Genomic DNA, 57,671 nt, shown 5'->3' on the forward strand with positions numbered 1-57,671 from the left:
AGGGTTTCCAGCCGATCGACAATGTCTCCGTGGTGCTGACCCATATGAGCGAGGTCATTCGCAACAACCTGCCGCAGCTTCTGTCCTACAAGGACGTCAAGGTGCTGATCGATCGCCTCGACCCGGAATACAAGAAGCTCGCCGACGAGATCTGCTCTTCGCACATGTCCTATTCCGGCCTGCAGGCGGTTCTCAAGCTCCTGCTTGCCGAGCGCGTCTCGATCCGCAACCTCCACCTCATTCTCGAGGCGGTGGCCGAGCTTGCGCCGCATGTCAGGAAGACCGAGCAGATTGTCGAGCACGTCCGCATCCGCATGGCCCAGCAGCTCTGCGGCGATCTTGCCGACAACGGCGTGCTGCGCGTGCTGAGGCTCGGCAGCAAATGGGATCTGGCCTTCCACCAGGCGCTGAAACGCGATTCCAAGGGCGAGGTGATCGAGTTCGACATCGACCCCAGAAGCCTGGAGGAGTTTAGCGAGCAGGCAAGCAAAGTTATCCGTGAGTTCATGGATCGCGGCCTGCCATTCGCCCTTGTCACGTCGCCGGAAACACGCTCCTATGTGCGCATGATCATCGAACGGCTGTTCGCCACGCTGCCGGTCCTGTCGCATGTCGAACTGGCCAAGGGCATCGAGATAAAGATTTTGGGCTCGATTTCATGATATCAGACCCGCAAGGGACCGTTCTCGCGTTGTTTCTGGTTTTCTGCCGGATCGGCGGCTGTGTGCTGGCCCTTCCGGGTTTTTCCTCGGCGCGCGTGCCCGAGCAACTGCGCGTCTTCATCGCCGGGGCGCTGTCGATCGCGCTCATGCCGCTGCTCTGGGACACGGTCTATCCGGCTGTCCACACCGGATCTGCAACCTATATCGGCCTGATTTTCAGCGAATCGCTGGTCGGCGTGATGTACGGCATGCTGGCCAGAATCTATACGCTCGGCATGCAGTTCGCCGCAACGATCATCGCCATGATGGTCGGTTATACCCAGCCGGGCTCCGCCGACGTCATCGAAGACGCGCCGGAGACCAGCCTTTCCGGCTTCATCACCTTTGCCGGCATCATGATCCTCTTCATCATGGATTTCCATCACATCGTCTTCCGCGCGCTGGTCGATTCCTACACGACCATGCCGTTCGGCGGATTGACGCAGATGCGCGCGACGCTGATCTCCTTTACCGACACGCTGGAGCAGACCACTTACATCATGCTGCGGCTGTCGAGCCCGTTTCTGATTTACGGCATGATCTTCAACGTCTCGATCGGCTTCATCAACAAGCTGGCGCCGCAGATCCCGGTCTATTTTATTTCCACGCCCTATCTGCTGATGGGCGGGCTCTTCCTGTTTTATGTCTCGGTCGCGGCGCTGGTCAGCCAGTTCGGCCAGGCCTTCGGTTCGATCTATATGGGGCGATGAGGCTGGTATGATCGAGAAGGGCCGCTCCCAAAAACTCAAGCGTCTGCTGTCGGTGCAGCGGCATATCGAGAGGATGGCGGAGAACGACCTGGCCGAAACCAGCCGTCAGCGCATCGAGGTCAATGCGGCGATGGACGATGTCATCGTCGCTCTCGGTTCGATGGACCCCGTTCACCACGCCTTCTCGCAGAATTACGCCGACCGATTCGGCAGGCTGACGATCAAGGATCAGCAGCTGACCGGCATGCAGCAGATCCACGAGATGCGGCTGACGCGCGAACGCGCCAAGGCAGATCGGCTGGAAGAGGGCATGAAAGAGGCTCTCGATGCCGAGCGTCGCGAGGCCGACGACAATGCCGTCTATGATGTGATCGATCAACAATTCGCAACACCAGCCTCCAGCAAGCTTCAAAAACCATAGTCGTTACGATCTTAATTTAGAGGATTGTAACGTGGCTATTTCGCCCCCCAGTGATCTGGTCCTGGACGTGGTCAAAGCCGCCGACCCCATGGAGGTTCAGGCGGCCCAGGAAAAATTGAAGGCAAACCGTGCGGCCTTTGCCGCAACGAGCCTCGCCGAGAACGGCAAGGGCTTCTCCAATACGGTCGACGTTCTCGATCATATCGGCCAGAAGAGCGGCCTTTCCAACGTTCAGAACCGCACCAAGACCGAGGAGGTTCCGGAAAGCTACCGGAAGTTCGAGGCTATGGTGCTGCAGAACTTCGTCAAGTCGATGCTGCCGAGTGAAAGTGAAGACGTCTACGGCAAGGGAGCGACCGGCGATATCTGGAAGGGGATGATGGCCGAGCAGCTCGGCAACACCATGGCCAAGGGCGACGGCATCGGCATTGCCAAGCAGATGTACAGCGAGCAGCTGCGCCGACAGGAAGGCAAGATCGTCAATGCCTCGACCGATGATCGTGACCGCAACACCGCACTCAGCATGATCGACGACTTCCAGCGCAAGACCTTTGGCACGCCGACGGCGGACGCCAAGACGGCAAGCGACGCATAATCGAGGGTACAATGGAAATAATCTCGAACGAATACAGGATCAAATCCGTTCTCGGACGCCTCGAAATGATCATCGACAATGAGAATACTCGGATCGGCAACGATCCGCAGTTCGATCTCAAGGTCTCCAATGCGCACAAGAGCCGCTGCCTCTACGAGCTGTCGATGCTTTTCCGCGATACCGATCCGGCCGAGCTTGCCGCTGCCCATCTCGATCAGCTGCACGGCCTGAAGAAGAAGCTGGTGCTCAACGCCCGGCGTGTCGAAGCCCATCTTGAGGCGGTTCGCGCCGTCGCCGACCTCCTGAAGAATGCCGTTCAGGACGCCGACGGCGACGGCACCTATTCCCAGGAACAATTCGCCGCGCGTGGGAACTGATGATCAAGCTCGTCCTCACCGGTATCTGGGTTTGCGCCATCACCTTGGCCTCGGTTTACTTTTCGGTGTACATGGCGACGGCACCAGCGCCCGCGGCTACGGATTCCAAGCAGAGCGCGCTCGAACTGGTGAAGGGTGAAACGATCACGGTCCCGGTCATCGGCGATGGCGCGATCACCGGTTATTTCCTCGGCCGCATTTCCTTCATGATGAACAAGGACATGCTGAAGGGCGTGACCTTGCCGCTGACCGAGATGACGACCGACGAACTTTTCAGCCTGCTCATCGGCAACAAGATGGTCGATCTCGCGCACATCAAATCCTTCGATCCGAAGGCGTTCCGCGAGGAGATCAAGAAGGGCATGAACGAGCGCCTCGGCGGCGAATATGTCGCCGAAGTGATGCTGGAGCAGCTCGATTATCTCTCCAAGGAAGAGGTCAGGCAAAACGCGGCCGGTGAGCCGAAGAAGCTCGGCGCTCCCGTCAAGATCATCGAAGGCGCCTCGGCCGGGGAAACGCCGGCGCCGACCGGCCATTGAAACAACGGATCATCGATGCACGAACGGCGCCTTCGGGCGCCGTTTGTCGTTGGGCCTGACGTGGTTAATAAACCACTTATGCGAGCATCGAAATCCAAGGAATTTTCCTAAGGGTTGTTTGAAAGCCTCCTGTTATATCAGGTGTCACAGCTTGGCATGCGCCGTTTTCCGTGATCGGGGCGACGCCGTCCATGCGTGACGCGACCGGTCCTTTCGAGTCCTCCGGGTGCGGAAAAATATGGGCTTGTTTTCCGGGATGTCGGGCGCATGACGCACCCTCGGCAGGAGGTAGGAATGAATTTGATTGCAAACTTCGCGGTGCTTGCGTCGCGGCGGACGATCTTCGATCTGCCGGTCTGCGATCTCGGCTGGGACGATGCCCTCGTTTTCATCAACGAGCTGGCCTCCATTCCCGTCGGCCAGACCGTCGTTTGCTTCGTCAACGCCCATAATATGCTGACGGCGTTGCGCGACGACGAATATTACCGGATCATGTCGCACAATCTGGTGCTGCCGGATGGCATCGGCCTCAACATCGCATCGCAGATTGCCCATGGCTCGCCGTTTCCCGCCAATCTGAACGGCACCGATTTCGTGCCGGCCTTCCTTACCTTCATGGAGGCTCCGCGCCGCATCGGCCTGATCGGCGGCACGCGTTCGGTCGTCGAGGCAGCGGCCGAAAATTTCCGCAGGCACACCCCCTGGCATGAATTTGTCGTCATTTCCGACGGCTTTTTCGACAAGGTCGATTCCACTGATGTCACAGCGGAGATCGAACGCCAGAAGCCCGACATTCTGATCGTCGGCATGGGGACGCCGCTGCAGGAGAAATGGGTTCACGACAACATCCGCGCCGACCATGCGCGTCTGGTGCTGACGGTAGGCGCGCTCTTCGACTTCGTCTCCGGCGCCGTTCCGCGGGCGCCGAAGACGGTGCGGATGATGCGACTGGAATGGGCCTATCGGCTGATACAGGAACCCGCGCGCCTCTGGCGGCGCTACATCATCGGCATTCCGGTCTTCCTCTTCCATGTCCTGCGTTATCGCTTCCGCCGCCGCGAAAGAATTCTCAGCCAGCCGGAAGAGCCTCGCAGCGTCTCGCAGCCGGCTGCCTATCGCAGGAAGGCGAGCTGAACCGGCAGCGCCTAGAGCATGATGCCGAAAAGTGCAGGGTGTTTTCGGACGACATCCTGTTCTATCGCGTTTGCCACATCTGCGAAGGGCGTCACCGGTTCGAATTCGACGTCGGACCGCAATTCTTGCCGGTCGCGGTTAACCATTTCTTTGCCATGAATATTTAGAGTCGTTTAATCATCTGCATCGCGTGCGGATCATTGAACTCGGCCATCATGTGCATGAGAAGTGGCGCAAATGTACGATATCAGGGCGAGAAACAGCTTCCAGGATCGCGCAGCCGCGGAGCCGCGCCCCTTTGACGATCCTTATCGCCGGCGGTCGAAGGGGGCAGATATCGCGCTGCCCGAGGCCGAATTGCTACGGGCGATCGGTCGCGCCCTCGAAGAGCAGCGCGCGATGGCGGCGCGTCCGGCGCCGCTGGTCGACCGCATCGAAACCATCCTCGGCAACCGCCTTCGGGCTGCCAACGATATCGGCCGTCCTCTTGCGGCGGAGCCGGCCGCCCATGAGAAGCCAGTCGCTGCGGCCGCCGAACCCACGTTCTCACCCGCGCCGCTGGCCGTGATCCCTGAGGAGGCCGCCGGATCCCAGCCGGCCGCGCCGCGTTACCTCGCCGGCCGCTTCGGGCTTGTCATGACGGTCGTCACCGCCACGATCCTCGGCGCAGGGCTGCCGGCGTTGAGGCCGGTCGCGCCCGCCCTCTACCGCGCCGAGACGACGCTTTCGGTAAAGACGCATGCGTCAAGCCGCGGCGCTTTCACCCAGGCTGCGGCGAAAGGCCTGTTGTCGGCGCGGGTGATGGCCTCGACGGTCGCTGCGCTGAAACTTGATCACGACCCGGAATTTGCCGGCTCCAGTGCCAATGCGCTCGGCGTTGCGCTCGATCTCCTCTCGGCCACCGGAGCTGCTGCCGATCCGGCCTCGCGCGCCGAGGCGGCGCTGAAACATGCGGTCGAGGTCGTGCCCGATGTCGCCGCCGGTACGATCCTCGTCACGGTGACGACCGGCGACAGCAGCAAATCCATGCGCATTGCCGCACGGCTTGGCGAAGCGGTGTCAGCAGGCAGCGGTTCGGGCCGGAACTCCGAAACCGAGACCGCGCTGCGCAAGGCCTATGCAGAGGCGAAGGCGGAGCTTGCCGCCTTCACGGCAAAAAGCGGAGAGGGAAACGTCAAGGTAGCGAGCGACCTGCGCCGCCAGATCGACGGGCTCGATGCCGATCTGAAACAGGCCGACCAGAATATCCTCGCGACGAAGGCGCAGGCCGACCGGCTGAAGGCGGCAAAACTCGCGGCCGTCCTGGATGGGTCGCTTCCGTCCAACATGCTTTCGCCGGCGCTGCAGGATTGGCGCGACAAATATGCCGTCGCCCGGACGACGCTGGCGCAGCTTTCGGCCGAGCTTGGCCCGCGCCATCCGCGGCTGTTGCAGCAGCAGGCCGAAACGGATGGACTGAAGGAGAACATGGGCAAGGAGCTTGCCCATATTGCCCAGCTCGCCAATGCCGCCGCCAAGGCTGCGGTCGATGCGCGCAAGGAGCTGAACGATCGCCGCAACACGTTGATCGCCCAGAGCCGGGATACCGGCGTCGATTTGGCCCGGCTGACCGAGCTGCGCGAGAAGGCGAATGCCGCGCGCGTGCGCCTGGAGGAGGCCGCCTCCACAACGGGGGCAGCCGACGACGGCCATCTGATCGTGCTGAAATCGCCGCTCGTGTCGAAGGTGGCGGGAACGAATGGCTCGATCGGCGGCGCGCTGACCGGGGCCGCCGCCGGCCTGGCACTCGGTCTTGGCCTGGCTTTCCTGCTGTTTTTGCGCAAATCCGTCGCGGCCTCTGCAACGGAAATGCCAGTGTCTCCGCCGGTTGTGTCTCCGTCGGTTGTGTCCCCGCCACCAGAGCCCGCGCCGGCCGCGGCGGCGCTCGACGAGATGCAGGAGTTGCGCTCCGAGATCTCCGGCCTGCGTGACCGGCTGCGTGGTCATGGGATTGAAGTGCGGCAGCCGCGCCGCTGAACCAACATTTCCTTGCAAGTTTGATATTGCCTTGCCGCTTTCCGACAGGATAGGGCGTTAGCGGGCATTTGACGCTCGTCAACTATCCCTAGATTGACATGAAAACAGGGCGGAGAGACGCGTGACGACAGTAATCGACGGCAAGCTTGTAGCTGCATCCGTAATTCAGACAGTCAAGAGTGCGACGGCAGCGCTGCAAAAAAGCAGCGGCGTCACCACCGGCCTTGCCGTCATCATCGTCGGCGACGATCCGGGAAGCCACGCCTATGTCGGCTCCAAGAGCCGCATGGCCAAGGAATGTGGTTTCAAGTCCGTCCAGCACACGCTGCCGGCGGACACGAAGCAGGAAGAACTCGCAGCGCTCGTCGCCACCCTCAACGCCGATCCGTCGATCCACGGTATCCTGGTGCAGCTGCCCTTGCCGAAACCGCTCGACAGCGAGCCGATCATCCAGTCGATCCTGCCGGAAAAGGATGTCGATGGCCTGAGCGTCGTCAATGCCGGCAAGCTTGCCACCGGCGACCTGAAGACCGGCCTGGTCTCCTGCACGCCGGCCGGCGCCATGGTCTTCGTCCGCCGCACCCATGGCGAGGATCTCTCCGGTCTCAACGCCGTCGTCATCGGCCGCTCCAACCTGTTCGGCAAGCCGATGGCGCAATTGCTGCTCAACGCCAATGCGACGGTGACGATGGCGCATTCGAGAACGAAGAACCTCGCCGAGGTCTGCCGCAACGCCGATATTCTGGTGGCAGCCGTCGGCCGGCCGGAAATGGTCAAGGCCGAGTGGGTCAAGCCGGGCGCGACGGTCATCGATGTCGGCATCAATCGCGTGCCGGCGCCCGACAGAGGCGAGGGCAAGACCCGGCTCGTCGGTGACGTCGCCTTCGCCGAGGTCTGCGCAGTCGCCGGCACCATCACCCCGGTTCCAGGCGGCGTCGGCCCGATGACCATCGCCATGCTGATGGCCAATACGGTCATCGCTGCCCACCGCGCCGCGGGGCAGACGCCGCCGCAGTTTTAAGGCAGACTGGTGTTAACTGGGGGCAGGGCCGGTCGAGGCCCTGACGATCAGCTCGGTCTTCCAGAGCTCCTGCTCGGGGAAGGGCCCAGCCTGTTTCACAGTGCCGATCAGCCGCTGGGCGATGCGAACGCCGGCAGCACGCAGCGACGAGCGGGTCGTCGTCAGCGGCACGGAGAAATTTTCCGGCTTCAACAGCGGCAGAACGTCGTCATGGGCGATCAGCGAAATATCTTCGCCGAGCCGCAATCCCGCCTGGTTGACCGCGCGGATCGCCCCGAGCGCCATCACCGTGCTGGAGCAGAGGATGGCCGTAGGCCGCTGCGGCAGCTGCAGGAAGCGTTCCATCGCCACCAGACCCTGTTCGTCGGTCATCAGCGCGTGGATGACGCAATCCTCCTCGAGAGCCAGTCCGCGCTCGGCAAGCGCCGTTACGACGCCGTTCTTCCTGCGGATGGCGAAATCGAGATGCACTTGCCCGTTCATCAGCGCAAAGCGTGTATGACCGAGCTGCAGCAATAGCCGCGTCGCATCGTAGAACGCGCCTTCATTGTCGATGTCGAGATAGGGATAATCAGGCTCCGCGCCGAAGGAGCGGCCATGCACGACATAGGGCATGGAGAGCGATTTCAGCATGGGAAGGCGCGGGTCGTGGCCGCGCATATAGGCGACGAACAGTGCATCGACATTGCCGCTGATCGCAAGCCGCCGGAGCGCGGCCACCTCGTCATCAGGATCGGACGGCATGATGACGAAATGGAAATCGTGGCGCACGGCCTCCTCGCCGAGCCCGGCCAGGAATTCGCCGAAATGCACGTCGGACTGGTGGCCGGGCGCCGTCGGCATGACCAGGCCGATCGAGCCTGCCTTGCCGGTCGCAAGCCGCTGAGCAGCCTTGTTCGGCCGGTATCCGGTTTCCTTGACGGCCTGGAGCACGCGCTCCCGGGTCGCTTCATTGACCTCGGGATAACCGTTCAGCGCCCGGCTCACCGTCGTCTGCGACAGCCCAAGCAATTCCGATAGCTGTTTGAGATTCACCTGTTATGCTTCCTCCCGGCCCGCCCGTCGGCCGCTCTAAAAGGCCTGCCTGCCTCCCAATGGCACCCAAAGCGCTTTCAAATATGTAGCATCTCGCGCGCTTGACTCAAGAAAAATCGCTCCATATTCCCCGATAAGCGCCGTCGCGCTGCGATATTCCGCGGGTTTCTTGCGGGTTCTCGCGAATTGACTTGACTTCATTCCACCGGAAGTGAAATGAGTGCGTTGTCAAAGCGCTTTGAAATTTCTTTTTCAGGGAATTCGGCGCGGGTTGGGATTGTGATGGGAGGTAGATCACATGAAAAAGTCATTTTTGATGGGCGTTGCCGTTGCGGCGCTATTTGCCGGTGCTGCGTCCGCGGCCGATCTGAAATTTGCCCCGGGGCAGGATTCCAAGTTCAACTGGAAGAGCTATGACGAATTCAAGGCTGCGCATGCCGATCTGAAGGGTCAGCCGCTGACGATCTTCGGGCCGTGGCGCGGCGAGGACGAGGCGTTCTTCATGAGCGTTCTTGCCTATTTCACCGAAGCGACCGGCATCGACGCCAAATATTCTTCGTCTGAAAACTACGAGCAGCAGATCGTCATCGACACGCAGGCCGGCTCGCCGCCGAACATCGCCATCCTGCCGCAGCCGGGCCTACTTGCCGACCTCGCCGGCAAGGGCTTTCTGACGCCGCTCGGCGACGATAACTCCAAGTGGCTCAAGGAAAACTACGGCGCCGGCGACAGCTGGGTCGGTTACGGCACTTATAAGGGCAAGGACGGCAAGGAAGCCTTTTACGCCTTCCCTTACAAGGCTGACGTGAAATCGCTCGTCTGGTACGTTCCGGAGAATTTCGAGGAAGCCGGCTACAAGATCCCGACGACCATGGAAGAGCTGCATGCCCTGACCGACCAGATCGTCAAGGATGGCGGCGTTCCCTGGTGCATCGGTCTCGGTTCCGGCGGTGCCACCGGCTGGCCGGCGACCGACTGGGTCGAAGATCTCATGCTGCGAATGCAGCCGCCGGAAGCCTACGACAAGTGGACGACCAACGAGCTCAAGTTCACCGATCCGACCGTCGTGGCCGCGATCGAAGAATTCGGAAAGTTTGCCAAGAACCCGAAATATGTCGATGGCGGTGTTGCGGCCGTAGCATCGACCGACTTCCGCGACAGTCCGAAGGGTCTCTTCGCCGTTCCGCCGAAGTGCTATATGCACCATCAGGCCTCGTTCATTCCGTCCTTCTTCCCTGAAGGCACGAAGCTCGGCCAGGATGCCGACTTCTTCTACATGCCGACCTTCGCGTCGCATCCCGAGCTCGGCAAGCCGGTTCTCGGCGCCGGCACGCTGGTCTCGATCGCCAAGGACTCGAAGACTGCCCGCGCTTTCATCGACTTCCTGAAGACCCCGATCGCGCATGAGGTCTGGATGGCGCAGTCGAGCTTCCTGACGCCTTACAAGGGCGTCAGCGTCGATGCCTATGCCAATCCGCAGATGAAGAAGGAAGGCGAGATCCTGACCTCCGCCACCACCTTCCGCTTCGACGGCTCCGACCTGATGCCGGGCAAGATCGGTGCCGGCGCCTTCTGGACCGGCATGGTCGATTTCGTCGGCGGCAAGTCCGCCGAGGAAGCTGCAGGCGAAATTCAGAGCGCCTGGGACGGCATCAAGTAATCTTTCAGATATGCCGCCGGCTTGCCGGCGGCATGGCTTGCATGAGTGGCCGGGCTCGCCAACAGCCCGGCCATCGCAGGATATATTGTGATTGGGCAATATAAAGGGATTGACGGTGATCGGCATTGACCCGTCAGAATGAAAGCCGGTCGGAATAAGATCAGGGAAACAGGGGAGGGACGGAATGCTGTCGCAGATTGTGTCCGCTTTGGGCGTCGTGGTCGTCGCCGTTTTTGCGTGCTCGGCCTATTTCTATTTTTCCAACAAGATTCTGGACCTCGCGCTGCCGGTGGCGGGCGACATCCGCACGGCATCGCGCAATCTCAACCGCCGCGCCCTCATCCGGCCGTGGCTATTCATCGGCCCGGCGCTCATCCTGCTCTTCGTCTACCTCGTCTATCCGGTCGTTGCGACCTTCATCCTATCCTTCTACGACCGCGCCGGCCTGCAGTTCGTCGGCCTCGCCAATTACAAATGGGCGATCGGCGACCGCGAATTCCGCCAGTCGATCTTCAACAACATCCTCTGGCTCGCTGTCGTGCCGGCCGCCTGCACCTTCTTCGGCCTCGTCATTGCTGTCATGACCGATCGCATCTGGTGGGGCAATATCGCCAAGAGTATCGTCTTCATGCCGATGGCGATCTCCTTCGTCGGCGCTTCTGTCATCTGGAAGTTCATCTATGAGTATCGCGGCGGCAACGATGTGCAGATCGGGCTTCTGAACGCCATCGTCCAGCTTTTCGGCGGTACGCCCGAAGTGTGGATCTCGGTGCCGTTCTGGAACAATTTCTTCCTGATGGTCATCCTGATCTGGATCCAGACCGGTTTTGCCATGGTCATCCTGTCGGCAGCTCTACGCGGCATCCCCGAGGAGACGATCGAGGCCGCCGTCATCGACGGCGCCAATGGCTGGCAGATCTTCTGGCGCATCATGGTGCCCCAGGTCTGGGGCACCATCGCCGTCGTCTGGACGACCATCACCATCCTCGTTCTGAAGGTCTTCGATATCGTGCTCACAATGACCAACGGCCAGTGGCAGACGATGGTCTTGGCGAACCTGATGTTCGACTGGATGTTCCGCGGCGGCGGCGATTCCGGTCGAAGTGCTGTCATCGCCATCATCATCATGCTCGCCGTCACGCCGATCATGGTCTGGAACGTGCGCCGCGCCAACCGCGAACTGAAGGGCCACTGAGATGACCGCTGTCGGCAACTACTTCAAGATCGGTCCCGCCCGCCTCTTCGTTCACCTTGCGGTTCTCTTGATCGTCATCATCTGGCTGATCCCGACGCTCGGCATCTTCGTCAGTGCTTTGCGCGACAAGGACCAGATCGTTGTGTCCGGCTGGTGGACGGCCTTCGTCGGCTCGACGCAAACGGTCGCCGTGCGCCTTGGCACGCCGGACCAGCAAAAGCAGGAAGGCGCAACCTACGTCATTTCCGGCAATGTGCTGGAAGGGCAGACCGGCCGCTCGGTAAAGGCCTTCGGTAACCGCGTGCAGCAGCCGGCGGCCTTCGAGGCCGGCCAGACGGCCGATCTCGGCGACGGCGAAAGCCTGCTGATCAACAGCGACGGCAGCTATCGCTACATGAAGAACGCCGCCTTCTCTCCCGACGAACGGCCGCGGCGCATCTACGTCTCCGTCTCGGCGCCGCCGGAATTCACGCTGCAGAACTACAATACGGTTCTGACCGGCGAGGGCATCGGCCAGTCCTTCATCAATTCGCTGACCGTGACGATACCGGCGACGATCATCCCGATCCTGATTGCCGCTTTCGCTGCCTATGCCTTGAGCTGGATGGACTTTCCCGGCCGCGCGCTGTTGATCGCACTGGTCGTCGGCCTCATCGTCGTGCCGCTGCAGATGTCGCTGATTCCGCTGCTTCGCCTCTACAACGAGATCGGCAATATGCTCGGCCAGCCCTCGAAGACCTATCCCGGTATCTGGTTCGCGCACACCGCCTTCGGCATGCCGCTCGCCATCTTTCTCCTGCGGGCCTACATCGCCGGCCTGCCGAAGGAGATCATCGAATCCGCCCGCGTCGACGGCGCAAGCGACTTCGAGATTTTCGTTCGTATCGTTTTGCCCCTGTCCTTCCCGGCACTCGCCTCCTTCGCCATCTTCCAGTTCCTGTGGGTATGGAACGACCTGCTCGTCGCCATGGTCTTCCTCGGCACCGACCAGGATCATCTCGTGCTGACCGGCAGGCTCAACGCGCTGCTCGGCTCGCGCGGCGGCAATTGGGAGATTTTGACGGCGTCGGCCTTCGTCACTATCGTCGTGCCGCTGCTGGTCTTCTTCGGACTGCAGCGTTATCTGGTGCGTGGTCTGCTGGCGGGTTCGGTCAAGGGCGGCTAACCATTTCCAAACGTGACTTCAGACAGGATATTCCATGAACGTGGCTTCCCAATCGATCTTGACCGCCGACAAGGACTGGTGGCGCGGCGCGGTGATCTATCAGATCTATCCGCGCTCCTACCAGGATTCGAACGGCGATGGCATCGGGGACCTGAAGGGCATCACCGCCCGCCTGCCGCATGTGGCAAGCCTCGGCGTCGATGCGATCTGGATCTCGCCCTTTTTCACCTCGCCGATGCGCGATTTCGGTTATGACGTTTCCGATTATGAGAATGTCGACTCGATCTTCGGCACGCTGGTGGATTTCGACACGATGATCGCGGAGGCCCATCGCCTCGGTATCCGCGTGATGATCGATCTGGTCATCTCGCACAGCTCCGATCAGCATCCCTGGTTCGTGCAGAGCCGCTCCAGCAAAACCAACGCCAAGGCAGACTGGTATGTCTGGGCCGACGCCAAGCCGGACGGCACGCCGCCGAATAACTGGCTGTCGATCTTCGGCGGCTCGGCATGGGCGTGGGATCCGACGCGCATGCAGTATTACCTGCACAACTTCCTGACCTCGCAGCCGGACATGAACCTGCACAATCCGGAGGTGCAGGACCGTCTGCTCGATGTCGTGCGCTTCTGGCTCAATCGCGGCGTCGACGGCTTCCGTCTTGACACCATCAATTTCTATTTCCACGACCCGTTGTTGCGCGACAATCCGGCCCTTGCCCCCGAACGCCGCAACGCCTCGACTGCGCCGGCGGTCAATCCCTATAATTTCCAGGAGCATGTCTACGACAAGAACCGGCCGGAGAATCTCGCCTTTCTGAAGCGCTTCCGCGCCGTCCTCGAAGAGTTCCCAGCAATCGCCGCCGTCGGCGAGGTGGGCGACAGCCAGCGCGGCCTCGAAATCGTCGGCGAATATACCTCCGGCAACGACAAGATGCACATGTGCTACGCCTTCGAATTCCTTGCCCCCGATCCGCTGACGCCGGAGCGCGTCGAGGAGGTGATGGAGGATTTCGAAGCTGCCGCGCCCGATGGCTGGGCCTGCTGGGCCTTCTCCAATCACGACGTCATGCGCCATGTCAGCCGCTGGGGCGGGCTGGTCGCCGATCACGACGCCTTTGCCAAGCTCTATGCCTCGCTGCTTATGACGCTGCGCGGTTCCGTCTGCCTCTATCAGGGCGAGGAACTGGCCCTGACCGAAGCCGATCTCGCCTATCAGGATCTGCAGGATCCCTATGGCATCCAGTTCTGGCCGGAATTCAAGGGCCGCGACGGCTGCCGCACGCCGATGGTCTGGGACAGCCACGTTGCCCAGGGCGGCTTTTCAACCGTCAAGCCCTGGCTTCCGGTGCCGGTCGAACATATTCTGCGCGCGGTCAACGTCCAGCAGGGCGACGAGACTTCGGTGCTCGAGCACTATCGCCGCTTCATCGCCTTCCGCAAGCTGCACCCGGCCTTTGCCAAGGGCGAGATCGAATTCGAGGAGACCGAGGGCGATATCCTGGTCTTCACCCGCGACTACAGTGACGAGAAGCTGCTCTGCATTTTCAACATGAGCCCGGCCGAGGCGAGCGTCACCCTGCCTGCGGGAGAATGGCAGGCGTTGACGGGGCACGGCTTTATCAGCAACAACTATGGCGACAAGATCGATATTCCGGCTTGGGGGGCGTATTTCGCCCGTCTCGCTTAAGGACCAGGAGGGGAGTGAGAAATGACTGGACTGACGCTGAAGGATATCCGCAAATCCTACGGTTCCGTGGACGTTCTCCATGGGATCGACCTTGATATCAAGCAAGGCGAATTCATCGTCTTCGTCGGTCCGTCCGGCTGCGGCAAGTCCACGCTTCTGCGCATGATCGCCGGTCTCGAGGCGATTACTGGCGGCGAGATGTTTATTGACGGCCAACTCGTCAATGATGTGCCGCCGTCGAAGCGCGGCATTGCCATGGTCTTCCAGTCGTACGCGCTCTATCCCCATATGACCGTCTACGACAACATGGCCTTCGGCATGAAGATCGCCGGCGAAAGCAAGCAGGAGATCGATCGGCGCGTGCGGGCGGCCGCCGAAAGCCTGCAGCTGACCAAATATCTCGACCGCCTGCCGAAGGCGCTTTCGGGCGGCCAGCGCCAGCGCGTGGCGATCGGCCGCGCCATATGCCGCGATCCGAAGGTCTTCCTGTTCGACGAGCCGCTCTCTAACCTCGACGCCGCATTGCGCGTCGCCACCCGTATCGAGATAGCCCGCCTGAACGAGCAGATGGCCGATACGACGATGATCTACGTCACCCACGACCAGGTCGAGGCGATGACGCTCGCCGACCGCATCGTCGTTCTCTCCGCCGGCAATATCGAGCAGGTCGGCGCGCCGCTGGAACTCTACGAGCGCCCGGCCAACCTCTTCGTCGCCAAATTCATCGGCTCGCCGGCCATGAACATCATTCCGGCGACGATATCAGGCACCGGCAGCCAGACGACCGTGACGCTCACTGGCGGCATGTCGGTGACGCTCGATGTCGCGACCGACGCGTCCGAGAAGGGCAAGCAGGCGAGCTTCGGCGTCCGTCCGGAGGATCTGAGGATTGCCGACGGCGCCGATTATGTCTTCGAGGGCGAAGTGTCGATCGTCGAAGCGCTCGGCGAAGTGACGTTGCTCTATATCGAGGGCCTGGTTCCCGGCGAGCCGATCGTCGTCAAGCTGCCTGGCATTTACGATGTCCATAAGGGCCAGAAGATGCGCTTTGCCGCCGACCGGCAGAAGCTGCATCTGTTTGATGCAAGCGGCCATACCTATCGGAAATGAGATCGCCATTTTTGGGGTAATAACCCCCAGAATTATACTTGGCGGACCGGATTCTCACTTTCTGTTAAAGATCGGCTGCTACCTTTTCCTCGTCAATTTATGAGGGGGATAAGCACGTGGCCGCTTCCAATCCGTCACAGCCGAGATCTCATTTCCTGAGCAAGGAAGAATCCTTCATGTACGACCGCGAGGCGCGGTTCAAAATGGAGGAGACCATGAACGCTGCGCGCATCGAATATACGGAAAAGGGCGTCATGCACGCGGCTTCGCGCCGTTGCGACATCGTCCGGATTTCGATGAGCAGCGCGACGCTCGCGATTCTGACCCAGTTCAACCTGCCGAAGCAGTTTTATCTGGATATTCCGGATGCCCGCATCACCAAGGTCGGTTGCCTGCTGATGAAGGTCAACGCCAACAATACGATCGAAGTCCGCTTCCTGCGCCTGCTTACGCAGAAGGAGCTGAACAAGATTTTCGTCTACAGCACGCACCCGGCGCACAAGGACTACGTTCTCGACATCCGCGCCTGACGGCCTCGGACAGACAAAAGAAAACCCGCGGGCTGCTTGACGCGCCCGCGGGTTTTCTTTGTCCTCAAGAGCTGCGGAGTTCAATGCTCAGCTGTGGAACAGCACACTCGCACCCTGATCCGAAGCGCCGACGGCGCGGCGGAATGGCGCGAAGAGCTCGCGGCCCATGCCGAATTCATTGTCGGAGAGATCGACGGTTACCGGTTCGCGCTCGGCCATGTCGGCGGCATCGACGAGCACTTCCAGCGTGCCCTTGATCGCGTCAAGGCGAATGATGTCGCCGTTCTTGATGCGGGCGATCGGGCCGCCGTCGACGGCTTCCGGGGTCACGTGGATCGCCGCCGGCACCTTGCCGGATGCGCCGGACATGCGCCCATCGGTCAGCAGCGCCACGCGGAAGCCGCGATCCTGCAGCACGCCGAGCGGCGGCGTCAGCTTGTGCAGTTCCGGCATGCCGTTCGCCTTCGGTCCCTGGAAGCGCACAACGGCGACGAAATCGCAGTTGAGTTTGCCTTCCTTGAAGGCGTCCTGCAGTTCCTGCTGGCTGTGGAAAACAATCGCCGGCGCCTCGATGATGTGGCGCTCCGGCTTGACGGCAGAAATCTTGATGACGGCCTTGCCGAGATTTCCGCGCAGCATCTTCAGCCCGCCATTGGCCTGGAATGGTGTTTCGATGCTGGAGAGCACCTTCGGATCATGGCTCTTTTCCGGCGACGGCTCGCGCAACACGCCGCGGTTTTCGCCGAGGCGGGCATCGACCGTATAGGCCTGGAGGCCCTGGCCGAAGACCGTGCGCACGTCGTCATGCACCAGGCCGTGCTTCAGCAGTTCCTTGATCAGGAAGCCCATGCCGCCGGCCGCCTGGAAATGGTTCACATCGGCAAGCCCGTTCGGATAGACGCGGGCAAGCAGCGGCACGATTTCCGAAAGCTCGGCAATGTCCTGCCAGGTGAGCTGGATGCCGGCTGCCCGCGCCATGGCAACGAGGTGCAGCGTGTGGTTGGTCGAGCCGCCGGTCGCATGCAGGCCGACGACACCGTTGACGATCGAGCGTTCGTCGATCATCTCGCCGGCCGGCGTGAATTCGTTGCCGAGCGCGGTGATCGCCAGCGCCCGCTTGGCGGCTTCGCGCGTCAGCGCTTCGCGCAGCGGCGTGCCGGGATTGATGAAGGAAGAGCCGGGCATATGGAAGCCCATGATCTCCATCAGCATCTGGTTGGAATTGGCGGTGCCGTAGAAGGTGCAGGTGCCGGGGCCGTGATAGGATTTCGATTCCGCCTCCAAGAGTTCGGCGCGACCGACCTTGCCTTCGGCGAAGAGCTGGCGCACCCGCGATTTCTCGTCGTTCGGCAGACCGGTCGTCATCGGCCCGGCCGGAACGAAGATTGACGGCAGATGCCCGAAGGAGAGCGCCGCGATGACGAGGCCGGGCACGATCTTGTCGCAGACGCCGAGGAAGAGGGCGGCATCGAACATGTTGTGCGACAGGCCGACGCCCGCGGCCATGGCGATCAGGTCGCGCGAGAAGAGCGAGAGCTCCATGCCCGGCTGCCCCTGGGTGACGCCGTCGCACATGGCAGGCACGCCGCCGGCCACCTGGGCGACGCCGCCGGCCTCAGCGGCTGCCTCGCGGATGATCGCCGGATAGGTCTCGAACGGCTGGTGAGCCGAAAGCATGTCGTTATAGGCAGTGATGATGCCGAGATTGGGGATGCGGTCGCCGGCAAGCGCGTCCTTCTCGGCGGGGGAACAGACCGCAAAGCCATGGGCAAGATTGGCGCATCCGAGCACTGAGCGCGCGACACCCTTGGAAGCGGCGGCGCGCAGGCGTTCCAGGTAGCGCTCGCGGCTTGGCTTGGAGCGTTCGACAATGCGATCGGTGATCGCAGCAATGCGTGCGTGAGCGGACATGGAAGATCCCTGCCTTGTTCTGGTTCGTCTCAATGTGTTCGCCGGCTCCGGCGGTTGTCATGCCGTATCAGGGAGCCCAGTAGATCTCGACCGGGGAAGTGGCCCGGCGCAGAACGGCGCGGATCGGCATTTCTGCTTCGTCACCGCTGCCTTCCGCCTTGGCGAGAACGTCTTTTTTGCCTTCGCCCTCGATATGGAGAACCAGGAGTGCGGCATCCTGAAGACTGGAGAAGGTAAAGGTTAGCCGCGGCTCGCCGGCGCCTTCCGCCTCCATCGTGATGATGCTGCGCGGCGTCGAGGCATCGAGCGCCTCGGCAAGATTGCTGCCGCCGGGAAAGAACGAGGCCGTGTGGCCGTCGCCGCCCATGCCGAGGATGACGACGTCGAAGGGGATGCCGATCTCCGCACTCTTTGCCGTCGCCAGCCGTGCGGCCTCCTCGACGGAGGCTGCCGGCTGGTACAGCGGAACGAAACGCGCCGCCTTCGCCTTGTTCTGCAAGAGGTTGGCATCGACCAGCAGATGGTTCGAGCGCTGATTGTCGGCCGGCACGAAACGTTCGTCGACCAGCGTGATCGTCACCTTGTCCCAGGCGATGTCGCGTGTCGAAAGCGCCTGAAAGAAGGCCTTCGGCGTCGAGCCGCCGGAAACGGCGATGGAGGCGGCGCCGCGGGCGGCGATCGCCGCCGAAAGCGTATCGGCGACCTTGTCGGCGAGGCTGCCTGCGAGGTCTGCGGCACTGGCGAAGGAATGTAGGGTCGATGCCATCGATGTCGTCCTAGATATCGTCATGCCAGGTGCGGCCGTCGCGCTCGATCAGCGCGATGGCCTGACTCGGGCCCCAGGTACCGGCCGTATAGCCCTGCACCTGCTGACCTGTCGTTTCCCAACCCTTGAGGATCGGATCCACCCATCTCCAAGCGGCCTCGACTTCGTCGCGGCGCATGAACAATGTCTGGTTGGAGCGGATCACGTCCATCAGCAGGCGCTCGTAGGCGTCAGGATTGCGGACATTGAAGGCCTGGGCGAAGCTCATGTCGAGCGATACGCTGCGCAGGCGCATGCCGCCCGGACCCGGATCCTTGATCATCAGCGACTGCTTGACCCCCTCATCCGGCTGCAGGCGAATGATCAACTGGTTGGCGACGATGCGCCCGGCCGCCTGGTCGAAGATCGCATGCGGGATCGGCTTGAAGGTGATGACGATCTCCGACATGCGTCCGGTAAGGCGCTTGCCGGTTCTGATGTAGAAGGGCACACCCGCCCAGCGCCAGTTGTTGATCTCCGCCTTGATGGCGACGAAAGTCTCGGTGTTGGAGACGCCGCCTTCGAGCTCTTCGAGATAACCCTTGACCGGGCCACTGCTCGATGCGCCGGCCCGGTACTGGCCGCGAACCGTTGCCTGCTCGACATTGGAAGCGTCGAGCGGCTTCAGGGCGCGCAGCACCTTCAGCTTCTCATCGCGAACGGCTTCCGAATCCATCGACGATGGTACTTCCATCGCGGTCAGGCAGAGCAGCTGCAGGATGTGGTTCTGCACCATGTCGCGCAGCGCACCGGCCGTATCGTAATAGCCGGCGCGGCCTTCGAGGCCGACCGATTCCGCCACGGTGATCTGCACATGATCGATGTAGTTGGCGTTCCACAGCGGCTCATAGAGCGCGTTGGCAAAACGCAGCGCCATCAGGTTCTGCACCGTCTCCTTGCCGAGATAGTGGTCGATGCGGAAGATCTGCTCTTCCTTGAAGACGCGGCCGATCGTGTCGTTGAGCTGCAGCGCCGAGGCGAGGTCGCGGCCGATGGGTTTTTCGACGACGATGCGGGTCGACTTGGTGATCAGCTTGTGATCATGGATCTTTTGCGAAATGTCGCCGAAGATGCCAGGTGCGACCGCCAGATAGAAGCCGCGCACCCGATCCTTGCTTTCGTCGAGCAGTTTCTTCAGCTCATCCCAGCCGGTATCCGTGCGGGCGTCGACCGAAACATAGTAGAGGCGGGCACAGAACTTCTCGACCTCGGCTTCGTCGTATTCACCTTTCTTCAGGTGTTCCTTCAGCGCGTCCCTGGCGAACTTGCGATATTCCTCATGCGAAAGCGGGCTGCGCGAGGCGCCGATGATACGCGTCGGCTCCTTGAACTGACCCTCGATCTGGCGATGGTAGAGCGCGGGCAAAAGCTTCCGCTCGGCAAGGTCGCCGCTGCCGCCGAAGACGACGCAATCAAAGGGCTCAACGGGAATGATCTGGCTGCTCATGAGCTTGTCTCTCAATCAGGCTGGTTGGCGGCCCTTTTAATCTAATCGATTTAAAAAAGCCAGTGTGCAGTGCAATGAATCTGTCGGGCACCGGTTTTAAAGCGAATTTCCATGAGAGGAAATCCGCAATCGGACTAAAATTTGTCGCGAAGCGCAAACCACGACAAGGCGAGGAAAAGCAGCGGCGCCCGCATACGGGCTCCACCGGGAAAGGCGGGAATATCGAGCGATTCGAACAGGTCGAGATCGCCGGATTTCCCAAGCACCGTTTCCGCATAGAGCTTGCCACAGTAGTTTGACAGCATGACGCCATGGCCGGAGTAACCACCGATCGAGGTGACGCCGGGCATCACATCGCGCACGAAGAGCTGGCGCGGCATGGTGATGCCGACGCTGCCGCCCCAGGCATGGGTGATCTCGATGTCCTTCAGATCAGGATAGATTTCGGCGATCTGCCGGCGGATATGCTGCGAAATGTCTCGCGGATTGTCGGCCGTATAGGCCTCGCGTCCGCCGAACAGCAGACGGCCTTCGAATCGGCGGAAATAACGCACGACGAAGCGCGAATCGGCGACGGCCTCGCCACCCGGCAGCACTTCGGGATGTTTATCGAGCGGAACGGTGGCGCCGATGAAGGAGCGGATCGGCATGACATGACTTGCCGTCACCGGTTCGAGGCCGTCGATATGCCCGTCGCAGGCGATCAGCGCCCGATCGGCAGTGATCGTGCCCCTTGCGGTCTCGATCGTCACCTTGCCGCCGCCCTGGCAGATCGCCTTTGCCGGCGTCATCTCGAAAATGGCAGCACCCGCAGCGGCCGCCACCCGCGCCAGCCCGACGAGCAGTTTCAACGGATGGATGTGGCCGGTGCCGACGTCGCGCACACCGCAATAAAAACGCTTCGAGCCGAGCCGCTCCTGCGTTTCCTTCCCGTCCATGAAGCGCAGATGCGGATAGTCGTAGCGCCGCGCGGCGATTTCGGCATTCTGACGATAGTCGCGTTCGTAGCTTGCCTTGTGTGCGACGTTGAGCTGGCCGGGCACATAGTCGATCTCGATGTCATGTTCCCGGGCGAAATCGAGAAGATGGTGCTTGGCCGCCTCGGCAACGTTAAACAGCGCCTTCGAGCGTTCATAGCCGATCTTTTCCTCGAGTTCCTCCGGCCACCATCGCTGGCCGGTGCCGAGCTGGCCGCCATTGCGCCCGGACGCCCCGTCGCCGAAGCGCCAGGCCTCGATCAGCACCACCGAAACGCCTGACTTGGCGAGATGATAGGCGGCCTGCAGACCGGTATAACCGCCGCCGATGATGGCGACGTCGCATGTTCTCGAGCCGTCGAGAGCGGCATAGGTCGGCCGCTCGCCGACGGTGGCCTGATACCAGGACAGCCCGGGCGCGATCGGGCTCTGCCACATCTCCTGCGATGCCATCCTATCCCTCACACGTTGAGCAGAAGGAATTCCCGCTCCCAGGGGCTGATCACCTGCATGAAGGTCTCGAACTCGCCGCGCTTGACGCCGGCGTAAAGGCCGATGAACTGCGTGCCGAACACCTCTTCGAAGGCAGGCTCATCTTCCATCAGCGCCACGGCTTCCAACAGGCCGCGCGGCAGGTCGATCGAGCCCTCGTTGGCCGAATCCTCCGTCGGCGCCGTCGGCTCGATCTGCTTCATGATGCCGAGCAGGCCGGAAGCGAGCGAGGCAGCGAGCGCCAGATAGGGATTGGCGTCCGAACTCGGCAGCCGGTTTTCCACGCGCCTGGCCTGCGGATCGGACACCGGGACGCGGAAAGCGGTGGTCCTGTTGTCGTAGCCCCAGGCATTGTTGACAGGGCATGACATGTCCGGCTGCAGGCGCCGGTAGGAATTCACGTAAGGGGCAAGCATCGCCATCGCGCTCGGCACGAATTTCTGCATGCCGCCGATGAAATGGAAGAACTCCTTCGAGGCCGATCCGTCCGCATTGGAAAAGACGTTCTTGCCCGTCTCGATATTGACCACCGACTGGTGGATATGCATCGCCGACCCCGGCTGGCCCTGCATCGGCTTGGCCATGAAGGTCGCATAGATGTCGTGTTTCAGCGCCGCCTCGCGGATCGTGCGCTTGAACAGGAACACTTGGTCGGCAAGCTCGATAGGATTGCCGTGGCGCAGGTTGATTTCGAGCTGGGCCGGTCCTTCTTCGTGGATCAGCGTGTCGATCTCCAGCCCCTGTTTCTCCGAGAAATGGTAGATGTCGTCGATCAGTTCGTCGAATTCGTTGATGCCGGCGATCGAATAACCCTGGCCGCCGAGGATCGAGCGGCCGGAGCGGCCCTTTGGCGGGTGCAGCGGATAGTCGGGATCGTCATTCTTGGCGACCAGATAGAATTCGATCTCGGGCGCGACGATCGGCTTCCAGCCGCGGTCATGATAAAGGCTCATGATCCGCTTCAAGACGTTGCGCGGCGTATACGGCACTTCGCCGCCGTCCGAATCGACGATGTCGCAGATCACCTGCGCCGTCGGGTCACTCTCCCAGGGCACGACCGATAGCGTCGAAAGATCGGGCATCAGCTTCAGGTCGCTGTCACGCGGCTCGTAGCGGAAGCTCTCGGTTTCCTCGGGATATTCGCCGGAAATCGTGTGCCGATAGATCGCCGAAGGCAGTGCCAGCGAGGTGTTCGAGGTGAATTTCGAGCTCGGCATCATCTTGCCGCGGGGCACGCCGGCAAGGTCGGGCGTGATGCATTCGATGTCTTCGATGCCCCTGGCTCTCAGCCATTGCGCCGCTTCCTTCCAGTTTGCAACACCGCGCAGGGATCCGGGGTCCGGAGGAGTTTTCGTCGAGGCGGGTACGGTTCTGGCAGGCTTCAGCGTCGTCTTTTTTGGGGACATGACACACCGGTTTGGTTGATCTTGGCGCCATCATAACCGGACTTTGCCAATTGGCGAGGGGTTGAGAACGTTGACTTTCGCTCTGCGATGGAAAAAGAAAGCGCCGATTTGATCAAGGAAACGGGTTTGCAGCGCAAAAGCGACGTCATCGTCATCGGCGCCGGGGCGGCGGGCATGATGGCGGCCATCCGCGCGGGAAAACGCGGTCGTTCGGTCGTGGTCCTCGACCATGCGCGCGCGCCAGGCGAGAAGATCCGCATATCCGGCGGCGGCCGCTGCAATTTCACCAATATCAATGCCGGGCCGAAGAACTTCCTGTCGGCCAATCCGCATTTCTGCAAGTCGGCGCTTGCCCGTTTCACGCCTGCCGATTTCATCGCCATGATCGAGCGGCACGGCATTGCCTGGCATGAAAAGACGCTGGGCCAGCTTTTCTGCGACGACAGCGCCAAGGATATCATCCGAATGCTGCTGGACGAGATGCGCGCCGCCGGCGCGGTGCTGCAGCTCGGCACCGAGATATCGGCCGTCGACAGGCTGGAGACGGGTTTCCGCGTCTCGACCGGCGACGGCGTTTACGAAGCAGCGTCTCTGATCGTCGCCACCGGCGGCAAATCGATCCCGAAGATGGGCGCCACCGGCCTTGCCTATCGCCTCGCCGAGCAGTTCGGCCTGGCCGTGCTCGAAACCCGCCCCGGCCTCGTGCCGCTGACGCTCGATCCCGGCCTGCTCGCAAGCATTGCGCCGCTTGCCGGCATTTCGGCTCCCGCCGAAATCCGCCATGGCAGGACCGCCTTCCGCGAAGCGCTGCTGTTTACCCATCGCGGCCTCAGCGGACCTGCCATACTACAGATCTCCTCCTATTGGCGCGAAGGCGACGAGATCGTCCTTGCCATCGAACCGGATATCGACATCGCCGCGCAGCTGAAGACGGCAAAGCAGCTGAACGGCCGCCAGTCGGCCCAGACCGCGCTTGGCGAGATCGTGCCGAAGCGGCTGGCGCAGTTCCTCGTCGAGCGCGAAAAGATCTCCGGCAATATGGCCGACCTACCCGATAAGGTGCTGCTGCGTCTTGCCGCGAGCGCCCAGAACTTCGCGGTCAAACCTTCCGGCTCTGAAGGCTATCGCACCGCCGAAGTGACCCTCGGCGGCATCGACACGGCCGCGCTCGATTCGCGCAGCATGGAGGCCAAGGCTGTGCCCGGCCTCTATTTCATCGGCGAATGCGTCGACGTCACCGGCTGGCTCGGCGGCTATAATTTCCAATGGGCCTGGGCCTCTGGATTTGCCGCGGGTGAATGCGTCTGAAGCTTTCGTCTTCAGCATATCGGCGGAACCGCTGTTGCGTATATTAGAAATACCGATTCAAGACTTCTTAAGAGAGGTGCGCCATCCTGTCTCAATGGCGGTTTGCAAAGCTCTTACTAAATTAAGCTTTACCGGCAAGCCGTTTTGTTGGATTGTTGTGTCAGAAGAGTGAGGTTTCGAGCATGACCAGAAACGCACGACGCGCCCGCGCCATCGCAATCACCCAGGCAAAGCCTGACGCCCGCACGGCAGTCCTGCGATATTTGATGCTCGCAGCCGGCGCCACAGCCGCCAGCCTGGCGCTGCTGCTCGCGCATTTCCTCTGACCGGTTCTCGCATCCCAAAGTAACCTTGCCGCCTTCGATCGCGACATCGCGATCCTTTGACGCATAAATTGCAACTAATTCACCGTCTTGGCTGAACCAGCCATCACCGCTTATCCGAAAATTAATATCTAATCTGACACAATTGCCCGCGATTATTTGGGCATCTCCAACTTGCTTGGACATGAACCGGCAATGACTGCCGCCTGGCTTCCGGGTTCCCCAATGTAGAGAGAATAGCTCGATGTGCACTCGGCTGGCGCGCCTGACGGCTGCCCGCGGGAGGAGTAGTGTATGAAAGGCCCGGAACGCGATGTTGATTGACAAGATTCTTTCCCGCTTCAAGATCAAGACGAAGGTTCTGATCTTCGTTCTGCCGTTCGTTGTGACCATTTCGGCGGTGGGCCTGACGGGCCTTTATGCTTCCGGACTGCTGCAGGGCCGCATGGAAATCTCCAACAGCGTGCTGCAGTCGCTGAGTGGGTTCAAGGATCTCTACGGTTCGATGGACGACTTCCTGCGCATCACCAGCCAGCAGGCGCGCGACAAGCTGCTCACCGATCTGAAGACCCAGCAGGGCGTGCTTGACCAGACGCTGAGCCAGGTGGGCGAAGAGGCTTCCGGCCGCGACAGCCTTGCCGAGGCCTCCCGCCGCACCAAGGATATTTCAGGTGTCGTCGACAAGCTCTGGGCCCTGCATGAGCAGGAAGAGGCGCTGCATCAGCAGATCGACGCGGCGCAGAAGAGCCTGATCAGCACCCGCTTCACGGTCTCCTACCAGGCCGAGGAATTGCAGACGGCGCTGCAGAGCGACGAAAGCGCCGCCACCGTCACCCTTCGCACCGCCGACCGCCTGCTGAAAGGCGGCGATTTCCTCGGCACCGTCGCCAGCGGCTTCAGCAAGCCCCAGACGCCCCAGGACAAGATCGCCTTCATCAACGAGCAGATGCCGGAGATCATCAAGGCCCAGCGCCTGATCGCCATTTCGGTCCCGACCAACCAGAAAAACGTCATCGACGCCCTGGCTGCGACCATCGACGGCATCAAGGCGATTGCCCAGATGCCCGCTCCGACCGACGAGAACGTCGCCGAACTCGGCCGTCTCGTCTCCCGCTTCCGCCAGACCTCGACCTATACGCAGCTGACCGCGACGCAGAAAATGCGCGAGGCGACCCAGCGGTTTGCCGAGCTCGAAGGCCGCATCGCCCAGACCAACTCCGTCCTTCAGGACACGCGGCGCCTGGAAAATTCCGTCTATGCGCTGCAGATCGTGCTGTCCGATTTCCTCTCCAATTCGAGCAAGGATAACCTCGTGCGCCTGCAGCAGCAGGCCGGCACGCTCGGCAAGGATATGCAGGTGCTGACCACCAGCGCCAAGGGCATGGGCTTTGCCGAAGGCATCTCCGAGGCGATCCAGCCGGCCCTCGACGCCATTTCCGGCGGCGGCTCGAAGATCGTCGATACGATCGGCGAGCGCGTCACGGCTTATGCCGCCGCCCGCCAGGAGCTCGACCAGATCTGGACGAAGCTGACCGATTTCGCCGAGCTGCAGAAGCAGACTGCCGGCACCGAGCGCACCCAGGCAAACAGCATCTCGGTCCTGACCACTGGCCTCGGCATCCTGCTGTCGATCCTCGGCGGCATCGCCCTGGTGCTGACGCTGCAGCGCCCGATCAGCCAGATCACCGCCGCCATGCGCCGCATCGCCGAAGGGGCGCTGGATACCAGCATTTCAGGCGAGCAGCGCTACGACGAAATCGGCGACATGGCCCGCGCGCTCGGCATCTTCAAGGAAAATGCCATCTCGAAGATCCGGATCGAGGAGCAGAGCGACGAGGAGCGCGCCGCCGCCGAACACGAGCGCCAGCGCAACGACGCCGAAAAGCGCGAGATGGACCGGCAGATCGAATTTGCGGTCAATGAGCTCGCCGCCGGCCTCGAGCGCATGTCGCAGGGCGATATCTCGACGACCATCGAAACGCCCTTCATCGGCCGCCTCGAACAGCTGCGTCAGGATTTCAACGGTTCGATGCTGCGCCTGCAGGCGACGATGAGCCAGATCCGCGACAATGTCGAGCTGATCCAGGGCAACGGCAACCAGATGGCCCAGTCGGCCGAGGATCTCTCCAAGCGCACCGAACAGCAGGCGGCTTCGCTCGAAGAGACTGCCGCTGCCGTCGATCAGATCACCGTCACGGTCCGCTCCTCGGCCGAACGCGCCAAGGATGCCGACCAGATCGTCCGCCAGGCCAAGCGCAGCGCCGACGATTCCGCCGTCGTCGTCAGCAATGCGATCGACGCGATGGGTCGCATCGAGGATGCCGCGCGGCAGATCGAGCAGATCATCGGCGTCATCGACGAGATCGCCTTCCAGACCAATTTGCTGGCCCTCAACGCCGGCATCGAAGCGGCGCGCGCCGGCGAGGCCGGCAAGGGTTTCGCCGTCGTCGCCATGGAAGTCCGCGAACTCGCCCAGCGCTCCGCCGCCGCGGCGCAGGAGATCAAGGGACTGATCAACAAGTCGACCAACGAGGTCAGCTCCGGCTCGCAATTCGTGCAGGAGACCGGCACGGTGCTCGCCAAGATCAGCGCCCAGATCGTCACGATCAGCCAGCATGTCGAGATGATCGCCCGCGCCAGCCACGACCAATCCAACGCGCTGCAGAGCGTCAACTCGACCGTCAATCAGATGGACCAGATGACGCAGAAGAATGCTGCCATGGTCGAGGAAACGACCGCCGCCAGCCGCGAACTGGCCGACGAGGCCGATGCGCTGCGCCGCCTCATCCAGCAGTTCAAGATTGACGGCGGGGCGGGCGAAGCGCCGGTCTACCGCGCCGCCTGATCAACGCTAGATTTCCGTTCTTTCGACGGCCCCGGTTTTCCGGGGCCGTTTGCATATCGGGACGGCCACGATCAGCCGCCTTGGCAGGCCAATCGGAATGTCCGAGGGGCTAGCCCGCCCAATTCAGATTTACGGAAAATTTTCCTTAACGCTTTTCCTCTAATTTAGCCCTCATTGTACCGCCGGGGATTTTCATGCCGCGCCTTTTCTTTACATCCATCGTCCGTCAGATCGTTGCGATCACACTGTTTCTGCTGGCGATCAGCACGGCGGCCATCGTCGGCGTGACCTATTACAATCTGAGCCGCAACGTGATGGATGGCGCCGTCTCCGACGCCAGGGACGCCGCCCGGGCCATGGCCGTCCTCTACGGCGCGGCCGATCAGGCTGCGAAGGTCGAGGTGAAGGACAACAAGCTCTCCGCCGTCACCGAAGAGGCCATTCCGGCCCTTGCCGATCATTCGCTGGTCGACCGCACCGCCCAGTCGATTGCCGGCGTTGCGACCATCTTCCAGAAACAGGGCGGCGACTACGTCCGCATATCCACCAACGTCAAGAAGGAAAACGGCGACCGCGCCGTCGGCACCAAGCTTGCAGCCGAGCACCCGGCCCAGCCGGTTCTCGCCCGGGGCGAGGCCTATTTCGGCCCGGCCGAGCTGTTCGGCCGCAAATTCATGACCGGTTACTTTCCGATCAAGAATGCAGCGAACGCCAGTGTCGGCATTCTCTTCATCGGCATTCCGATGGAGTTCTACTATCAGCGCATGAATGAGCTGCTGATCCTGGTTCTCGGCATCGGCGCCGTCGTCATGCTGCTCGTCGGTGTTCTCGCCTTTTATGCGATCCGCCTGTCGGTAAAGCCGTTGCAGGCCCTGACCGCGAGCGTCCACACGATCTCCTCAGGCGATCTCGACGGGGCGATCCCCTGTCTCGAGAAGAACAACGAGTTCGGCGAGATCGGTCGCGCCCTCTCGCTCTTCCGCGACAGCGCCCTTGCACGGCGCGACCTGGAAACCGAGGCGGCCGAACAGCGCGCCTTGAGCGATGCCGAACGCGCCAGGAACGATGCCGACAAACGCTCGCTCGACAGTCAGATCGACTTTGCCGTCAACCAGCTTGCCGCCGGCCTCGGGCGTCTGTCGCAGGGGGATGTCTCGCAAACGATCGGCACACCCTTCGTCGGCCGGCTGGAGCAGCTTCGCGTCGATTTCAACGCATCGCTGCTGCGGCTGCAGGATACGCTGTCCGGTATCCGCGACAGCGCCTCGATGATCCAGCGCAATAGTGGCGCCGTCTCCGCCTCTGCCGACGAGCTTTCCAAGCGCACCGAGGCGCAGGCGGCGAACCTGGAGGAGACTGCCGCTGCGGTCGAGGAGATCACCGTCACGGTCCGCTCTTCCGCCGAGCGCGCCCGGGAAGCCAACAATGTCGTGGCCGCGACCAAGAAGACGGCCGACAATTCCGGCACCGTCGTCGGTGATGCCGTCGCCGCCATGGAGCGCATCGAGGAGGCCTCGCAGCGGATTGAACAGATCATCGAGGTGATCGACGATATCGCCTTCCAAACCAATCTTCTGGCGCTTAACGCCGGTATCGAGGCGGCACGAGCCGGCGAGGCGGGCAAGGGTTTTGCCGTCGTCGCCCAGGAGGTCCGCGAACTCGCCCAGCGTTCGGCCGATGCGGCGCGCGAGATCAAGTCGCTGATCGAAACATCCAGCCGTGAAGTGACGGCCGGCTCCGAACTGGTCCAGAGGACCGGAAGCGTCCTTGCCTCGATCAGCCAGGAAATCATTGCGATCAGCGGTCATGTCGAAACCATCGCCACCGCCAGTCGCGACCAGTCGGCGGCGCTGCAGGAGGTCAACGGTTCGGTGAACGCCATGGACCAGATGACACAGAAGAACGCCTCGATGGTGGCCGAGGCGACGCAGGCAAGCCGCCGCCTCGCCGGCGAAGCCGATACGTTGATGGCGCTCATCGAGCGTTTCCGCATCGGCGCAGAACCGGCGCCCGCTCACCTCGGCGCAAGGAAGATCGCCTGAGGAGCGCGGCCGTGACGGCCGCAGGATTGCGCCGCAACGCTGCGGCGTCTTCCGTTCGATCCGACCCGCCTTAGAATGAGGTGGATCGAGGCCAGCCAGGCGGCGAAGCGAACGATGCTGCTGTCGCCGAACTCGGCATAAAACCGGTCTTCATCCGCTTTGGAACCGCTTGGCTTGCAATAATGCCGGTATCCGTGGACGCCGGCGATGGTGATCATGTCGATCATGGCGATGTCCTTTCTGTATCAGACATCACTTCATTTAGGCCTCAATATTGTCTTCATAAACAGGAAAAATCCCGCTATGTTTTTCATTGATGAAAAACGCGAATTGGGATTCCTATCAGCTTTTCCTGCAGGTCGCCCGGCTCGGCGGCCTGACGGGAGCAAGCGTCGCAAGCCGGCTCAGCCCCGCTACGGTCGGCCGGCGCATGCTCGAGCTCGAACAGGAGGTCGGCCGCGCCCTGTTCTCGCGCAGCCAGACCGGTTATCGGCTGACGCAGGATGGCCAGGCGCTGCTCGATCATCTGCAGGAAATGGAGGCCGCCGCCCGCAAGGTGGAAGCCTGGCGGCAATCGGGCGAGGGCGGCACGACCGTCAGGATCACCGCCGGCACCTGGGTCGCGTGGCTGCTGACCGAGAATTTTGCCGCGATCCGCATGCCGGGCGATGCATTCGCCATTGCGCTCAGCATCGGCGAGGCGCGGGCAAGCCTTGCCTATCGTGAAAGCGATATCGGCCTTCGCGCCTTCGAGCCGGAGGAAGCCAACCTGGCCGCACGCCTGCTCGGGGAGGTGGCCTATGCCGTCTATGCCAGACGCAACGCCGCCGAGTCCGATGAACGCTGGATTGCCGTCGGCGAGGAGGAGGCGATATCGGCGTATCTGCGCTGGCCGCACGCCCATGCCGCATCCGGGATCGTCGCCACCGTCAATCGACCGCGTTCGCTGCCGGATCTGGTGCGCGCCGGCGCCGGCAAGACGGTGCTTCCCTGTTTCGTCGGCGATCTCCATCCGGAATTGCAGCGCCAGGGCGGCGAATTGCCGGAATTGCGCCACCGTCAATGGATCGTCATGAACGCCGAGGACCGCCATCGCCCCGAAATCCGCACCGTTGCCGACCGAATGACCAAGCTCATCCGAAGCTATGCCGATCTCTTCGCCGGAAAACGGCCGAGCCGCGGTTGACGTTAACGATGAAGCGCCCGCGCATCTCCGGGACGTGCGGGCACTTGGATGAAGGCCGGCGACCCGAGGTCGCCAGGCTATGCTTGTCAGTGCCGGTTGGTGACGACGACCGGAATGAGCAGGTCGCCCCAGTTGCCGTCGCCGCCGTGATGACGGGCCGAGCGCACCAGTTCGACCGAAACGCCGGCCTCGACCGCTTTCATGACCGACTGGTTCAGCCGGTGCAGGTCGTTGGCGAGCATGCGGATCGTCGTCTGCTGATCCTCGCTCATGCTGGTCGTCTGCTCTTCGGCCCGTTCCCGGACGCGTGAAATGGATGCCATGGTTCTGTCCTCCTCTTCGGGTTATTCCGCAGCTGGTTTGAACTGCGCATGTTCGGTTGAATCGTGCATCGCCGTGGTCGACGACCGGCCGCCGGTGATGGCGAGCGACACGGCGTCGAAATAGCCGGTGCCGACCTCGCGCTGATGCTTGGTGGCGGTATAACCATAGTCCTCTGCGGCGAATTCGGCCTCCTGCAGCTCGGAATATGCCGACATTTGCCGCTGCCGGTAGCCGCGCGCCAGCTCATACATGCCGTAGTTCAGTTGGTGGAACCCGGCGAGCGTGATGAACTGGAACTTGTAACCCATCGCCCCGAGTTCGCGCTGGAACTTGGCAATCGTCGCCTCGTCGAGGTTCTTCTTCCAGTTGAAGGACGGCGAGCAATTATAGGCGAGCAGCTTGCCGGGATGGACTCTGTGGACACCTTCGGCAAACCGGCGCGCCTGCTCGAGATCCGGCTTGGAAGTCTCGCACCAGATCAGGTCGCAATGCGGCGCGTAGGCGACGGCCCGGGCGATGCACGGCTCGATGCCGTTTCTGACCTGGTAGAAGCCTTCGACGGTGCGCCCGGCATCGTAATCGACGAAGGGCTGGTCGCGCTCGTCGATGTCGGAGGTGAGCAGCTTTGCCGCTTCCGCGTCGGTGCGGGCGATCACCAGCGTCGCCACGCCCATGACGTCGGCGGCAAGCCGTGCGGCGTCGAGATTGCGGATATGGGCCGCTGTCGGGATCAGTACCTTGCCGCCGAGATGGCCGCACTTCTTCTCCGAGGCGAGTTGGTCCTCGAAATGGACGCCGGCAGCACCTGCCTCGATATAGGCCTTCATGATCTCGAAGGCATTGAGCGGCCCGCCGAACCCGGCTTCCGCATCGGCGACGATCGGCGCGAACCAGGTGTCGACGGAAAGTCCGCTACCTTCCGACGTCTCGATCTGATCGGCGCGCTGCAGGGTGCGGTTGATGCGTTTGGCAAGCTCCGGCCCCGCATTGGCGGGATAAAGCGACTGGTCGGGATACATCGCCGATGCCGTATTGGCGTCGGCCGCCACCTGCCAGCCGGAGAGATAGATCGCCTTCAGCCCGGCGCGCACCATCTGCATGGCTTGGTTGCCGGAAAGTGCGCCGAGCGCATTGACGAAATCCTCCTGGTGGAGAAGCCGCCACAACCGGTCCGCCCCCATTTCCGCCAGCGTATAGGTGAGCGCCACCGAGCCTCTGAGCCGCTGCACATCGGCGGCCGAGTAGGGCCGTTCGATGCTGTCGAAGCGGCCTGCCGGTGCGTTTTGGACAAGCTTGTAAAAATCGGTCATGCTGCTCTCCTTACTTAAAATTGCCGTCTCCGGTGTCGCATTCTAGAATTTACAAAGACGCCCGAGATTGCCAGAAAAACCTTTGATATTGGCGGCGGAAACGGGTTATTATGCGGAGGATTTACAGGCCCGTGCTGTGAATTTGTAAAATTTTGTAAATCCGGTTGCCTGGCTTTTTGTAAAAGAGTGTGACATGGCGGAACGGAAGATTTTTGCAGGCGCGAAAGTGCGGCGCATCCGCAATGCGCTGGCACTGACGCAGACCGCCATGGCCGAGGCGCTGGAGATTTCGCCCTCCTATCTGAACCTCATCGAGCGCAACCAGCGGCCTTTGACGGTGCAGCTCCTCTTGAAGCTCGCGGCCGTCTACAAGGTCGATCTGGAGGAATTGCGGGGGCAGACCGGCGGCAGCCTCGGCCAGCTCAAGGAGGTCTTCGCCGATCCGCTGCTTTCGGGTGAACTGCCCGGCGACCAGGAATTGGTCGAGGTGGCAGAGGCCGCACCCAATGCCGCAAGCGGCATGATCAAGCTCTATCGCGCCTATCGCGAACAGGCCGCCCGGCTCTCCGACCTGACGGGGCTGATGGCCGCCGAGGGACATGCGCCGGTCGCCGTCGGCCGCTTGCCGCTCGACGAGCTGCGCGAGACGCTGGAGCGCAGGTCGGCCTATTTCGGACGGATCGAGACGGCGGCGGAAGCCTTTGCCGCGACGCTTCCCGGCGGCGCCGATCTTGCCGCCGGGCTGAAGGACTGGCTGCGGGCCGAGCGCGGCATTGCGGTGCGCGTCCTGCCGGTGCACGTCATGCCGGATCTGCGCCGCCGTTTCGATCGTCATTCGATGCGGCTGTTCATTTCCGAACGCCTGTCGCCGGCCGACCGTGCGCATGAGATCGCTATCGAGGCCGCCAGCCTCGCCTTGCTCCCGGCCATCGATGCCGAACTCGACGATCTCTCGCTCTCCTCCGCCGAGGCGCGCCGCATCGCCCGCTTCGAGCTGGCCCGCATCGCGGCCCTGGCGCTCGCCATGCCCTATGAGGCCTTCCTGTCGGCGGCCAAGGCGGTGCGCTACGACATCGATATTCTTCGGGCCCGCTTTTCCGTCTCCTTCGGCCATGCCGCCACGCGTCTGACCATGCTGCAGCGGCCAGGGGCGGCGGCTATTCCCTTCTTCATGATGGAGATCGATGCCGCCGGCCACCGGCTGCGGCGAGGCGGCGCTCAGGGCTTTCCGCAGGCCCGTTTCGGCGGCGGCTGTCCGAAGCTCAATATCCATGCCGTCTTCCTGCAGCCGGGTCAGATTCTCGCCGAGACAGTGGTCATGCCGGATGGCGCATCCTTCCTGACGGTTGCCCGCACCCTGGAGGGGCCGAGCGTTGAATTCGGCGAAAGGGTGAGGCGGACCGCAATCCTGATTGTCTGTGACGCCGCCCTTGGCGAGGGCCTGGCCTATGGGCAGGCGACGGCGCTCGATCCGGTCACGATCGGCCCGGCCTGTCGCCTCTGCGAGCGGCGCGGCTGTCTTTCCCGCGCCGAGCCGCCGGTGACGAGGCCGCTCGGGCTCGACGAGATGGTGGCGGGTCTCAGCGCCTTCGACTTCCGGTGATTGTGAAATCGTTGAGAGCGCAGTTTTTGCGCTTGTGAGCTTAGAAATTCCTTCTTAGTCTGCGGACAAACCAGAGGGAAAAGATGTCCGGAGATACGGGCGCTTTGAACAAACAGGAGAAGTCATGAGGTCAACCATCGCAAGCGTGACGGCCGCCGCCATCGCCGCGCTCTTTGCCGCCGCTCCAGCCGTTGCGCAGGAGCGCGTCGTCAATGTCTACAATTGGTCGGATTATATCGACGACAGCATCCTGACCGATTTCACCAAGGAAACCGGCATCAAGGTCGTTTACGACACCTTCGATTCGAACGAGACCGTAGAAACCAAGCTGCTTGCCGGCGGCACCGGTTATGACGTCGTCGTTCCCACCGCCGACTTCCTGCAGCGCCAGATCCAGGCGGGCGTTTTCCAGAAGCTCGACAAGTCGAAGCTGCCGAACCTGTCCAACATGTGGGACGTGATCCAGCAGCGCACCGCCGCATACGATCCGGGCAATGAATATGCGGTCGATTACATGTGGGGCACCGACGGTATCGGCTATAACGTCAAGAAGGTCGCCGAGATCCTCGGTCCCGATGCCAAGCCGGGCCTCGAAGTGATCTTCGATCCGAAGGTCGCCGAAAAATTCAAGGACTGCGGCATCTACGTGCTCGACACGCCGAAGGACGTCATGACCACGGCGCTGAAATATCTTGGCCTCGATCCGAACTCCACCAAGGCCGAAGATTTCAAGAAGGTCGAGGAATTGCTGACGGCGGTGCGCCCCTATATCCGCAAGTTCCACTCGTCCGAATATATCAACGCCCTTGCCAACGGCGATATCTGCATCGCCTTCGGCTATTCCGGCGACATGCTGCAGGCCCGCGACCGGGCCGCCGAAGCCAAGAACGGCGTCGAGGTCAACTACTCGATCCCGGTCCAAGGCGCCCAGATGTGGTTCGACATGATGGCGATCCCGGCCGATGCCAAGCATGTGGCCGAAGCGCATGAGTTCCTGAATTACATGATGAAGCCCGAGGTCATCGCCAAGGCGAGCGACCACACCTTCTATGCCAACGGCAACAAGGCCTCGCAGCAGTTCGTCAGCAAGGAGGTGCTGGAAGATCCGGCGATCTACCCGACCGAAGAGGTGATGAAGGGACTCTTCACGGTAAAGCCATGGGACCCGAAGACCCAGCGTACCGCGACGCGGATCTGGACGAAGGTCGTCACCGGCCAGTAAGTCGATGCCAGGCCCGGACGGAAACGTCCGGGCCTTTCAATTACCGGCCTAGAACAGGATGATTTTAGGCCGGTCGGCCTAAAATCTGAATCCTGTTCTAAATTGAAGAGTTAGAGCATGATTTCGTTCCGAAAACCGCTCACACTTTTCGGCATCATGCTCTAGGTGGAGGCCGGCTGAAAACTTATATTCTCGGGGAATAATATGAAGTCCTTAGGCAATATCCGCCGCGCTTTCGCACCCTGGACCGATCCGTCAGCAAAACCTTTCATAGCCTTCAAGAACGTCACCAAGCGCTTCGGCGATTTCACCGCCGTCGACGATCTGTCGCTGAACATCTATCACCGCGAGTTCTTCGCGCTGCTCGGCGCGTCCGGTTGCGGCAAATCGACGCTTCTGCGCATGCTCGCCGGCTTTGAGCAGCCGACAGCGGGTCAAATCGTTCTCGACGGCACCGACCTCGCCGGCACGCCACCCTACAAGCGGCCGGTCAATATGATGTTCCAGTCCTACGCGCTTTTCCCGCACATGACCGTCGAGAAAAACATCGCCTTCGGCCTGAAGCAGGACGGCATGCCGAAGGACGAAATGGCCGAGCGCGTCGCGCAGATGCTGAAGCTCGTTAAGCTCGAGCAATTTGCCTCCCGCAAACCGAACCAGCTTTCCGGCGGTCAGCGCCAGCGCGTGGCGCTCGCCCGTTCGCTGGCCAAGCGCCCTAAAGTGCTGCTGCTCGACGAACCGCTCGGCGCGCTCGACAAGAAGCTGCGCGAGGAAACCCAGTTCGAACTGATGGACCTGCAACAAAGCCTCGGTCTTACCTTCGTCGTCGTCACCCACGACCAGGAAGAAGCAATGACGATGGCCGACCGGATCGCCGTCATGAGCCACGGCAAGGTCGTTCAGGTGGCAACGCCGGCCGAAATCTATGAGGCGCCGAATTGCCGTTTCGTCGCCGACTTCATCGGCGACGTGAACATCTTCGACGGCAAGGTGACGACGTCGGCAAACGGCGCCGTCGAGATATCGGTCGACAGCGGTTTCACCATCCGCATTGCCGCCAGCGACGCTCCGGCGATCGGCAGCACGGCCGGTTTTGCGATCCGTCCGGAGAAGATCCGCGTCAGCCGCGCCGCACCCGCGAACGCCCCGGTCAATGCGGCCAAGGGCGAGATCTGGGATATCGGCTATCTCGGCGACATGACCGTCTTCCACATCAAGCTGGCGAGCGGCAAATTCGTCAGGGCCTCTTCCCTCAACGCACAGCGTTCCGTCGAAGACCCGTTCTCCTATGATCAGGACGTCTGGATCTCCTTCGATGAGGATGCCGGCGTGCTGCTGAAGGATTGAGATGATGGGAACGCTGGCATCACGCCTCTACAACCGCCTCGTCATCATCATTCCCTATGCTTGGCTGCTGCTCTTCTTTCTAGCGCCGTTCTTCATCGTCTTCCGCATCTCGATGTCGACGACGGCGATCGCCATACCGCCTTATGAGCCGGTCTTCTCCTTTGCCGATGGCTGGAGCGGTTTCTGGAGCAAGGTGGCGACCTTCTCCTTCGACAATTACGGTTATCTCACCGACGATCCGCTCTACTTCAACGCCTATCTCTCGAGCGTCATCATCGCTGGTACATCGACCTTGCTGATGCTGCTGATCGCTTATCCGATCGCCTATGGCATGGCGCAGGCGCCGCGGACCATCCGCCCGACGCTGCTGATGCTCGTCATCCTGCCGTTCTGGACGAGCTTCCTGATCCGCGTTTATGCCTGGATTGCCATCCTGAAGCCCGAAGGCCTGCTGAACCAGCTGCTCCTGTCGCTGCATATCATCGACAACCCGCTAATCATTCTCAACACCCCGACGGCCGTCTATATCGGCATCGTCTATTCCTACCTGCCCTTCATGGTGCTGCCGCTCTATTCGGCGCTGGAGAAGATGGACGGCACGCTGATCGAAGCGGCCCAGGATCTCGGCTGCACGCCGATCCGCGCCTTCTGGCGCGTCACTTTCCCGCTGTCGATCCCCGGCGTGGTGGCAGGCTGTATGCTGGTCTTCATCCCTGCCGTCGGCGAGTTCGTCATTCCCGATCTTCTTGGCGGTTCGCAGACGCTGATGATCGGCAAGACGCTCTGGAACGAGTTCAATGCCAATCGCGATTGGCCGGTCTCCTCGGCAGTCGCGACAATCCTGCTCATGATCCTGGTGATCCCGATCGTCTTCTTCCAGAATGCACAGGCCAAGGCCGAGGAGCGGGGGAAATAAGCCATGCTGAGATGGACCCGTTTCAACATCATTTCCGTTGTGCTCGGCTTTGCCTTCCTCTATCTGCCGATCGTGCTGCTGGTGATCTTTTCCTTCAACGAGTCGAAGCTCGTCACCGTCTGGGGCGGCTTTTCCGCCAAATGGTACGTCTCGCTGCTGTCGAACCAGGCCCTGCTCGATGCTGCCTGGGTGACGATCCGTGTCGGTCTGCTGTCGGCCACCTTTGCGACCATCCTCGGCACGATGGCGGCGCTAACGCTGGTGCGCTATACCCGCTTCCGCGGCCGCATGCTCTTTTCAGGCATGGTCTATGCGCCGCTCGTCATGCCCGAAGTCATCACCGGCCTGTCGCTGCTGCTGCTCTTCGTCGCAATCGGCCTCGACCGCGGCTTCTGGACCATTACGCTGGCGCATACGACGCTGACCATGTGCTTCGTCGCCGTCGTCGTGCAATCACGGCTCTTGAGCTTCGACCAGTCGATCGAGGAAGCCGCGCAGGATTTGGGCGCGCCGCCGGTGCGGACCTTCTTCGAGATCACCCTGCCGATCATCTCCCCGGCAGTGTTTTCGGGCTGGATCCTGGCGTTCACGCTGTCGCTGGATGACCTCGTGATTGCAAGCTTCACCTCGGGCCCGGGCGCAACCACGCTGCCGATGAAGATCTACAGCCAGGTGCGCCTCGGCGTGACGCCGGAGATCAATGCGGTCTGCACCATCCTGATCGCCGTCGTCGCGGTCGGCGTTATCTGTGCATCCGTAATCACCAAGCGGCGCGAAGTTCAGCGCGAGCGCGACGAGCGGGCCGCGGCGGCGACCGCTTAGTAGCGGGAGGACTGCCGGCGAACCTGAATCTTCTAGTGCGAAACCTTTGAAACCTGTGCCGCAATTTCCGCCCGGTTAGAGCATTCCAGTTTGGCGAGGCAGCTACCGACATGCGTCCTTACTGTGGCAAAGCCGATGCCGAGGACGCGCGCAATGTCCTTGTCGGAGCAGCCTCGGGCGACCAGAAGGGCGACATCTCTTTCCCTGTCGGTGAGCATGTCGAGACTGACGGAAGGTGCTGTCGAGAGCGCCCGGCGCACGAAGGGCGCCATAATGGTCAACAAGTCTATTTCCCGATCGCTGAAATCGGGACGGCTGCCGTAGCGCCATACCCTGAGATCGGCAAGCTCGCGTCCGTTTGCCTGCATGAACAGGTTGACGCCGTGCTGCATGCCGTCACGGGCGAGGAAATCATTATAGAATTCCGTCTTGGTGAGGTCGCGCCTGGAGATAACCTCCTCGACATGGGCCGCTCTTCTCAACCCCCGCAGCTTGTCCGTCATCGGATCTCGGTACTGGAACCACTGGTGGTAGCGAGCCACGTTTTCGGGATCCTGATTGATGATGAAGGCGTTGCCGTAGGAGTTGGACCGCCTGTTCCACTCGAACGAGGCCAGCACATCCGCCCGCAACAGTTTCAGAATGTCGGGAAAGACCTCTTCGCGAACGTCGAAGTTCAGATTGCCGGAGGAGAGCGCGCCGATGATATTGGCGAAAATTCGCGCCTCCTGTCCTGACATGTCGTAGATATGACCCGTCATTCCTGACCTCGCGATGGTATTAGGCCCTCCGAAGTTAAGCAAAGAATGTGCCAATGCGCAAGGATGCAGCTTTCTTCTTTTCTCGTCCGCGTTCAAAGATGAGAAATCCAGATATCCAATACTGCGCAGCGTTTTTGGGTTCGGACAACCTCCAGCGCCTCTCTGATCGCTACGCGGACTTCGGCAGGATTTCGGACTTGCTTGCCATGGGCGCCGCCCGCGGCTGCGGCGATACCTGCATAGTCCGGTGGAGGATCGAAGGAGACGTCGATCGAATTGGCTCTTGAAGCGAATCCGTCGGGATGAACCGCCAAGGTCGAAAGCTTTGGCGACTTCCAGCCCCTGTTGTTGAAGACGATCTGGAGAAACGGCGTTTGATAACGCGCCGCCATCCAGTGCACCGATGACGGGACACTAAACATGTAGGAGCCGTCACCGCATAGGGCGACCACGGTCTTTTCGGGACTGGCAAGCTTCACGCCGATCGCAGCACCTCCGTTGTAACCGAGCGAACCGCCGCCGCTGGTGAAGACCGTCAGCGGGTCGCTCCGCCTGAGATGGTTGAAGACCGTGTGATAGTTGGAAATGCCTTCGTTGACGAAAAGCGCGTCATCGCCGATTTCTTCGCGCAGGCACGCCACTGCGAATTCCGAGGTGATCACGCCGTCCTCGGGCTCCTTCTCCAGCGCGGCCAGTTCGCCGGCGCGCGCTTCATGAAGCATGCGCCAATGGTCCGCCCGTCCGGCGATGTCATCCGGCTCTATCGGATTGTCGGTAAGCCATTCGTTGAGTTCCGACAGGGCGGTGGCCGCATCCGCCTGCCAGGATGCCGTTGCATCGATGTGCCATAGCGGCATTTGCGTCTTCAGCGGATCGACATCGATGTGGAAAATAGGAACATCCGGAGCGGGCCTGTTGTGTGCCGGAATCCAAGGCACGTCGCTGTCGATCACGAGGACGAGATCGGCCGAGGCCAGCGCCTTGTTCTGCCAGGGATGATTCCAGTGGTTGCCCTGATACATCGGGTTCGAGTGCGGGAAGTTCAGCCAGGTCGGCACGGATTCCAGAACTCCGGCTCCCGCCCTGTGGCTGAATTCCACCAAGGCGTTGAACGCCGCTTCGTTGCGGCCGAGATAGGTCGTCACGACAAGCGGCCGGCGCGACTTCCGCAAAGCCTCGCCGAGCATGGCCACAGACTGTTTCGTCAGCCCCGCAGCCTGGACGGGTGGCCACATCCGAACCGAGGGTTTGGGAGGAACTTCCTGCTCCATGACCTCGCGCGCGCCCATCAGGTAGACCGGACCTTTCGGGTCCGAATATGCGAGCTGGAGTGCCCGGTTGACGATGTCCTTGACGTTGAAACCCGTCCGCAGCTCGTTGTCATATTTTGTATATCCCCGAACGATGCCGCGCTGGTCATGGACATCCTGAATCCATTGAATGAACTCATTGCGCGAGCCCTTCAGTTCCCCGTCCTGGGTGAACGGAGACGCGCCGGCGAAGATCATCATCGGCGCGCGCCCCTTGGCGGCGTTGTGGACCGCGCCGGCAAGCGCCTGGGTTCCGCATTCCACATGGACTACCACCGCCTGCGCCACTCCGCTCGCCTGCCAGAATCCGTGTGCGGCGCTCATGCCGACCATTTCGTTCGGGCAGGTAATGACCTCGGGTATCGGCCTGCCATTTGCCCGGGCCTCGGCGATCGCCTCGACAAGCGCGGGATGATCGCTTCCGAAATTCGCAAAGATGTAAGACACGTTCGCGTCGGTCAATGCGTCCAACAAGGCGCTGCTCGCCGTATACATCGACGTCTCCTTCCTTAGAGAAATCTGGATTTCAGTGCAGGAAATTGCTCTTCCAGGCAGATAGCCACCTCGAGGAGCAGCCGATCTGCGCCGGCGGCGGCATCGAAGGCCAGGCCGACGGGAAGGTTCGTGTCCGTCAATCCGACAGGAATCGTGATTCCGGGAATACCCGCATTGCTTCCGACGTCGGTGTTGTGAATGGTCGTCGGAAAAAGCGGCTGCTCTTGCCCGTTCAAGACGACCGTCGCGTCGTCCCCGATTAGGGGAGGCGCAATCAGCGCAGTCGGAAAGGCGAGCACATCAAGCGAGTTATCGCGGAATATACGGCGGTACTCCTCCTGCAGTGCTGGGCGGTGGATATTGACGGCCTCTGCGTACCGCTCCGGTCCCACCGCGGTTTCGCTTTTCAGTTGATCCAGCAGGATCGACCTTACATCAGCCGCCGCCACCGACTGAGCGACGGTCTCATAAGAGTTCCCAACGTCGTGGGCCTCGAGAAATTCTTCCAGGGTGACCCTGCCTTCGAAGAACGCAATGATCGTTGTCGAGGCCACGTGATGATCGAGTAGCCGCCGCGCGTCGATTTTTTTCAGAATGGCGCCCATTGACTTCAGGCGGTCGAGCGCATCGCTGCATACCTTGAAGACGCTCGGATCTGCCAGGTCCCAGAAGAATTCGTCCGGAACTCCTATTCTCAATCCCTGGATCATCGACGTCTTCGACACTTCGGAATGTCCGACAACGACGCTGTCCAGCAGCGCAAGGTCGGATGGCGTGCGGGCGATCGGGCCGGGCGTGTCGCGTGTACTCGATATCGGAACGATGCCTGCTTTCGGCCAGCGGCCGGGGCTGGGTCGATAGCTCCAGAGGCCGCAGAAGGCGGCTGGGATACGGACCGAGCCACCCGTGTCCGTGCCAATGCTCGCAGGGACCATCCGATGAGCGACAGCGCATGCGCTGCCGCCGCTCGAGCCCCCGCAGACGTGGTCTGGGTTGAATGGATTTCTGGCAGGACCGAAGAGAGCGTTATTGGTCGTGGCCCCATATGCAAGTTCGTGCATATTGTTCTTGCCGAATGCAATGGCTCCTGCCTGCCTCAATTTCGCAGCCACGGGAGCATCGTCCTGCGGTCGGAAATGCCGCATTGCCGCCGTGCCCGCGGTCGTCGCGTAGCCTTTCACGTTGATATTGTCTTTAAACGCGATCGGAATTCCATGCAGCGGGCCTTTGGAGCGGCCGGCTGCCAGGTCCCGATCTGCCTGCTCTGCATCCGCCCGCACAGAAGACGCATCGAAGTCTGTGAAGGCGTTGGCATCAGAGAGTTTGCCCACCTGTTCGATGAGTGCATCGGCGATCTCGACCGCATGCAGCGTTCGGGAAGAAACAAGGGAGGCCAACTCGGAGCAACTCAATTCGGATATGTTCATCTTCGTCCTCTCGGTCGCGACCATTCTGGAAGGGGCCTGTCATTAAACTTGAGGCGGTGACTGCACATGCCGGACAAGCTTCAAAACCACGGATGTGACCGGCGTTTCGATCCCTGCGGCAACGGCCTTGCGGACCACTGCGCCGTTGATCGTTTCGATTTCGGTTAAGCGCCCGGCGAGAAGATCCTGGAGCATCGACGGTTTGTGGTGTGTGTGATGGGACAGGGCATGTTCGACCATGCCTTCGACATGGTCGATGTCCGCGGCTATTCCGCTCGCTATCGCCGTTCTGCAAACCTCGCCGACGATCGAGAAAACGAGAGAGCGAGTCCCTTCGTCGGCGCCGACCTGCCCCACGGTCGACCGCGTAATGGCGCAGATGCTGTTCAGTGCCGCGTTGAACGCCACTTTCTCCCAGATCGCCGCTTCGACGTCGGGGTCATAAACCAAACGGAGTCCGGACGGTTCGAACGCCCTGATAAGGGCAGTCGAGATCGGCGGCTCGCCGGATGCGGCTGCCGCGAAGCGTGCGACGCCCTCTCCGTTCGACTCGACGTGTCCCGGTCCCTTGATATCGGCCGGATATGTTGTCACGCCGATCAACACCCGATCCGGCGCTGCGAACTCAAGGAGGGTCTCCTTGTTCTCAAGACCGTTCTGAAGGCTGAAGAGATATGTTTCCGGACCGATCGTTCCTGCGATGCCCGCGAGCGCCGACCGCGTGTGCAGTGTCTTGGTGAAGACGAGCACGAGATCGAATGTCCCTCTAACCGCGTCGGGTGTCACGGTGGGGATATCAAGCAGCCGGTCGCCGCGGTCGTCGACGATCCTGAGACCGTGTTCCCGGATGGCGCCGATATGCGCGGGATTGATGTCGATGAGCGTGACATCAGCGCCGCCCCCTTCGAAAAGGCAGCCTCCGAAAAGGGAGCCCATGGCGCCCGCGCCGACGACGCCGATCCTGAGAAGAGTTTTGGAAGTTCTATCGGCCATTGAATGCCGCTCCCGCCTATTCTTCTTCCTGGAAAAGTCGGACCACCGGCGGCGTGTCGGGGCGATTGATCTCCGACATTACCCGTCGCTTCTCCTTGTTGACCACGAGGCGGACGGCATCTGCCCTTGCGTAATGGCCACGCGGGTCAGCGGCGACCTTGGCGAGGTCGATCATGGTTGGATCCAGATCAGCGTAGAGAATGCCCTCTTCGTCATCGGCCAGAGGCTCGCACATCTCCCTGCCATCTGGGGCGTAGATCATCGTGAACCCTCCACCTGGCTTGCTCGTGCGAGGATTGAGAAGGTGCGCCTTCTCCGGCGTCTGCGCCATCAGGTCGAACATTTCCTGGCTGACCGTGGCGCATGGGGCGAGAACGTAGCAGCCTCCTTCGACGGCATATGTCCTTGAGAACGCGTTATTCACCTCGGGGCCTAAAGCGTGTGCGATATCGCGGTAGAGGCAGAAGCTCGGCCAAGCAGCCACATGTATGTCTTCGCCCTGAGCATGCATGGCCATTCTCACCAGTGGCTGTGCGTGCTCCCAGCAGTTGAGCGCGCCAACGCGGCCGATCGTGGTTTCAACGACCTCGAGGTCGGAGCCATCGCCTTCGCCAAAGACCATCCGTTCGGCAAAGGTCGGCTTCAATTTCCGGCGCACCTGCAGCAGGTCGCCGGCGTCGGAGATGGTCGCCTGGGACATGTACCTGGACCCGGCCTCCCGTTCGGAAAAGCCCATGACGATAAAAATCTCGTGCCGCCTCGCTATGTTCTGGAGACGGCGCATTTCCGGAGAGTCGACCGTCATGCTGTTCTGGTGGTAGGCACCGTAAAACTGCATCGATTCTGCGGGCGACGACAACCAGACGAACCAGGGATAGCCGGGCAGCCAGGTTTCGGGGAAGGCAACCAGCTTGGCGCCGTTTCTGGCCGCCTCAGCGACAAGTGCTTCAGCTTTGTCGATGGAGCGGTTCAGGTCCATGAACACGGGGGCGGCTTGAACCGCGGCGACTTTGATCGGCTTCATGACAGGATCTCCTGAGTTTGCAGATGGGCGGACGGCAATGCCGGGGGCTCGGCCGATGGTTGGTGCGCGACCGGAAGAAGGTCGATCCGTATGACTCTCCTGACAAGACCCCATACGCCTTCAGGCAGGAAGATGGTGACGACGATCGCCAGCAGGCCGCTGATGACAAAGTATCCGGGTCCGAGACCCGACAGTGTCTCCCTCAGCAGGAAATAGACGATCGCTCCGAAGATCGGGCCTTCGACCGAACCGATACCCCCCAGGATGACGATGAAGATCGTCATTGCGATCCAGTTCTGGGAGAAAGCGCTGTTCGGCGTGATCTGGATGCTGGTGATATAGTAGCACGCGCCTGCGGCACCTGAGATGCCCGCCGCCAGAACCAAGGTGTAGAGCCTCACGCGGTTTGTGCGAACCCCCATCGCTTCCGCCGCGGCGTCGCTGTCCCGCATCGCCCGCAGACCGAGACCGAACCTGCTTTTCAAGAGCACGACGATCGCCAGGAGCGTGATGAAGAGCACCAATGCTGCGGATGCGAAATTCAGCGGAAGCCGCCAGTTCCTGGCGACCGACTTCATGACCTCGAGGTTCAATCCGCCGCCGGCTCCGACGGCAGGCGTAACGAGGCAAAGGAGGCGGGCGATTTCGGCCATTACCCATGAACCGATGGCCAACTGCGCGCCTTGAAGCCGGAACAGCAGAGGCGAAAGGACGTAGGCGAGAATGGCCGACACGGCGGCACAGATGGCTATGACCGGATAGGGGGGAACCGCGAGAAAGTTGGCGACGATGTAAAGCGTGTATCCCCCGATGCCGATGAAGAGCGGCATGCCGATCAGGACAATGCCCGAAAAGCCGCCCAAGAGATTCCAGGCCAGCGCGATGGTAAGCACGACACAGAACTCGGTTGCGAGGGCAAGCCCAGCTTTCGGCAAAACGATCGGCATAAGGCAGAGCGCCAGCGCGATGACGAGCAATGTGATATAAGCGTTGTCGATCTTCTTCGTCATCTGGATGCACCTCTGGCGAACATGCCTTCAGGCCGGAGGATGAGCACGGCCAGAAAAACCAGGTGCCCGGCGAGGGGTCCGAATGTCGGCGCTATCGCGATCCCGACGGCTTGAGCCAGGCCGAGCGCGAGGCCGCCGAAGAAGGTGCCCCAGATCGATCCCAGACCGCCGAGGATAACCGCCTCGAATGCGAACAGCATCCGCTCCACCCCTGCGGCGGGAGCAAAGGTCGACCGCATTCCGAGAAAGATCGCCGCGATGGCGGAGACGGACAGCGAAAGCGCGAGCGCCAGCGAGAAGATGTGCCCGGTCTCTATGCCCATGAGCTTTGCCGTGCGGTGGTCGTCGGATGTCGCCCTTACCGCTCGGCCGAAGCTGGTTTTGGAAAATGCGAGCCACGTGGCGGCGAAAGCCAGGCAAGCGAACAGAAAGAAGAAAAGCGGCATCACCCCGATCGAGAAAGAACCGAGCGGGAGCGATGCGGAGCCGATGCTACCTGGCTGAAGGCTGCGGGTATCGGCGCTGAAGCCCATCTGCATGAGGTTCTGCAAAACGATCGAGAGACCGAACGTGACAAGCAGGGGCGGCATCGGCCCTCGGCCGATCGTCCTGTTGAGCACGACACGCTGGAGAACATAGCCGAGTGCGAACATCAGGAGGGCGACGATCGGAAGGGCCACCAGCGGATGAAGGCCGAAGGCCTGACCGGCAAACCATGCCAGATAGGCCGAGAAGATGATCATGTCGCCATGGGCAAGGTTGATCTGCTGCATCAGACCGAAGGTGACGGCCAATCCCAGCCCGAACAGCGCGTAGAGCGCTCCGACGAACAGGCCATTCAGAAATAGCTCAATCATGCGAGCCTCCGAAATACGCGTTTGAAATTTCGGTGCGGTCGGCGTTCAGGGACTTACCTTGCAGAACGATGCGGCCATGCCGCATACATGCAAACCGATCGCTTTCCTTGAGTGCCCGGGCGATGTCCTGTTCGACGAGCACCAGCGACACCTTCGTCTCCTTGACCTTCTGGAGCCCCGCGTAGACCACCTCGACCGCCGAGGGTGAAAGTCCGAGCGACAGCTCGTCGCAGAGCAGGATTTTCGGGTTTGCCATCAAGGCGCGACCGACCGCGACGAGCTGCTGCTGGCCGCCGGACAAAGCTTGGGAGGGTCGCCGGCGCAGGTCTTTCAGAACGGGAAACGTATCCAGCACCCGGTCGAGCGACCATTCGCCCGGCCTCTTGCAATAGGCGCCCAGAAGCAAATTCTCCTCGACCGACAGGCTCGGGAAAAGTTTCCGGCCTTCCGGCACCATGACTATTCCGTGATCGACGATCGCAGAGGTGGACTTTCCGATCATGGCGAGCCCATCGAGCTCGATCTCTCCGGCCGTCGGTCTCAACAGCCCGGTGATCGCGCTGAACAGCGTCGATTTGCCGGAGCCGTTCGAGCCGATCAGAGAGAGAGTCTCACCGGCCGCAACGTCGAGGCCTACACCGAACAATACCGACATCGAGCCATAGCTCGCTTCCAGATCACGAATGCTCAGCATCTAGATCGGGCTCCATCCCAAGGTATATTTTCCGCACCGCCGGCTCTGCCATCGTCGCGTGCGGTTCCCCGTCGGCGATGATCTTGCCTTCGCCAAGGACGACGATGCGCGAGACGGCGGAGGTGAGGATATGAACGAGGTGTTCGATCCAGATCACTGCGATCCCCTGGCGGTTAACCTCCTTCACGAGTTCGGCAATCTCCGCGGCCTCATTGTCCGTCAGTCCTCCGGCGATCTCATCAAGGAGAAGAAGCGAAGGGTTCGTCGCCAATGCCCGCGCCAGTTCCAACCGCTTCCTGTCGAGCAGCGGCAGGTCCCCTGCGCGCAGATGGCCGCGTCCATGAAAACCCGTTCGCTCCATGATGCCGTGGACGGCGAGCGTCGCCGCTTCGTGGCTCAGGTCGCCCGCATAACGCGCGCCGACGAGAAGATTCTCGAACACGGACATGTTCGAGAAGGACTGCGGAACCTGAAAGGTGCGCCCGATGCCCTTGCGCGCCCTTTCGGATGCGGAAAGCCCGGTAACGTCTATGCCGTTGACGAGTACCGTGCCGGAATTGGGCGAAAGCTGTCCGGCGATAACGCCGAACAGGGTCGTCTTGCCCGAGCCATTAGGTCCGATGACACCCAACAATTCGCCGGGAAGGACTTCCAGTGTCAAATCCTTGAGCACCGGAAGTCCGCCGCCGTACGACTTGCTGATGTTTTCGACGGCGAGAGACCTATTCGGCGAGGGCATCATGCTCTCACGCGCGTCACTCATACGCCGATCTTCATCTGGAAGGGCGCCGTGACGGGCACCTGCGGCATGCCTTGGTTAGCGACCACCGCGAGGTTGAAGTCGCCGTTCGGGTCGACATGCCATTGTCCGCCCGCGATTGCCATCTTGGCCACGCTCTTGACCGGACTATTGGCCCAATCGAGAGTGCCGACGACGGTGTTGAGCTGCATCTTCTTGATCGCATCGGCGACGGAGTCGGGATCGGTGGGATCGTCAGCCGTTCTGAGCGCGTTGATCCCGGCTTCCAGCAGCGCGTGAACCACACCGATGGGCTGCGTCCAGCGTTTCCCGGTTTCGGTCTCGTAGGCCTTGGCGAGTTCGCCGCACGACTGGCCCGTGATCGACGACTTGAATGGATAGTCCGGAGTCCACCAGACTTCCGTGGACATGCCGTTCGCAGCAACACCGAGGGACTGCACGCCTGCGGGAAAAAGAAGAGCTTTGGCAATCGTGACGACCTTGGGCTTGAAGCCCGCCTGCATCGCCTGCCGCCAGAAGACGACCCAGTCCGGCGGGTCGAACAGACCGCTCATGATATCGCAGCCTGCGTCGCGGAACGCGGCGATCTGACGCGAGAAGTCGTTCGAGCCGGGTTCGTACAAGCCGACGTCGACCATTTCGAATCCGGCCTTCTTCAGCGCTGGCGGGAAGCCGATCTCACTGCTGGAGAATGTCTGTCCCGGCGGATCGTTCGAGAAGCAGGAACCGATCTTCTTGTTGGTGTCGAGCGCCGACCACATGCCGACGTAGGTCGAGATGATGTCCTCGATGCCCCAGAAGAAATGGTTTGCATATCTGAACCCGGTGTCGGGCTTGCCTCCCTGCGGGAACAGCCAGCCCTGCCATGGGTCCATTGTCGTAATCGAAGGCACCCCGGCGAGTTCGCACTGGGCACTGACGTTCTTGATGCCCAAAGCCCCCTGGGCGAGAACGAGGTTCACCTCGTCGGAATTGATGAGCTGCTGGGTCGCGCTTGTCGAGCGATCCGGATTGGTCTGGTCGTCGATATCGATGATCTCGACTTCATAGGTCTTGCCATTGTTGACGAGGCCGCTTTTCAAAGCCTCCCGCACCTGTTTGAGCAGGAACGGATCCGCTTCGGCAAAGGTCGCGTAAATTCCGGTGACCGGGCTGACATATCCGATCTTCAGTTTGGCTGCTTGAGCCAATGCGGGAGCGGGAAAGATGCTCGAAGCAGCCATTCCCGCTGCTCCGGCGGCAGCAGATCCTAGAAGTGTGCGGCGCGTGATGAGCGCGGCATTTCGCGTAGTGATGCTCATTAGAGTTCCCCTTATTTTTGCGGGGGGTACGATCCGTCCGATCGAGGATCTGCACCATCCACAAAAATGTGGATGCTGCTCGAGAGACTGAACCGATAGCTTTCTTGTCCTGAGCGTAGCCTGAGACGGATCGAACTCTGCGATCGGAGAGGCCACGCGGCAAGAAACATGCGGGGAGGAACGACATGTTGGAAATAAAGCAGATTATCGGGGGCAACTCGGTCGCCGCCGTCTCCGGAAAGACCTTCGACAGGATCGATCCATTCACTGGCAAGGTTGCGACCCGCGCCCCGGCATCCGGCATAGAGGATGTCCAGAAGGCAGTGGCTGCGGCGCATTCCGCCTTCCCCGCCTGGTCGAAGAGGGGTCCCGGCGAGCGCAGGGCGTTGCTGATGAAGGCCGCTGATAACCTTGCGTCGAAGGTCGAAGAATTCATCAGGATCACGATCGAGGAGACAGGCGGCACCGCGCCTTGGGCCGGCTTCAATACCATGCTTGCAGCGGGGATATTGCGGGAGGCTGCGGCGATGACCACGCAGGTTGTTGGCGAAGTCATTCCGTCGGACAAGCCCGGCACCTTGTCCATGGGCGTACGCCAGGCCGCAGGCGTTTGCCTGGGGATAGCGCCGTGGAACGCGCCTATCATCCTTGGTACGCGGGCGATCGCCATGGCGCTCGCCTGCGGCAATACCGTTATCCTCAAGGCATCGGAATCCTGCCCGGGAGTGCACATGCTGATCGGCCAGGCGCTGAACGAAGCGGGTTTCCCTGCCGGGGTGGTCAATGTCATCTCCAATGCGCCGGAGGATGCCGCCGCCGTCGTCGAAGCCCTGATCGCGGCGCCGGAGGTCAGGCGTGTGAATTTCACCGGATCGACCCATGTCGGGCGCCGTATCGGCGAGCTTTGCGGGCGGCATCTCAAGCCCGCTCTCCTGGAACTCGGCGGCAAGGCGCCGATGGTGGTTCTGGACGATGCCGATGTTGATGCCGCGGTCAACGGGGCGATCTTCGGGGCCTTTGCGAATATGGGTCAGATTTGCATGTCGACCGAGCGGATCATTGTTCACAAGAACATCGCCGACGAATTCGTCGCCAAGCTTTGCGACCGTGCTTCGAAACTACCTGCCGGCGATCCCCGCGGTCATGTGGTTCTCGGGTCTCTCGTCACCACGGAGGCGGCGGTGAAAATGGAGGAATTCATCGCCGACGCCGTGGCCAAGGGCGCCAAGCTCGTCGCCGGCGGAAAGCGGACCGGCTCCGTGGTCGAGGCGACGCTGCTCGACAATGTGAAGAGCGGCATGCGCTGCTATGGCGAGGAAAGCTTCGGTCCGGTCAAGCCGATCATCCGGGTCGCCGACGACGAAGAAGCGATCCGTGTCGCCAACGATACCGAATATGGTCTGTCAGCCGCCGTCTTCAGCCGTGACCCGCAGCGGGCGATGGCGGTCGCCGCTCGGATCGAAAGCGGCATCTGCCACATCAACGGGCCGACCGTGCATGACGAGGCGCAGATGCCCTTCGGTGGGGTCAAGGGTTCCGGTTACGGTCGTTTCGGGGGCAAGGCGGCGATCAACGAATTCACTGATCTGCGCTGGATCACGATCGAAGATCCGCACCAGCACTACCCCTTCTGAACCCTCGAACAGGAGCAGGCCAAATTGAAGGATGTGTTCAGTGTTGAAGATTTTCGGATGAGGGCGAAAAATTTCCTTCCCAAGATGGTCTTCGATTATTTGGAGGGTGGATCAGAGGGCGAGTCTGGCCTCTCTCGAAATGTGAACGCTTTTGGAAAATGGAACTTCGTCCCCAGGCGCCTTGCCGATGTTAGCAAATGCTCGCTGGAGACTACGTTGCTTGGAAGGGGATACAGTCTCCCCTTCTATGTTTCTCCGACCGGACTGAACGGCCTCATCCGCCCTGACGGGGACCGAATCTTGGCCCAGGCGGCGGCCAAGGCGGGCATTCCCTTTGTTCTCTCCACCGCGTCGAACTTGTCGATTGAGGACATCGCTGCATCGGGGGATGGCGAACGTTGGTTCCAGTTGTACGTACTGCATCGAGATATTGCCAAGACGATGTGCCAAAGGGCTCTGACCGCTGGTTACGAAGCACTGATCTTGACTGTTGATGTCCCAGTCAACGGATATCGAGAGCGGGACATGCGCAACAGGTTCGCATTACCGGCAACATATGGTCTGCGAACGCTGGCAGACGGGTTGATGCATCCACGATGGTCTATCAATTTTCTGAGAAGCGGAACGCCTAAACTCCGAAATTTCGAAACTCTGGAAGCCCAGGGCCCGGAAGCGCAGGCCGCATTGTTGAAAAGACAGATGGATGCGAGCTTCGATTGGGACGCGTTACGGCAGCTTCGTGAATGGTGGCCCAAGAAGTTGATGGTAAAGGGCGTGCTCCGGGCCGAAGACGCAGTCCAATGCGCTGCCTGCGGTGTGGATGCGTTGATAGTCTCAAATCACGGCGCTCGACAACTGGACGGAACTATCTCTCCCTTGGAAGTGCTTGCGGAGATTGCCGCTAGTGTCCAGATCCCAATTCTGTTGGACAGTGGCATCAGGCGTGGGGCGGACGCGCTTACCAGCCTCTGCTTGGGCGCTACAATTGTGGGCCTGGGGCGAGCGATACTTTATGCCTTGGCGTCCGACGGCGAGCGGGGTGTTGAACGATGCCTTGAAATCTTAACCGATGAATTGAAGCGCGGCATGGCCCTGCTGGGGGCATCAAGCATAACCCAGCTCGACCACACTCTTGTCAGGCGGTCGAATTGGGCTTGATTGGGGCGTTCGACGGCGGGCCGTTAGCCGGCATAAAGGCCGCCGATCGCCTTGCGCCGAAGCCGGAGCGGCGGCACGGTCACCGTCGCCGGAGATCGTGCGCGAAACGTTACTGAACCGCAGTGGGCGTCTTGAACTAGGGTTTCGCCGGTGCGTTGAGAAGCGGAACCGGCGAGATCACCGGGTTTGGCCACGAGCCGCCGATGAAGAACTGCAGAAGCGGCAGCTCTGCTGCCTTGGCCGGATCGGTTGCCTCCAGCGATCCGGACAGCGCCAGCCCGTTTGACTGATAGGTGATGAGACCGGATAGTGTCAGCGTCTGTGCAGGCCCGGTGATATGGGCATCGTCGATCTCGGCCGAACCATTGGCGAAATCGGCCTGGAGGTCCAGCTGGCTGAAGGTGAAGGCGCCGCCTGCCGCAGCACTCAGCGGAAAGAATGCCTTTTCGGCGGCCTGGCTCCGCAGCGCTGCGGCGTCGATGCCGGGGATCGTGCCCTCCTTCGTCCAGAAGTGCAGCCTGCCGGTGACGTCGCCAAGGCCGGTCGTCCATATCGCCTTCGGCGACTGCAGGTCGAGATCGAGCGACCCCGTCGAAAGCGGCAGCGGCCCCTTGAGCTGCAGCCGCTCGGCAAGGGCGGCGAAGTCGGCATCGCGGATCGACAGCTGCAATTTGCCGCCGCCGGCGAAATCGCGCCGCGTCGCTTCTAGATGCGCGCTCATTTCACCGCCTTCGAAGGCGCTGTCGCCGATATCGAATTTCGCCTCGCCGCCAGTCACGATCATGCTGGCGCCGACATTGGAAAGCTCGAAGAGGCCCATCTGCGCGCGTCGGGCCGAAAGCCTGACATCGATATCGAGCAGTTGCGGCGGTTCGCGCATGCCGGAGATTTCCTCCGCCTGGCCGGCGGCAAGCCTGAGCGCAAAGGCGTCGAGGAACGGCTTGAGGTTCATCTGGTCGAAGGCGAGCGTGCCGCCGATCTTCGGACGTTTGCCGGCTTCGGTCGAAAGGTCCATGACGCCGGTGGCGCTTGCCTCGTTCAGCGACAGGCTGAGTTCGTTGAAGCGCAGCCCGCTGCCCGACGAGATGATGTCGGATTCCAGCGACGCGCTCTTCAGCGTCCCGATGCCGGGGATCGATTTGCCCGACCATTTGAGAAGCGCCGGCACATCGGGAATGCTGACGGCGATATTGCCGGAAAGGGCCGAGAGGCTGACGATGCTGGCAATTCCTCGGAAATGCGCGGTCAGCAGGTTTGACGTCAGCGATGTCCGCGTCTCGGCGCTCTTGCCGGCAAAGGCGAGCAGCGGCTGGCGCGAGGCGAAATCGACCTTCAGGTCCTCGCCGTTGATGCGGGCGATGACGACAGCCGAGATCGCGCCCGAGAGCCGCGGCCAGGCGATATCGGCCGTGACGCTGTCGAAATGATAGATCTTGGCGCTCATGATGTCGGTGACGGCTAGCGTGCCGTCTTCGACGGTCACCGCGCCGATCTCGGCATCGAGAGCCGGATCGAGCACCTCGGCTCCGTTTTCGTAACGCGCGCCGTTGATCGCACGGGCAAGAAGACCGGCATAACTCCAGTCGATCAGGCCTTTTTCGTCACGCGTCAGCGCCAGGCTGGGGCGCAGCAGATGGAATTCGTGGAAGCTGGTTCGGCCTCTCAGCGCATCGATGAGGCTGAAATCGGCCGAGAGGCTTTCAATTCTGCCGAGCAGCTTGTCGCCGCTCTCGCGCGGCTGCCGGATCGTGACCTCGTTCAGCGTGATGCGTGGCGTCGGCCAGAACTCAAGAACCGGATCGCCTTTGATCTCGGCCTGATACCCTGTCCATTTCGACAGCGCGTCCTCGATGCCGGAGCGCACGAAGCCGGTCGTGATGAGATAGGGCGCGGCCACCCTCAGCGCCACGAAGAGCCCAAGGGCAATCAGTAGCAGCACGGTTGAAAGACGCGCGAAAGTCGGCAGCCAGCGCGAAACGGGTCCGATCTTTCTGCGCCACCTGCGATGTCTTGACGTACCCATGATCTCCGCCGGTCATCAGCCGGTTAAGCCGTTAAGCGCTGATTTCGCCGGATATAGGAAATATCAGGCTGATGCAAATACCTCCAGCGCGGCGCGTTCGCGGGTATTTTGAATCGCGCTGAAATGGGGTCCGCTTTCTCACCTGTTCGCCGGGCGTCGGATCTGGTCGGGTTCGGGCCCTTTATAATGCAATGCAGCATGATATAAGGACGACATTGGGGAGGAGGATTGAATGCAGGACAACAGACCACTGTGGGTGCCATCGGACGAAGCCGTCGCAAAAAGCCCGATCCATGCCTTCATGCAGCGCTGCAACGCCGACTTCGGGCTATCGCTTTCAGGCTTTGAGGACCTGCATGCATGGTCGGTCGCCGAGCGCGAGAAATTCTGGTCAACCGTCTGGGATTTCTGCGGCGTCAAGGGAAAACGCGGGGCGGAAGTGCTTGTCGACGGCGACAGCATGCTCGGCGCCCGCTTCTTTCCCGATGCGACGCTGAATTTCGCCGAAAACCTGCTGCCCGGCCGCGGCGAGGGCGACGCCATCGTCTTTCGCGGCGAGGATAAGGTCGAGGATCGCTGGTCGTGGGATCGGCTGCGCGCGCTGGTGTCGAAGCTGCAGCAAGCCTTCAAGGCGCAGGGTATCGGTAAAGGCGACCGCATCGCAGCCATGATGCCGAACATGCCGGAAACCGTCGCCGCCATGCTGGCGGCTGCCTCGATCGGCGCCATCTGGTCGTCCTGTTCCCCCGACTTCGGCGAGCAGGGCGTGCTCGACCGGTTCGGCCAGATCGGGCCGAAGCTCTTCATCGCCTGCGATGCCTATTGGTATTCCGGCAAGCTGCAGGATGTCGGCGCCAAGGTCGCCGCTGTGGCGAAAAGCTTGGGTGTCCCCACACTCGTCGTCCACTATGCCGGCGATGCCGAGGCGGTGGCGAGCAACACGCCAGGCGCTTCGACGCTGGAAGCCTTCATCGCGCCCTATGAGGCGGGCGAGATCGAATTCACCCAACTCGGCTTCGCCCATCCTCTCTACATCCTCTTTTCCTCGGGCACGACAGGCGTGCCGAAATGCATCGTCCATTCGGCCGGCGGCACGCTGTTGCAGCATCTCAAGGAGCAACGTCTGCATTGCGGCCTTGAGGCCGGCGAGAGGCTCTTCTACTTCACCACCTGCGGCTGGATGATGTGGAATTGGCTGGTCAGCGGGCTCGCCAGCGGCGCGACCCTCTGCCTGTTCGACGGTTCGCCGTTTGCCCCTGACGGCAACGTGCTGTTCGACTATGCCGAGACCGAAAAATTCGTAATCTTCGGCACCTCGGCGAAATATATCGATGCGGTGCGCAAAGGCGGGCTGACGCCGCGCCAGAGCCATGATCTTTCCAGCCTGCGGCTGATGACGTCGACCGGTTCGCCGCTGTCGCCGGAGGGCTTCACCTTCGTCTATGAAGGCATCAAGAAGGATGTGCAACTCGCCTCGATTTCCGGCGGCACCGATATCGTCTCCTGTTTCGTGCTCGGCAATCCGCTGCAGCCGGTGTGGCGCGGCGAGATCCAGGGGCCGGGCCTCGGCCTTGCCGTCGACGTCTGGAACGATGACGGCAAGCCGGTGCGCGGCGAGAAGGGCGAACTCGTCTGCACGAAGGCCTTCCCGTCGATGCCCGTCATGTTCTGGAACGATCCTGACGGCGCCAAATATCGCGCCGCCTATTTCGACCGGTTCGACGATGTCTGGTGCCACGGCGATTTCGCCGAATGGACGGAACATGGCGGCCTGATCATCCACGGCCGTTCGGATGCGACGCTCAATCCCGGCGGCGTGCGCATCGGCACGGCCGAAATCTACAATCAGGTCGAGCAGATGGAGGAGGTGGCCGAGGCGCTATGCATCGGCCAGGAATGGGATGATGACGTGCGCGTCATCCTGTTCGTTCGCCTGGCAGCGGGCGTGACGCTGACCGAGGACCTCGTCAAGGCGATCAAGACACGGATACGCACCGGCGCCTCGCCGCGGCACGTGCCGGCGAAGGTCATCGCGGTCGCCGATATTCCCCGCACCAAATCCGGCAAGATCGTGGAACTAGCGGTGCGCGAGGTCGTGCATGGCCGGCCGGTCAAGAACCAGGAGGCGCTCGCCAACCCCGAGGCGCTTCGGCTTTTCTCGGGATTGGAGGAATTGCGGTCCTGATAACAGATTGTAAACTACGAGCTTTCACCATTCAGCAATCCCTTGTCATAGAAACCCTTCGTTAAGAAAGGTTCGTCAAAGGTGAAACAACTTGGGGGCCGCACATGAACGAGGCGGCCTGAAGCCCTACAGCGCCGCGCGTCGCAGACGCGCAAAGGACGCTGTAGCACTTTAAGTTGCTGCATGATTCCTTAAATCGATTCCGATTTAGGGAATCATGCAGGCGGGCTTGCGAAACATGACGTGGATCGACCGAGCTCTTGTTGAACAGCACCAAATTCAAGGCAGCCTCTGGCTGCCTTTTTTTCGCTGCGCCACAGATTAAGGATCAGCCGGCCAGCACGCGCTGCGACGGGAAGGTGATTTCGACGAGCGTGCCTTCGTTCGGCGCCGAATTGATCGAAAATGTCGCGCGGTTGGCATCGACCATCGCCTTGGTCAGCGGCAGGCCGAGCCCGGTGCCGTCGCCGCGATGGCGCGACTGGGTCGAGGAGACCTGCCGGAACGGCTTCATCGCCTGGTCGAGTTCGGCGCGAGTCATGCCGACGCCGGTATCGCGGACCCGCAATACCACGCTGCCGTTCGCCTCATAGGAGGTGGAAACGACGATCTGCCCGCCCGAGGGGGTGAAGCGGATGGCGTTCGACAGGATGTTGAGCGCGATCTGCTTGATCGAGCGCAGGTCGGCCACGACATCGGGCACGGCATGCGACAATGCCGTGCGGATGATGACGCGCTGGCCGTTCGCCTGCGGTTGGACCAGGGCGACCGCCTCCGAGACCGCTTCGTTGAGGCCGACAGCGGCAAAATCCAGATCCATCTCGCCTGCCTCGATCTTCGAAATATCGAGCAGGTCGTTGACGATGTCGAGGACATGCCGGCCGGAGCGGCCTATGTCGTTGGCATATTCGATATAGCGGGGATGGCCGATCGGACCGAAGCGCTCGCCGGCCATCATATCGGAAAAGCCGATAATGGCGTTGAGCGGCGTGCGGATTTCATGGCTGACGCGGGCGAGGAAATCGGTCTTGTGGGCATTGGCGGTTTCGGCCGCCCCCTTGGCGTTGCGCAACTCGTCCTCGGTGCGCTTCCATTGCGTGATATCGCGGATGACGGCGCAATAGCCGTTCGAGGAGGTGAGCCGGCCCATCGTCATAAACAGCGGCACGAAGCCGCCGGCGGCCTCGCGGCCGATCACTTCGCGCCCGTCGTTCAAGACGCTGGCCACACCATGGCCGGAGAGGCCGTTCAAATAGTCGAGAACGGCTTTCTGGCTCTCATGGGCAAACAGCATGACGAAGGGTTTGCCGCGCGTCTCCTGTTCGTCGTAATTGAAGAGCGCGCTTGCCGACCGGTTCATCGAGCGGATGTCGCCCTCCGTGCCGATGACGACGACGCCGTCGGTCGCCGTTTCCAGGATCGAGCGCAATTCCTCCACTTCGACCTGAAGCTTGGCCACCTTCTCGACCATCCGCTCGGGACGGGCTTCAGACCGTCCGGCGTCAGCCCGGGCGTCTTCCTTGCCTGCCACCGGCATCAGCGCCAGCATCAGGGCGTTGGCATCTTCCCAGCGCACCGATTGCAGCCGCGCGGTGACCGGCGTCAGCGTGTCGTCGGCCTTGACCAGCATCAATGTGCCGGAGCCTGCGGCATTCTCCTCGAGGTCGCGGCGCTGCAGCAGGGCGTCGATGCCGCCCACGTCGCGCAGCGCATCGAGGGAGGCGTAGCCCGTCAGCCGCATGAATTCGGGATTGGCATGCATCAGCGCGTCGCCGACATGGATGAGCACCGCGACGGGCAACTGATCGACCGTTCCGGCAGACAGCCCGTCTGTCATCTTGACGCGCGGCGGGATGA

Annotated in this window: 49 protein-coding genes (2 of these 49 running past the window's edge); 28 read left to right on the forward strand and 21 right to left on the reverse strand. The window is 61.5% G+C overall.

Going from position 1 to position 57,671, the window contains the following annotated elements; all coding sequences use genetic code 11:
* The 9 genes from flhA to folD all read left to right on the forward strand — a co-directional run.
* Positions 1-662, forward strand: partial view of a flagellar biosynthesis protein FlhA gene (gene flhA, locus J2J99_RS03625; protein WP_168295972.1) — the final stretch only. 1,426 nt of this gene lie to the left of the window's left edge; the window shows 662 of its 2,088 coding nt (coding positions 1,427-2,088); its start codon lies beyond the left edge, outside the window; it ends in the stop codon at positions 660-662.
* Positions 659-1,411 (forward strand): flagellar biosynthetic protein FliR, encoded by a 753-nt coding sequence (locus J2J99_RS03630; RefSeq protein ID WP_168295973.1) that lies wholly within the window; start codon positions 659-661, stop codon positions 1,409-1,411. The genes flhA and J2J99_RS03630 overlap by 4 nt, the downstream gene beginning before the upstream one ends.
* A 7-nt stretch (positions 1,412-1,418) precedes the next feature.
* The gene (locus J2J99_RS03635) at positions 1,419-1,832 is read left to right on the forward strand and encodes a hypothetical protein (RefSeq protein WP_168295974.1); all 414 of its coding nucleotides are present in this window, start codon (positions 1,419-1,421) and stop codon (positions 1,830-1,832) included.
* A 31-nt stretch (positions 1,833-1,863) separates the two neighbouring features.
* Positions 1,864-2,427: a rod-binding protein gene (locus J2J99_RS03640; protein WP_168295975.1), complete on the forward strand. Its 564-nt coding sequence runs from the start codon at positions 1,864-1,866 to the stop codon at positions 2,425-2,427.
* A gap of 11 nt (positions 2,428-2,438) precedes the next feature.
* On the forward strand, positions 2,439-2,804 hold the full coding sequence (locus tag J2J99_RS03645) for a hypothetical protein (RefSeq protein ID WP_168295976.1): 366 nt from the start codon (positions 2,439-2,441) through the stop codon (positions 2,802-2,804).
* Positions 2,804-3,343: a hypothetical protein gene (locus J2J99_RS03650; RefSeq protein WP_168295977.1), complete on the forward strand. Its 540-nt coding sequence runs from the start codon at positions 2,804-2,806 to the stop codon at positions 3,341-3,343. Before J2J99_RS03645 ends, J2J99_RS03650 begins: the two co-directional genes overlap by 1 nt.
* Before the next feature lie 294 nt (positions 3,344-3,637).
* Entirely contained in the window at positions 3,638-4,477 is an 840-nt protein-coding gene (locus tag J2J99_RS03655) for a WecB/TagA/CpsF family glycosyltransferase (RefSeq protein ID WP_168295978.1), read from the forward strand.
* 237 nt (positions 4,478-4,714) lie between these two features.
* The gene (locus tag J2J99_RS03660) at positions 4,715-6,493 is read left to right on the forward strand and encodes a GumC domain-containing protein (protein ID WP_168295979.1); all 1,779 of its coding nucleotides are present in this window, start codon (positions 4,715-4,717) and stop codon (positions 6,491-6,493) included.
* Between the two features lie 121 nt (positions 6,494-6,614).
* Complete coding sequence (gene folD, locus J2J99_RS03665; RefSeq protein WP_168295980.1) at positions 6,615-7,514, forward strand: bifunctional methylenetetrahydrofolate dehydrogenase/methenyltetrahydrofolate cyclohydrolase FolD; 900 nt, start codon at positions 6,615-6,617, stop codon at positions 7,512-7,514.
* 12 nt (positions 7,515-7,526) lie between these two features.
* Here folD and J2J99_RS03670 read toward each other — a convergent pair whose 3' ends face one another.
* Positions 7,527-8,549, reverse strand: coding sequence for a LacI family DNA-binding transcriptional regulator (locus J2J99_RS03670; RefSeq protein WP_168295981.1), 1,023 nt, complete (start codon positions 8,547-8,549; stop codon positions 7,527-7,529).
* A 298-nt stretch (positions 8,550-8,847) separates the two neighbouring features.
* Between J2J99_RS03670 and J2J99_RS03675 the strand changes: the two genes are divergently transcribed.
* The 6 genes from J2J99_RS03675 to J2J99_RS03700 all read left to right on the forward strand — a co-directional run bounded on the left by J2J99_RS03675 (position 8,848) and on the right by J2J99_RS03700 (position 15,896).
* The gene (locus J2J99_RS03675) at positions 8,848-10,209 is read left to right on the forward strand and encodes an ABC transporter substrate-binding protein (RefSeq protein ID WP_168295982.1); all 1,362 of its coding nucleotides are present in this window, start codon (positions 8,848-8,850) and stop codon (positions 10,207-10,209) included.
* A 184-nt stretch (positions 10,210-10,393) separates the two neighbouring features.
* Positions 10,394-11,404, forward strand: coding sequence for a carbohydrate ABC transporter permease (locus J2J99_RS03680; protein WP_168295983.1), 1,011 nt, complete (start codon positions 10,394-10,396; stop codon positions 11,402-11,404).
* Position 11,405: 1 nt separating this feature from the next.
* A complete protein-coding gene (locus J2J99_RS03685; protein ID WP_168295984.1) occupies positions 11,406-12,569 on the forward strand; it encodes a carbohydrate ABC transporter permease in 1,164 nt (387 codons plus the stop codon).
* Between the two features lie 34 nt (positions 12,570-12,603).
* Entirely contained in the window at positions 12,604-14,256 is a 1,653-nt protein-coding gene (gene bglA / locus J2J99_RS03690) for a beta-galactosidase BglA (RefSeq protein ID WP_168295985.1), read from the forward strand.
* Between the two features lie 21 nt (positions 14,257-14,277).
* Positions 14,278-15,366: an ABC transporter ATP-binding protein gene (locus J2J99_RS03695; protein WP_168295986.1), complete on the forward strand. Its 1,089-nt coding sequence runs from the start codon at positions 14,278-14,280 to the stop codon at positions 15,364-15,366.
* Positions 15,367-15,542: 176 nt separating this feature from the next.
* Positions 15,543-15,896 (forward strand): hypothetical protein, encoded by a 354-nt coding sequence (locus J2J99_RS03700; RefSeq protein WP_168295987.1) that lies wholly within the window; start codon positions 15,543-15,545, stop codon positions 15,894-15,896.
* Positions 15,897-15,983: 87 nt separating this feature from the next.
* Here the strand turns inward: J2J99_RS03700 and edd are convergent, their stop codons facing one another.
* The 5 genes from edd to J2J99_RS03725 form a co-directional block, all read right to left on the reverse strand.
* On the reverse strand, positions 15,984-17,807 hold the full coding sequence (edd, locus tag J2J99_RS03705; RefSeq protein ID WP_168295988.1) for a phosphogluconate dehydratase: 1,824 nt from the start codon (positions 17,805-17,807) through the stop codon (positions 15,984-15,986).
* A gap of 67 nt (positions 17,808-17,874) precedes the next feature.
* Entirely contained in the window at positions 17,875-18,573 is a 699-nt protein-coding gene (gene pgl / locus J2J99_RS03710) for a 6-phosphogluconolactonase (protein WP_168295989.1), read from the reverse strand.
* Positions 18,574-18,583: 10 nt separating this feature from the next.
* Complete coding sequence (zwf, locus tag J2J99_RS03715) at positions 18,584-20,059, reverse strand: glucose-6-phosphate dehydrogenase (protein ID WP_168295990.1); 1,476 nt, start codon at positions 20,057-20,059, stop codon at positions 18,584-18,586.
* A 134-nt stretch (positions 20,060-20,193) separates the two neighbouring features.
* The gene (locus tag J2J99_RS03720) at positions 20,194-21,489 is read right to left on the reverse strand and encodes an NAD(P)/FAD-dependent oxidoreductase (protein ID WP_168295991.1); all 1,296 of its coding nucleotides are present in this window, start codon (positions 21,487-21,489) and stop codon (positions 20,194-20,196) included.
* A gap of 8 nt (positions 21,490-21,497) precedes the next feature.
* On the reverse strand, positions 21,498-22,934 hold the full coding sequence (locus J2J99_RS03725; protein WP_097605612.1) for a glutamine synthetase family protein: 1,437 nt from the start codon (positions 22,932-22,934) through the stop codon (positions 21,498-21,500).
* 87 nt (positions 22,935-23,021) lie between these two features.
* On the opposite strand from J2J99_RS03725, the gene J2J99_RS03730 reads away from it, so the two are divergent.
* The 4 genes from J2J99_RS03730 (at position 23,022) to J2J99_RS03745 (ending at position 29,452) form a co-directional block, all read left to right on the forward strand.
* Positions 23,022-24,242: a BaiN/RdsA family NAD(P)/FAD-dependent oxidoreductase gene (locus J2J99_RS03730; protein WP_168295992.1), complete on the forward strand. Its 1,221-nt coding sequence runs from the start codon at positions 23,022-23,024 to the stop codon at positions 24,240-24,242.
* A 182-nt stretch (positions 24,243-24,424) separates the two neighbouring features.
* Complete coding sequence (locus J2J99_RS03735; RefSeq protein ID WP_168295993.1) at positions 24,425-24,568, forward strand: hypothetical protein; 144 nt, start codon at positions 24,425-24,427, stop codon at positions 24,566-24,568.
* A 310-nt stretch (positions 24,569-24,878) separates the two neighbouring features.
* Positions 24,879-27,410, forward strand: coding sequence for a methyl-accepting chemotaxis protein (locus J2J99_RS03740; protein WP_168295994.1), 2,532 nt, complete (start codon positions 24,879-24,881; stop codon positions 27,408-27,410).
* Between the two features lie 194 nt (positions 27,411-27,604).
* On the forward strand, positions 27,605-29,452 hold the full coding sequence (locus J2J99_RS03745; protein ID WP_168295995.1) for a methyl-accepting chemotaxis protein: 1,848 nt from the start codon (positions 27,605-27,607) through the stop codon (positions 29,450-29,452).
* Here J2J99_RS03745 and J2J99_RS03750 read toward each other — a convergent pair.
* Positions 29,425-29,679, reverse strand: coding sequence for a hypothetical protein (locus J2J99_RS03750; protein ID WP_168295996.1), 255 nt, complete (start codon positions 29,677-29,679; stop codon positions 29,425-29,427). The genes J2J99_RS03745 and J2J99_RS03750 overlap by 28 nt on opposite strands.
* An 89-nt stretch (positions 29,680-29,768) precedes the next feature.
* Here J2J99_RS03750 and J2J99_RS03755 point away from each other — a divergent pair, with 89 nt between their 5' ends.
* Positions 29,769-30,638 (forward strand): LysR family transcriptional regulator, encoded by an 870-nt coding sequence (locus J2J99_RS03755; protein ID WP_168295997.1) that lies wholly within the window; start codon positions 29,769-29,771, stop codon positions 30,636-30,638.
* Between the two features lie 86 nt (positions 30,639-30,724).
* Here J2J99_RS03755 and J2J99_RS03760 read toward each other — a convergent pair whose 3' ends face one another.
* Positions 30,725-30,961: an SMc00767 family acetate metabolism repressor gene (locus tag J2J99_RS03760; RefSeq protein ID WP_004673767.1), complete on the reverse strand. Its 237-nt coding sequence runs from the start codon at positions 30,959-30,961 to the stop codon at positions 30,725-30,727.
* A gap of 21 nt (positions 30,962-30,982) precedes the next feature.
* Positions 30,983-32,272: an isocitrate lyase gene (gene aceA / locus J2J99_RS03765; RefSeq protein ID WP_168295998.1), complete on the reverse strand. Its 1,290-nt coding sequence runs from the start codon at positions 32,270-32,272 to the stop codon at positions 30,983-30,985.
* Between the two features lie 193 nt (positions 32,273-32,465).
* On the opposite strand from aceA, the gene J2J99_RS03770 reads away from it, so the two are divergent.
* The 5 genes from J2J99_RS03770 to J2J99_RS03790 all read left to right on the forward strand — a co-directional run bounded on the left by J2J99_RS03770 (position 32,466) and on the right by J2J99_RS03790 (position 38,182).
* Positions 32,466-33,875, forward strand: coding sequence for a helix-turn-helix domain-containing protein (locus J2J99_RS03770; RefSeq protein WP_168295999.1), 1,410 nt, complete (start codon positions 32,466-32,468; stop codon positions 33,873-33,875).
* A gap of 124 nt (positions 33,876-33,999) precedes the next feature.
* Positions 34,000-35,097 (forward strand): polyamine ABC transporter substrate-binding protein, encoded by a 1,098-nt coding sequence (locus J2J99_RS03775; RefSeq protein ID WP_168296000.1) that lies wholly within the window; start codon positions 34,000-34,002, stop codon positions 35,095-35,097.
* 204 nt (positions 35,098-35,301) lie between these two features.
* Complete coding sequence (locus J2J99_RS03780) at positions 35,302-36,444, forward strand: ABC transporter ATP-binding protein (RefSeq protein WP_168296001.1); 1,143 nt, start codon at positions 35,302-35,304, stop codon at positions 36,442-36,444.
* Positions 36,445-36,448: 4 nt separating this feature from the next.
* Complete coding sequence (locus tag J2J99_RS03785; RefSeq protein WP_168296026.1) at positions 36,449-37,360, forward strand: ABC transporter permease subunit; 912 nt, start codon at positions 36,449-36,451, stop codon at positions 37,358-37,360.
* A gap of 3 nt (positions 37,361-37,363) precedes the next feature.
* The gene (locus tag J2J99_RS03790; RefSeq protein WP_168296002.1) at positions 37,364-38,182 is read left to right on the forward strand and encodes an ABC transporter permease; all 819 of its coding nucleotides are present in this window, start codon (positions 37,364-37,366) and stop codon (positions 38,180-38,182) included.
* 32 nt (positions 38,183-38,214) lie between these two features.
* Here the strand turns inward: J2J99_RS03790 and J2J99_RS03795 are convergent, their stop codons facing one another.
* The 10 genes from J2J99_RS03795 to J2J99_RS03840 all read right to left on the reverse strand — a co-directional run bounded on the left by J2J99_RS03795 (position 38,215) and on the right by J2J99_RS03840 (position 48,736).
* Positions 38,215-38,943, reverse strand: coding sequence for a response regulator transcription factor (locus tag J2J99_RS03795; protein ID WP_168296003.1), 729 nt, complete (start codon positions 38,941-38,943; stop codon positions 38,215-38,217).
* Positions 38,944-39,035: 92 nt separating this feature from the next.
* Positions 39,036-40,748, reverse strand: coding sequence for a thiamine pyrophosphate-requiring protein (locus tag J2J99_RS03800; protein WP_168296004.1), 1,713 nt, complete (start codon positions 40,746-40,748; stop codon positions 39,036-39,038).
* 14 nt (positions 40,749-40,762) lie between these two features.
* On the reverse strand, positions 40,763-42,175 hold the full coding sequence (iaaH, locus tag J2J99_RS03805; protein WP_168296005.1) for an indoleacetamide hydrolase: 1,413 nt from the start codon (positions 42,173-42,175) through the stop codon (positions 40,763-40,765).
* A gap of 42 nt (positions 42,176-42,217) precedes the next feature.
* The gene (locus tag J2J99_RS03810; RefSeq protein ID WP_168296006.1) at positions 42,218-43,168 is read right to left on the reverse strand and encodes a ketopantoate reductase family protein; all 951 of its coding nucleotides are present in this window, start codon (positions 43,166-43,168) and stop codon (positions 42,218-42,220) included.
* Between the two features lie 16 nt (positions 43,169-43,184).
* Positions 43,185-44,192 (reverse strand): carbon-nitrogen hydrolase family protein, encoded by a 1,008-nt coding sequence (locus tag J2J99_RS03815; RefSeq protein WP_168296007.1) that lies wholly within the window; start codon positions 44,190-44,192, stop codon positions 43,185-43,187.
* The gene (locus tag J2J99_RS03820; protein ID WP_168296008.1) at positions 44,189-45,202 is read right to left on the reverse strand and encodes a branched-chain amino acid ABC transporter permease; all 1,014 of its coding nucleotides are present in this window, start codon (positions 45,200-45,202) and stop codon (positions 44,189-44,191) included. The genes J2J99_RS03815 and J2J99_RS03820 overlap by 4 nt, the downstream gene beginning before the upstream one ends.
* Positions 45,199-46,059, reverse strand: coding sequence for a branched-chain amino acid ABC transporter permease (locus J2J99_RS03825; RefSeq protein WP_168296009.1), 861 nt, complete (start codon positions 46,057-46,059; stop codon positions 45,199-45,201). Before J2J99_RS03825 ends, J2J99_RS03820 begins: the two co-directional genes overlap by 4 nt.
* Positions 46,052-46,753 carry an ABC transporter ATP-binding protein gene (locus J2J99_RS03830; protein WP_168296010.1) on the reverse strand — a complete coding sequence of 234 codons (702 nt, stop codon included), beginning with the start codon at positions 46,751-46,753 and terminating at the stop codon, positions 46,052-46,054. Before J2J99_RS03830 ends, J2J99_RS03825 begins: the two co-directional genes overlap by 8 nt.
* Complete coding sequence (locus J2J99_RS03835) at positions 46,737-47,516, reverse strand: ABC transporter ATP-binding protein (protein WP_246638738.1); 780 nt, start codon at positions 47,514-47,516, stop codon at positions 46,737-46,739. The genes J2J99_RS03830 and J2J99_RS03835 overlap by 17 nt, the downstream gene beginning before the upstream one ends.
* A complete protein-coding gene (locus J2J99_RS03840) occupies positions 47,513-48,736 on the reverse strand; it encodes an ABC transporter substrate-binding protein (RefSeq protein ID WP_168296011.1) in 1,224 nt (407 codons plus the stop codon). Before J2J99_RS03840 ends, J2J99_RS03835 begins: the two co-directional genes overlap by 4 nt.
* A 263-nt stretch (positions 48,737-48,999) precedes the next feature.
* Between J2J99_RS03840 and J2J99_RS03845 the strand changes: the two genes are divergently transcribed.
* Together J2J99_RS03845 and J2J99_RS03850 are read left to right on the forward strand one after the other, a co-directional pair.
* The gene (locus J2J99_RS03845; protein ID WP_168296012.1) at positions 49,000-50,448 is read left to right on the forward strand and encodes an aldehyde dehydrogenase; all 1,449 of its coding nucleotides are present in this window, start codon (positions 49,000-49,002) and stop codon (positions 50,446-50,448) included.
* A 33-nt stretch (positions 50,449-50,481) separates the two neighbouring features.
* Entirely contained in the window at positions 50,482-51,606 is a 1,125-nt protein-coding gene (locus tag J2J99_RS03850) for an alpha-hydroxy-acid oxidizing protein (RefSeq protein WP_246763156.1), read from the forward strand.
* A 136-nt stretch (positions 51,607-51,742) separates the two neighbouring features.
* On the opposite strand, the gene J2J99_RS03855 is transcribed toward J2J99_RS03850, so the two are convergent.
* Positions 51,743-53,629 (reverse strand): AsmA family protein, encoded by a 1,887-nt coding sequence (locus J2J99_RS03855; RefSeq protein ID WP_168296013.1) that lies wholly within the window; start codon positions 53,627-53,629, stop codon positions 51,743-51,745.
* A 232-nt stretch (positions 53,630-53,861) separates the two neighbouring features.
* Here J2J99_RS03855 and J2J99_RS03860 point away from each other — a divergent pair, with 232 nt between their 5' ends.
* Positions 53,862-55,814, forward strand: a complete 1,953-nt coding sequence (locus tag J2J99_RS03860) for an acetoacetate--CoA ligase (RefSeq protein WP_168296014.1) — start codon at positions 53,862-53,864, stop codon at positions 55,812-55,814.
* Between the two features lie 328 nt (positions 55,815-56,142).
* Here J2J99_RS03860 and J2J99_RS03865 read toward each other — a convergent pair whose 3' ends face one another.
* Positions 56,143-57,671, reverse strand: the final stretch of a protein-coding gene (locus J2J99_RS03865) for an ATP-binding protein (RefSeq protein WP_168296015.1). It continues 2,236 nt past the right edge of the window; 1,529 of the gene's 3,765 nt are visible here — the last part of the coding sequence; its start codon lies off the right edge, out of view; the stop codon is at positions 56,143-56,145.

It is taken from the genome of Rhizobium binae (genome assembly GCF_017357225.1).
In the GTDB taxonomy this organism is placed as follows: Bacteria; Pseudomonadota; Alphaproteobacteria; order Rhizobiales; family Rhizobiaceae; genus Rhizobium; species Rhizobium binae.

Coding starts and splice junctions, on each gene's coding strand:
- J2J99_RS03630 (WP_168295973.1), top strand. CDS start 659: ATGATATCAGACCCGCAAGGGACCGTTCTCGCGTTGTTTCTGGTTTTC.
- J2J99_RS03635 (WP_168295974.1), top strand. CDS start 1,419: ATGATCGAGAAGGGCCGCTCCCAAAAACTCAAGCGTCTGCTGTCGGTG.
- J2J99_RS03645 (WP_168295976.1), top strand. CDS start 2,439: ATGGAAATAATCTCGAACGAATACAGGATCAAATCCGTTCTCGGACGC.
- J2J99_RS03650 (WP_168295977.1), top strand. CDS start 2,804: ATGATCAAGCTCGTCCTCACCGGTATCTGGGTTTGCGCCATCACCTTG.
- J2J99_RS03655 (WP_168295978.1), top strand. CDS start 3,638: ATGAATTTGATTGCAAACTTCGCGGTGCTTGCGTCGCGGCGGACGATC.
- J2J99_RS03660 (WP_168295979.1), top strand. CDS start 4,715: ATGTACGATATCAGGGCGAGAAACAGCTTCCAGGATCGCGCAGCCGCG.
- J2J99_RS03675 (WP_168295982.1), top strand. CDS start 8,848: ATGAAAAAGTCATTTTTGATGGGCGTTGCCGTTGCGGCGCTATTTGCC.
- J2J99_RS03680 (WP_168295983.1), top strand. CDS start 10,394: ATGCTGTCGCAGATTGTGTCCGCTTTGGGCGTCGTGGTCGTCGCCGTT.
- J2J99_RS03685 (WP_168295984.1), top strand. CDS start 11,406: ATGACCGCTGTCGGCAACTACTTCAAGATCGGTCCCGCCCGCCTCTTC.
- bglA (WP_168295985.1), top strand. CDS start 12,604: ATGAACGTGGCTTCCCAATCGATCTTGACCGCCGACAAGGACTGGTGG.
- J2J99_RS03695 (WP_168295986.1), top strand. CDS start 14,278: ATGACTGGACTGACGCTGAAGGATATCCGCAAATCCTACGGTTCCGTG.
- J2J99_RS03700 (WP_168295987.1), top strand. CDS start 15,543: ATGTACGACCGCGAGGCGCGGTTCAAAATGGAGGAGACCATGAACGCT.
- edd (WP_168295988.1), bottom strand. CDS start 17,807: ATGTCCGCTCACGCACGCATTGCTGCGATCACCGATCGCATTGTCGAA.
- pgl (WP_168295989.1), bottom strand. CDS start 18,573: ATGGCATCGACCCTACATTCCTTCGCCAGTGCCGCAGACCTCGCAGGC.
- zwf (WP_168295990.1), bottom strand. CDS start 20,059: ATGAGCAGCCAGATCATTCCCGTTGAGCCCTTTGATTGCGTCGTCTTC.
- J2J99_RS03720 (WP_168295991.1), bottom strand. CDS start 21,489: ATGGCATCGCAGGAGATGTGGCAGAGCCCGATCGCGCCCGGGCTGTCC.
- J2J99_RS03725 (WP_097605612.1), bottom strand. CDS start 22,934: ATGTCCCCAAAAAAGACGACGCTGAAGCCTGCCAGAACCGTACCCGCC.
- J2J99_RS03730 (WP_168295992.1), top strand. CDS start 23,022: ATGGAAAAAGAAAGCGCCGATTTGATCAAGGAAACGGGTTTGCAGCGC.
- J2J99_RS03735 (WP_168295993.1), top strand. CDS start 24,425: ATGACCAGAAACGCACGACGCGCCCGCGCCATCGCAATCACCCAGGCA.
- J2J99_RS03740 (WP_168295994.1), top strand. CDS start 24,879: ATGTTGATTGACAAGATTCTTTCCCGCTTCAAGATCAAGACGAAGGTT.
- J2J99_RS03745 (WP_168295995.1), top strand. CDS start 27,605: ATGCCGCGCCTTTTCTTTACATCCATCGTCCGTCAGATCGTTGCGATC.
- J2J99_RS03750 (WP_168295996.1), bottom strand. CDS start 29,679: ATGATCGACATGATCACCATCGCCGGCGTCCACGGATACCGGCATTAT.
- J2J99_RS03755 (WP_168295997.1), top strand. CDS start 29,769: ATGAAAAACGCGAATTGGGATTCCTATCAGCTTTTCCTGCAGGTCGCC.
- J2J99_RS03760 (WP_004673767.1), bottom strand. CDS start 30,961: ATGGCATCCATTTCACGCGTCCGGGAACGGGCCGAAGAGCAGACGACC.
- aceA (WP_168295998.1), bottom strand. CDS start 32,272: ATGACCGATTTTTACAAGCTTGTCCAAAACGCACCGGCAGGCCGCTTC.
- J2J99_RS03770 (WP_168295999.1), top strand. CDS start 32,466: ATGGCGGAACGGAAGATTTTTGCAGGCGCGAAAGTGCGGCGCATCCGC.
- J2J99_RS03775 (WP_168296000.1), top strand. CDS start 34,000: ATGAGGTCAACCATCGCAAGCGTGACGGCCGCCGCCATCGCCGCGCTC.
- J2J99_RS03780 (WP_168296001.1), top strand. CDS start 35,302: ATGAAGTCCTTAGGCAATATCCGCCGCGCTTTCGCACCCTGGACCGAT.
- J2J99_RS03785 (WP_168296026.1), top strand. CDS start 36,449: ATGGGAACGCTGGCATCACGCCTCTACAACCGCCTCGTCATCATCATT.
- J2J99_RS03790 (WP_168296002.1), top strand. CDS start 37,364: ATGCTGAGATGGACCCGTTTCAACATCATTTCCGTTGTGCTCGGCTTT.
- J2J99_RS03795 (WP_168296003.1), bottom strand. CDS start 38,943: ATGACGGGTCATATCTACGACATGTCAGGACAGGAGGCGCGAATTTTC.
- J2J99_RS03800 (WP_168296004.1), bottom strand. CDS start 40,748: ATGTATACGGCGAGCAGCGCCTTGTTGGACGCATTGACCGACGCGAAC.
- iaaH (WP_168296005.1), bottom strand. CDS start 42,175: ATGAACATATCCGAATTGAGTTGCTCCGAGTTGGCCTCCCTTGTTTCT.
- J2J99_RS03810 (WP_168296006.1), bottom strand. CDS start 43,168: ATGGCCGATAGAACTTCCAAAACTCTTCTCAGGATCGGCGTCGTCGGC.
- J2J99_RS03815 (WP_168296007.1), bottom strand. CDS start 44,192: ATGAAGCCGATCAAAGTCGCCGCGGTTCAAGCCGCCCCCGTGTTCATG.
- J2J99_RS03820 (WP_168296008.1), bottom strand. CDS start 45,202: ATGACGAAGAAGATCGACAACGCTTATATCACATTGCTCGTCATCGCG.
- J2J99_RS03825 (WP_168296009.1), bottom strand. CDS start 46,059: ATGATTGAGCTATTTCTGAATGGCCTGTTCGTCGGAGCGCTCTACGCG.
- J2J99_RS03830 (WP_168296010.1), bottom strand. CDS start 46,753: ATGCTGAGCATTCGTGATCTGGAAGCGAGCTATGGCTCGATGTCGGTA.
- J2J99_RS03835 (WP_246638738.1), bottom strand. CDS start 47,516: ATGAGTGACGCGCGTGAGAGCATGATGCCCTCGCCGAATAGGTCTCTC.
- J2J99_RS03840 (WP_168296011.1), bottom strand. CDS start 48,736: ATGGCTGCTTCGAGCATCTTTCCCGCTCCCGCATTGGCTCAAGCAGCC.
- J2J99_RS03845 (WP_168296012.1), top strand. CDS start 49,000: ATGTTGGAAATAAAGCAGATTATCGGGGGCAACTCGGTCGCCGCCGTC.
- J2J99_RS03855 (WP_168296013.1), bottom strand. CDS start 53,629: ATGGGTACGTCAAGACATCGCAGGTGGCGCAGAAAGATCGGACCCGTT.
- J2J99_RS03860 (WP_168296014.1), top strand. CDS start 53,862: ATGCAGGACAACAGACCACTGTGGGTGCCATCGGACGAAGCCGTCGCA.